This is a genomic window from Roseateles sp., assembly GCF_965262435.1.
Classification (GTDB): Bacteria; Pseudomonadota; Gammaproteobacteria; order Burkholderiales; family Burkholderiaceae_C; genus Paucibacter_A.
Genome location: NZ_OZ253537.1, coordinates 1,491,257 through 1,546,076 on the forward strand (window position 1 = coordinate 1,491,257; position 54,820 = coordinate 1,546,076).

At 66.6% G+C, this 54,820-nt stretch carries 53 protein-coding genes (2 of these 53 cut by a window edge); 34 read left to right on the forward strand and 19 right to left on the reverse strand.

From position 1 onward, the window contains the following. The 6 genes in view from ACQY39_RS06415 to ACQY39_RS06440 are tightly spaced (at most 40 nt apart) and all read right to left on the reverse strand, a layout consistent with a single transcriptional unit that may run on beyond the window. Positions 1-125 carry the start of an FAD-dependent oxidoreductase gene (locus ACQY39_RS06415; RefSeq protein ID WP_428504492.1) on the reverse strand. 1,177 nt of this gene lie to the left of the window's left edge, so only the first 125 of its 1,302 coding nucleotides appear in the window; it begins with the start codon at positions 123-125; its stop codon lies off the left edge, out of view. Continuing rightward, positions 122-382: a (2Fe-2S)-binding protein gene (locus ACQY39_RS06420; RefSeq protein WP_428504494.1), complete on the reverse strand. Its 261-nt coding sequence runs from the start codon at positions 380-382 to the stop codon at positions 122-124. The genes ACQY39_RS06415 and ACQY39_RS06420 overlap by 4 nt, the downstream gene beginning before the upstream one ends. After that, complete coding sequence (locus ACQY39_RS06425) at positions 375-1,532, reverse strand: NAD(P)/FAD-dependent oxidoreductase (RefSeq protein WP_428504496.1); 1,158 nt, start codon at positions 1,530-1,532, stop codon at positions 375-377. The genes ACQY39_RS06420 and ACQY39_RS06425 overlap by 8 nt, the downstream gene beginning before the upstream one ends. Continuing rightward, positions 1,532-2,485 carry a 4-hydroxyproline epimerase gene (locus ACQY39_RS06430; RefSeq protein WP_428504498.1) on the reverse strand — a complete coding sequence of 318 codons (954 nt, stop codon included), beginning with the start codon at positions 2,483-2,485 and terminating at the stop codon, positions 1,532-1,534. Before ACQY39_RS06430 ends, ACQY39_RS06425 begins: the two co-directional genes overlap by 1 nt. Before the next feature lie 40 nt (positions 2,486-2,525). Beyond that, positions 2,526-3,221: a GntR family transcriptional regulator gene (locus ACQY39_RS06435; protein WP_428504500.1), complete on the reverse strand. Its 696-nt coding sequence runs from the start codon at positions 3,219-3,221 to the stop codon at positions 2,526-2,528. Between the two features lie 40 nt (positions 3,222-3,261). Beyond that, complete coding sequence (locus ACQY39_RS06440) at positions 3,262-4,191, reverse strand: dihydrodipicolinate synthase family protein (protein WP_428504502.1); 930 nt, start codon at positions 4,189-4,191, stop codon at positions 3,262-3,264. Positions 4,192-4,428: 237 nt separating this feature from the next. Between ACQY39_RS06440 and yajC the strand changes: the two genes are divergently transcribed. The 4 genes from yajC (at position 4,429) to ACQY39_RS06460 (ending at position 10,316) form a co-directional block, all read left to right on the forward strand. Then, on the forward strand, positions 4,429-4,755 hold the full coding sequence (gene yajC / locus ACQY39_RS06445; protein WP_263516557.1) for a preprotein translocase subunit YajC: 327 nt from the start codon (positions 4,429-4,431) through the stop codon (positions 4,753-4,755). A gap of 144 nt (positions 4,756-4,899) precedes the next feature. After that, on the forward strand, positions 4,900-6,789 hold the full coding sequence (gene secD / locus ACQY39_RS06450; RefSeq protein WP_428504504.1) for a protein translocase subunit SecD: 1,890 nt from the start codon (positions 4,900-4,902) through the stop codon (positions 6,787-6,789). A gap of 18 nt (positions 6,790-6,807) precedes the next feature. Continuing rightward, entirely contained in the window at positions 6,808-7,842 is a 1,035-nt protein-coding gene (gene secF / locus ACQY39_RS06455) for a protein translocase subunit SecF (protein ID WP_428504506.1), read from the forward strand. 38 nt (positions 7,843-7,880) lie between these two features. Then, a complete protein-coding gene (locus ACQY39_RS06460; RefSeq protein ID WP_428504508.1) occupies positions 7,881-10,316 on the forward strand; it encodes a DUF1631 family protein in 2,436 nt (811 codons plus the stop codon). A 69-nt stretch (positions 10,317-10,385) separates the two neighbouring features. Here ACQY39_RS06460 and ACQY39_RS06465 read toward each other — a convergent pair whose 3' ends face one another. From ACQY39_RS06465 to ACQY39_RS06475, 3 genes are all read right to left on the reverse strand, one after another. Further along, the gene (locus ACQY39_RS06465) at positions 10,386-10,838 is read right to left on the reverse strand and encodes a DUF494 family protein (RefSeq protein ID WP_263516561.1); all 453 of its coding nucleotides are present in this window, start codon (positions 10,836-10,838) and stop codon (positions 10,386-10,388) included. Positions 10,839-10,955: 117 nt separating this feature from the next. Then, on the reverse strand, positions 10,956-12,071 hold the full coding sequence (gene dprA, locus ACQY39_RS06470) for a DNA-processing protein DprA (RefSeq protein ID WP_428504511.1): 1,116 nt from the start codon (positions 12,069-12,071) through the stop codon (positions 10,956-10,958). Between the two features lie 23 nt (positions 12,072-12,094). Then, positions 12,095-13,273: a LysM peptidoglycan-binding domain-containing protein gene (locus ACQY39_RS06475; RefSeq protein WP_428504513.1), complete on the reverse strand. Its 1,179-nt coding sequence runs from the start codon at positions 13,271-13,273 to the stop codon at positions 12,095-12,097. 266 nt (positions 13,274-13,539) lie between these two features. Here ACQY39_RS06475 and def point away from each other — a divergent pair, with 266 nt between their 5' ends. From def to ACQY39_RS06540, 13 genes are all read left to right on the forward strand, one after another. Continuing rightward, on the forward strand, positions 13,540-14,058 hold the full coding sequence (def, locus tag ACQY39_RS06480; RefSeq protein ID WP_428504515.1) for a peptide deformylase: 519 nt from the start codon (positions 13,540-13,542) through the stop codon (positions 14,056-14,058). Then, positions 14,058-15,086 (forward strand): methionyl-tRNA formyltransferase, encoded by a 1,029-nt coding sequence (fmt, locus tag ACQY39_RS06485; protein ID WP_428504517.1) that lies wholly within the window; start codon positions 14,058-14,060, stop codon positions 15,084-15,086. The genes def and fmt overlap by 1 nt, the downstream gene beginning before the upstream one ends. 72 nt (positions 15,087-15,158) lie before the next feature. Beyond that, on the forward strand, positions 15,159-16,004 hold the full coding sequence (gene htpX, locus ACQY39_RS06490; protein ID WP_428504519.1) for a zinc metalloprotease HtpX: 846 nt from the start codon (positions 15,159-15,161) through the stop codon (positions 16,002-16,004). Between the two features lie 56 nt (positions 16,005-16,060). After that, complete coding sequence (locus tag ACQY39_RS06495; RefSeq protein ID WP_411969892.1) at positions 16,061-16,486, forward strand: hypothetical protein; 426 nt, start codon at positions 16,061-16,063, stop codon at positions 16,484-16,486. A gap of 179 nt (positions 16,487-16,665) precedes the next feature. Then, on the forward strand, positions 16,666-17,427 hold the full coding sequence (locus tag ACQY39_RS06500; protein WP_428504522.1) for a head GIN domain-containing protein: 762 nt from the start codon (positions 16,666-16,668) through the stop codon (positions 17,425-17,427). Between the two features lie 81 nt (positions 17,428-17,508). Further along, positions 17,509-18,246 carry an AzlC family ABC transporter permease gene (locus ACQY39_RS06505; protein WP_428504524.1) on the forward strand — a complete coding sequence of 246 codons (738 nt, stop codon included), beginning with the start codon at positions 17,509-17,511 and terminating at the stop codon, positions 18,244-18,246. Positions 18,247-18,248: 2 nt separating this feature from the next. Further along, positions 18,249-18,578, forward strand: a complete 330-nt coding sequence (locus ACQY39_RS06510) for an AzlD domain-containing protein (protein WP_428504526.1) — start codon at positions 18,249-18,251, stop codon at positions 18,576-18,578. Positions 18,579-18,691: 113 nt separating this feature from the next. Then, positions 18,692-19,897: a phosphoglycerate kinase gene (locus ACQY39_RS06515; RefSeq protein ID WP_428504528.1), complete on the forward strand. Its 1,206-nt coding sequence runs from the start codon at positions 18,692-18,694 to the stop codon at positions 19,895-19,897. A 77-nt stretch (positions 19,898-19,974) separates the two neighbouring features. Continuing rightward, complete coding sequence (locus ACQY39_RS06520; RefSeq protein WP_428504530.1) at positions 19,975-21,300, forward strand: diguanylate cyclase; 1,326 nt, start codon at positions 19,975-19,977, stop codon at positions 21,298-21,300. Positions 21,301-21,438: 138 nt separating this feature from the next. Further along, positions 21,439-23,757, forward strand: coding sequence for an NADP-dependent malic enzyme (locus ACQY39_RS06525; RefSeq protein WP_428504532.1), 2,319 nt, complete (start codon positions 21,439-21,441; stop codon positions 23,755-23,757). Between the two features lie 142 nt (positions 23,758-23,899). Continuing rightward, the gene (gene pyk, locus ACQY39_RS06530; protein ID WP_428504534.1) at positions 23,900-25,333 is read left to right on the forward strand and encodes a pyruvate kinase; all 1,434 of its coding nucleotides are present in this window, start codon (positions 23,900-23,902) and stop codon (positions 25,331-25,333) included. Between the two features lie 93 nt (positions 25,334-25,426). Further along, positions 25,427-26,212: a substrate-binding periplasmic protein gene (locus ACQY39_RS06535; RefSeq protein WP_428504536.1), complete on the forward strand. Its 786-nt coding sequence runs from the start codon at positions 25,427-25,429 to the stop codon at positions 26,210-26,212. A gap of 203 nt (positions 26,213-26,415) precedes the next feature. Continuing rightward, positions 26,416-27,375, forward strand: a complete 960-nt coding sequence (locus tag ACQY39_RS06540; protein WP_428510739.1) for a TIGR02285 family protein — start codon at positions 26,416-26,418, stop codon at positions 27,373-27,375. On the opposite strand, the gene ACQY39_RS06545 is transcribed toward ACQY39_RS06540, so the two are convergent. Further along, the gene (locus tag ACQY39_RS06545) at positions 27,372-28,391 is read right to left on the reverse strand and encodes an ATP-binding protein (protein WP_428504538.1); all 1,020 of its coding nucleotides are present in this window, start codon (positions 28,389-28,391) and stop codon (positions 27,372-27,374) included. The genes ACQY39_RS06540 and ACQY39_RS06545 overlap by 4 nt on opposite strands. A 247-nt stretch (positions 28,392-28,638) precedes the next feature. Between ACQY39_RS06545 and fba the strand changes: the two genes are divergently transcribed. The 3 genes from fba (at position 28,639) to ACQY39_RS06560 (ending at position 31,881) form a co-directional block, all read left to right on the forward strand. Then, positions 28,639-29,703, forward strand: coding sequence for a class II fructose-bisphosphate aldolase (gene fba / locus ACQY39_RS06550; protein ID WP_428504540.1), 1,065 nt, complete (start codon positions 28,639-28,641; stop codon positions 29,701-29,703). A gap of 112 nt (positions 29,704-29,815) precedes the next feature. Beyond that, positions 29,816-30,715, forward strand: a complete 900-nt coding sequence (locus ACQY39_RS06555) for a phosphoribosylaminoimidazolesuccinocarboxamide synthase (protein WP_428504542.1) — start codon at positions 29,816-29,818, stop codon at positions 30,713-30,715. Beyond that, positions 30,712-31,881, forward strand: coding sequence for a hypothetical protein (locus ACQY39_RS06560; protein WP_428504544.1), 1,170 nt, complete (start codon positions 30,712-30,714; stop codon positions 31,879-31,881). Before ACQY39_RS06555 ends, ACQY39_RS06560 begins: the two co-directional genes overlap by 4 nt. Before the next feature lie 28 nt (positions 31,882-31,909). Here the strand turns inward: ACQY39_RS06560 and ACQY39_RS06565 are convergent, their stop codons facing one another. Beyond that, the gene (locus ACQY39_RS06565; RefSeq protein WP_428504546.1) at positions 31,910-32,863 is read right to left on the reverse strand and encodes a tetratricopeptide repeat protein; all 954 of its coding nucleotides are present in this window, start codon (positions 32,861-32,863) and stop codon (positions 31,910-31,912) included. 179 nt (positions 32,864-33,042) lie between these two features. On the opposite strand from ACQY39_RS06565, the gene purE reads away from it, so the two are divergent. The 9 genes from purE to ACQY39_RS06610 all read left to right on the forward strand — a co-directional run bounded on the left by purE (position 33,043) and on the right by ACQY39_RS06610 (position 42,523). After that, complete coding sequence (gene purE, locus ACQY39_RS06570; protein ID WP_428504548.1) at positions 33,043-33,507, forward strand: 5-(carboxyamino)imidazole ribonucleotide mutase; 465 nt, start codon at positions 33,043-33,045, stop codon at positions 33,505-33,507. Further along, complete coding sequence (locus tag ACQY39_RS06575; protein ID WP_428504550.1) at positions 33,507-34,685, forward strand: 5-(carboxyamino)imidazole ribonucleotide synthase; 1,179 nt, start codon at positions 33,507-33,509, stop codon at positions 34,683-34,685. The genes purE and ACQY39_RS06575 overlap by 1 nt, the downstream gene beginning before the upstream one ends. A gap of 11 nt (positions 34,686-34,696) precedes the next feature. Continuing rightward, positions 34,697-35,692: an L-threonylcarbamoyladenylate synthase gene (locus tag ACQY39_RS06580; RefSeq protein WP_428504552.1), complete on the forward strand. Its 996-nt coding sequence runs from the start codon at positions 34,697-34,699 to the stop codon at positions 35,690-35,692. 66 nt (positions 35,693-35,758) lie between these two features. Beyond that, entirely contained in the window at positions 35,759-36,748 is a 990-nt protein-coding gene (locus tag ACQY39_RS06585; protein ID WP_428504554.1) for an SGNH/GDSL hydrolase family protein, read from the forward strand. A gap of 127 nt (positions 36,749-36,875) precedes the next feature. Beyond that, on the forward strand, positions 36,876-37,607 hold the full coding sequence (gene tsaB / locus ACQY39_RS06590; protein ID WP_428504556.1) for a tRNA (adenosine(37)-N6)-threonylcarbamoyltransferase complex dimerization subunit type 1 TsaB: 732 nt from the start codon (positions 36,876-36,878) through the stop codon (positions 37,605-37,607). Then, complete coding sequence (rimI, locus tag ACQY39_RS06595) at positions 37,604-38,107, forward strand: ribosomal protein S18-alanine N-acetyltransferase (RefSeq protein ID WP_428504558.1); 504 nt, start codon at positions 37,604-37,606, stop codon at positions 38,105-38,107. The genes tsaB and rimI overlap by 4 nt, the downstream gene beginning before the upstream one ends. Beyond that, positions 38,104-38,982, forward strand: a complete 879-nt coding sequence (locus ACQY39_RS06600; protein WP_428504560.1) for a uracil-DNA glycosylase — start codon at positions 38,104-38,106, stop codon at positions 38,980-38,982. Before rimI ends, ACQY39_RS06600 begins: the two co-directional genes overlap by 4 nt. After that, positions 38,979-41,414: a putative bifunctional diguanylate cyclase/phosphodiesterase gene (locus ACQY39_RS06605; RefSeq protein ID WP_428504562.1), complete on the forward strand. Its 2,436-nt coding sequence runs from the start codon at positions 38,979-38,981 to the stop codon at positions 41,412-41,414. Before ACQY39_RS06600 ends, ACQY39_RS06605 begins: the two co-directional genes overlap by 4 nt. After that, positions 41,411-42,523 carry a class I SAM-dependent methyltransferase gene (locus ACQY39_RS06610; RefSeq protein ID WP_428504564.1) on the forward strand — a complete coding sequence of 371 codons (1,113 nt, stop codon included), beginning with the start codon at positions 41,411-41,413 and terminating at the stop codon, positions 42,521-42,523. Before ACQY39_RS06605 ends, ACQY39_RS06610 begins: the two co-directional genes overlap by 4 nt. A gap of 27 nt (positions 42,524-42,550) precedes the next feature. Here ACQY39_RS06610 and ACQY39_RS06615 read toward each other — a convergent pair whose 3' ends face one another. The 3 genes from ACQY39_RS06615 to ACQY39_RS06625 form a co-directional block, all read right to left on the reverse strand. Continuing rightward, a complete protein-coding gene (locus tag ACQY39_RS06615) occupies positions 42,551-43,153 on the reverse strand; it encodes a DVUA0089 family protein (protein ID WP_428504566.1) in 603 nt (200 codons plus the stop codon). 50 nt (positions 43,154-43,203) lie between these two features. After that, positions 43,204-44,892 carry an alkaline phosphatase D family protein gene (locus ACQY39_RS06620; RefSeq protein WP_428504568.1) on the reverse strand — a complete coding sequence of 563 codons (1,689 nt, stop codon included), beginning with the start codon at positions 44,890-44,892 and terminating at the stop codon, positions 43,204-43,206. 142 nt (positions 44,893-45,034) lie between these two features. Beyond that, positions 45,035-46,255, reverse strand: a complete 1,221-nt coding sequence (locus ACQY39_RS06625) for a multifunctional CCA addition/repair protein (protein ID WP_428504570.1) — start codon at positions 46,253-46,255, stop codon at positions 45,035-45,037. 203 nt (positions 46,256-46,458) lie between these two features. Between ACQY39_RS06625 and ACQY39_RS06630 the strand changes: the two genes are divergently transcribed. Further along, the gene (locus ACQY39_RS06630; RefSeq protein ID WP_428504572.1) at positions 46,459-46,974 is read left to right on the forward strand and encodes an FxDxF family PEP-CTERM protein; all 516 of its coding nucleotides are present in this window, start codon (positions 46,459-46,461) and stop codon (positions 46,972-46,974) included. Between the two features lie 79 nt (positions 46,975-47,053). Here ACQY39_RS06630 and ACQY39_RS06635 read toward each other — a convergent pair whose 3' ends face one another. The 3 genes from ACQY39_RS06635 to ACQY39_RS06645 form a co-directional block, all read right to left on the reverse strand. Next, a complete protein-coding gene (locus ACQY39_RS06635; RefSeq protein WP_428504574.1) occupies positions 47,054-47,734 on the reverse strand; it encodes a glutathione S-transferase family protein in 681 nt (226 codons plus the stop codon). 137 nt (positions 47,735-47,871) lie between these two features. Then, positions 47,872-48,888 (reverse strand): complex I NDUFA9 subunit family protein, encoded by a 1,017-nt coding sequence (locus ACQY39_RS06640; protein ID WP_428504576.1) that lies wholly within the window; start codon positions 48,886-48,888, stop codon positions 47,872-47,874. Continuing rightward, positions 48,885-51,053, reverse strand: coding sequence for a transglycosylase SLT domain-containing protein (locus tag ACQY39_RS06645; protein ID WP_428504578.1), 2,169 nt, complete (start codon positions 51,051-51,053; stop codon positions 48,885-48,887). The genes ACQY39_RS06640 and ACQY39_RS06645 overlap by 4 nt, the downstream gene beginning before the upstream one ends. An 85-nt stretch (positions 51,054-51,138) precedes the next feature. On the opposite strand from ACQY39_RS06645, the gene ACQY39_RS06650 reads away from it, so the two are divergent. Continuing rightward, a complete protein-coding gene (locus tag ACQY39_RS06650; RefSeq protein ID WP_428504580.1) occupies positions 51,139-51,822 on the forward strand; it encodes a 5-formyltetrahydrofolate cyclo-ligase in 684 nt (227 codons plus the stop codon). Positions 51,823-51,847: 25 nt separating this feature from the next. Next, positions 51,848-52,744, forward strand: a complete 897-nt coding sequence (locus ACQY39_RS06655; RefSeq protein WP_428504582.1) for a hypothetical protein — start codon at positions 51,848-51,850, stop codon at positions 52,742-52,744. A 6-nt stretch (positions 52,745-52,750) separates the two neighbouring features. Here ACQY39_RS06655 and ACQY39_RS06660 read toward each other — a convergent pair whose 3' ends face one another. Continuing rightward, complete coding sequence (locus ACQY39_RS06660) at positions 52,751-53,767, reverse strand: LysR substrate-binding domain-containing protein (RefSeq protein WP_428504584.1); 1,017 nt, start codon at positions 53,765-53,767, stop codon at positions 52,751-52,753. 135 nt (positions 53,768-53,902) lie between these two features. Between ACQY39_RS06660 and ACQY39_RS06665 the strand changes: the two genes are divergently transcribed. Further along, a complete protein-coding gene (locus tag ACQY39_RS06665; protein WP_428504586.1) occupies positions 53,903-54,232 on the forward strand; it encodes a DUF2917 domain-containing protein in 330 nt (109 codons plus the stop codon). Between the two features lie 16 nt (positions 54,233-54,248). Here the strand turns inward: ACQY39_RS06665 and ACQY39_RS06670 are convergent, their stop codons facing one another. Further along, positions 54,249-54,647 (reverse strand): TfoX/Sxy family protein, encoded by a 399-nt coding sequence (locus ACQY39_RS06670; protein WP_428504588.1) that lies wholly within the window; start codon positions 54,645-54,647, stop codon positions 54,249-54,251. Between the two features lie 109 nt (positions 54,648-54,756). Between ACQY39_RS06670 and ACQY39_RS06675 the strand changes: the two genes are divergently transcribed. Continuing rightward, positions 54,757-54,820 carry the 5' portion of a 5-formyltetrahydrofolate cyclo-ligase gene (locus ACQY39_RS06675; protein ID WP_428504590.1) on the forward strand. 500 nt of this gene lie beyond the right edge of the window, so only the first 64 of its 564 coding nucleotides appear in the window; its start codon is at positions 54,757-54,759; its stop codon lies off the right edge, out of view.

The window sequence follows — 54,820 nt, forward strand, 5'->3', positions numbered from 1 at the left end:
ACCCAGATGACCCGGCGGCCAGCGTCCAGCAGGGGCAGCAGTGCCGCGATACCTGCCGGGCCGGCGCCGATGATGATGACGTCGGCCACCTGTCGGGCCGAGCTTGTTTGCACGGCTGTGTTCATGTCTGGGTCTCGATGCGCATGCCCTCGGCCACCGGCGTCATGCAGCCCAGGCAATGATCCTGGTCATCGATGCGGACGCGGCATTCCTGGCATTGGCCCATACCGCAAAACGCGGCGCGCGGCTGCCCGTTTTCGGCGCGGCGGCTGTGCTCCACGCCGGCTCGCTTCAGGGCGGCGGCGACATGGCAGTGGGCGGGCACGCGCAGGGCTTGGCCGTTGATGAAGACCAGGATCTCGGCGGCGGGCGCATCAGGCATGGGCGGGGCTTTCTTGGAAACGCGCGGGTCTGAAGGGGTCAGGTTTCAATGTCGTGGCCTGCCCCAGGCTCAGCTGCACCAGCAGCTCGGCCGTGGCCAGGGCGGTGGTGATGCCCAGGCCCTCGTGACCGGTGGCCAACCAGCTGCGGTGCAGGCGCGGGTGGGCTCCGATCAGTGGCTGACCGTCGCGGCTGGCCGGGCGCACACCGGTCCAGCAGCGCAGCAGGCTGAGTTCGGCCAGGCCGGGCATGTAGTGCACGGCCTGGCGCAGCATCTGCTGAAGCAGGACGGGATCCAGCTCGGAGTCGTCGCGGCCAATCTGGCGCGAAGAGCCGATCAACAGCTGGCCGCCCGGCCGCGGCTGCAGATTGAAGGACACGGTGTCCTGATCCACCAGATGGGCGCGTTTCAAATAGCCCAGCTCGACCAGCTGGTGCTGCACCCGGCCGGGGTGGCGCTGGGTGATGGCCAGATGCCCCTTCTTTGGCAGCAGCCAGCCGGTAGGCAACTGCTCTTGCGCGGCCAGGCCGGTGCAGATCACCGTCATGGCGCCCCAAAGCTCGCGACCGTCGTCTAGGCGTACGGAAGCACCCTCGAAATTCACGGCCCGAGCGCGGAAGACCTTGGCCTGCGCCTCCTGCAGCCAGCGAGCGGCCACACGCGGGGGGTAGACGCGGCCGTCGTCAGGGACATGCAGGGCGCCGAGCAAGTCGCGACGCAGCATGGGTTCGGCTTGTGCCAATTCTTCGGGGTTCAGAAGCTCAGCCGCCAGGCCCTGTTTGCGGAACCAGGCACGCTTGCGTTCGGCTAGGGTCCACTCTTCGGAGTCGGTGGCCAGCCAGAGCGTGCCGCAGCGGCTGTATTCGGCCAACTCGCGGTGCGCCTCTTGCTCCTGCAGCCAGTCTTGCCAGAGCTGCAGGCTGCGCCGACTCAGGTCCGATTCAATCTGGTCCGCCGGGTCCAAGGCGTCGACGGCCAGCAGATGGCCCATGGACGCGGCAGTGGCTCCGCCACCGATGGGCCCGGGCTCGACCACGGCCACGCTCAAGCCCTGGCGCGCGTACTCGCGCGCGCAGGCGGCGCCGATGATGCCGCCGCCGATGATGATCACGTCGGCGTGACGGCGGGTGGGCAGGGGCTGGGCGGCCATCAGCCGCCGTGCTTGCCGCTGTCGTCCCTGATGCCCCAGGCAAAGGGGTCGCCAGGCTGGAACACCAAATTCGCATCGAGGGTGATGAAGGCCTGGCCATGAATGCTGGGCAGCACGCGGCCGTGGTCTGCGGGTTGATAGCTGGCCGTGAAGTGGCTGCCGATCACGCTTTCCTGCACCCAACTTTGTCCGGGCGCCAGCTTGCCGTCTGCCGCCAGGCAGGCGATCTTGGCGCTGGTGCCGGTGCCGCAAGGCGAGCGGTCGTAGGCCTTGCCGGGGCAGAGCACGAAGTTGCGTCCCTGGTGGGCGGGGTTCTGGGCCGGGCCGATCAGCTCGATGTGGTCGATCTCCTGGCCGTGTTCGCCGCTGATGCCCTGCGCCTTCAGGGCCTGGCGGATGCGCCAGGACAGGTCGGTCAGGGCCTCGACTTCGCTCAGACGCAAGTCCAAGCCATGGTCATCGCAGAGAAAGAACCAGTTGCCGCCCCAAGCCACGTCGCCATGAACGACTCCGTGGCCGGGCACTTCGACGCGAAGCTGACGCGCCCAGCGGTAGGCCGGCACATTGGCGACGGTGACGCTGCCGTCCTCGTGGAGCGTGGCGCTGACGGTGCCGACCGGGGTTTCGATGCGGTGCTCGCCCGCTTGGATTCGGCCCAGAAATGCCAGTGTGGCGACCAGGCCGATGGTGCCGTGGCCACACATGCCGAGGTAGCCGACATTGTTGAAGAAGATCACGCCGGCGCTGCAGCTTGGGTCTTGTGGCGCGCAGAGCAGGGCGCCGACCAACACGTCCGAGCCGCGTGGCTCGTTGACGATGGCGCTGCGCCAGGCGTCGTGCTGTTCGCGCAGACGTGCCAAGCGCTCTGCCATGCTGCCGCAGCCCAAGTCCGGGCCGCCGTCAATCAGGATGCGGGTCGGCTCGCCGCCGGTGTGGGAATCGATGATGCGCATGGTCGAAAGCGTGGCTGATGAAGATGTCAGGCGATAGGGGTCAAGCGATGACCGCGCTGGCAAAGCTGCGCAGATAGTCCATCAAGGCATCGGCCGCGGCGCTTGCGCGCTCGGGCTCGCCGCCGGCGATGGCTTCGGCCAGCACCAGGTGGCAGCGCGCGCCTTCGTTCATATCGCCCTGGTGCTGGTAGGCGTACCAGAAGCGCCGGCATTGAATGGCCATGGGCACGACGGCCGCCACGGCAAAGGGGTTGCGGCTGGCCGCGTGGGCGACATGGTCCAGGGCCTGGTCGGCGGCCATATAGGCGCCCAGATCGTCGGCTTGGCTGGCCTCGCTCATTTGGTGGGCGCAGCGCAGCAGATCCTGGCGCTGCTGCGGCGTCGCACGGCGTGCGGCGGTCGCAGCGATCAGCCGCTCCAGCACGCGCCGTGCTTCGATCAGGTCCAGATGCTCGGCGAGGCGGATGTCGCTGACCAACAAACCGCGGCGCGGCTGCTGCACGATCAGGCCGCTGGCCACCAGGCGCATCAGCGCCTCACGCGTGGGCGTTCGGCCCAGGCCGGTGCGCTCGATCAGCTCCGCCTCGACGATGGGGGCGCCAGGACGCAACTCCAGCGTGGCGATCATGGACTCCAGCGCGTCGTAGGCCTGGTCGGCATAGCGACGCTTGTCGGGTTCGCCCTCCACGGGGGCGGTGGCGTTCCTCTGGCTGGGGTCCTGGCGGCTGCTTTTCATGGGCGCATCATCGCAGGCCGCTGGCCGTCATTTGAGTGGATCAGAACAGGCTGCTCAAATCGGGCCGGGTGTCCAAGCCCTTCTGGATGATGGCGGCCACGCGCTCGCGCTCGGTACCAATCAGGGGCAAGCGCGGGCGGCGTACGTTCTCATTGCCGACGCCGGCCATGGCCTCGGCCAGCTTGATGTTCTGCACCAGCTTGGCGCTGACATCGAGGTGCAGCAGGGGCATGAACCACTGGTAGATCTTCAGTGCTTCGTCGTAGCGCTTGGCCTGCATCAGCTTGTAGATGGCCACGGTCTCAGCCGGGAAGGCGTCGCACAGGCCGGCCAGCAGACCCTCGCAGCCCAGGGCCAGGGCCTCGAAGCTGAGGTCATCGACGCCGATGAAGAGCTGGTAGCGCGTGCCCAGGGTGTTGCGCAGGTCGGTGATGCGGCGGATGTTGTCGGTCGATTCCTTGATGGCAACCAACCATTCGCAATCGGCCAACTCGGCCATGTCCTCGGGCTTGAGGTCGACACGGTAGGACACCGGGTTGTTGTAAATCATGATGGGCAGCTGGGCTGCTTCGGCGATCGTGCGCACATTGGTCATGGCTTCGCGCGTGTCGGCCGGGTAGAGCACGGCCGGCATCAGCATCAGGCCCTGCACACCCAGCTTGGCGGCGGCTTCGACATAGCGGATGGCATTGCGTGTGCTGGTTTCCGACACATTGGCCAGGACTGGCACGCGACCGGCCGAGACGCGCAGTGCGGTGGCGGCCACTTCCAGTTTTTCCTCCAGTGTCAGCGTGCTGGCCTCGCCCAGCGAGCCGCCGGTGACCAGGCCGTGCACGCCGTTCTGGATCTGGAACTCGAAATGACGCTCCATCTCGGCGATGTCCAGGTCCTCGTTGGGTTTGAACTTGGTGGTGACGGCAGGGAAGACGCCGGCCCAGCGTGGCAGATTCGAGGCGAGGGAAGTGGTCATGGCGAAGCTCGTTCGGGTTGGTATTCTGTAAATATATTAACGGCATGACTTGCTGTCAAGCCTAGGCGACCCCAGATGGGCCACGGTGCCGCAGGCTTGCTGCGCAGCCGCCATGCAGGAGGACCCCAGCATGGCAGGCCGCAGGCGGCGCATACAATCCGCCGTTCATTCGGGCACCGGCCCCGCGTGGCATGGGCTCGGCCCGGTGTCCGCATTCAAATCAAAAGGGAATTTCTCGTGTTCATCTCCAATGCTTTCGCCCAGGCCGCGCCCGCCGCCGCCACCGGTACCGAGTCCAGTCTGCTGAGCATGCTGCCGCTGGTGTTGATGTTTGTGGTGCTGTACTTCGTGATGATTCGTCCGCAGATGAAGCGCCAGAAGGAACACAAGGCCATGATCGATGCCATCGCCAAGGGCGACGAGGTCGTTACATCGGGCGGCCTGCTGGGCAAGATCAGCAAGGTCGGCGAGAGCTACCTGAGCCTGGAAGTGGCCAACGGCGTTGAACTGCAAGTGCAGCGCGGCGCCGTCGTGCAAGTGCTGCCCAAGGGCACGATCAAGTAATCCGAAACCCGGCCCGGCTGCCCGCCCCGGGTGGCCCGGGCCGAAAAGCAGCCAGCCGCTTGCGCGGCGGCCCACCCGGCATCGCTGCCGCTTCTTTGCATGTGCAGAGGCGGTACCGGTGTGCGGGCCTGAGAGGAAGCCTTCATGAACCGTTACCCGCTGTGGAAGTACGCGATCCTGGTCGTCGCGCTGCTGATCGGCATCATCTACACGCTGCCGAATTTCTTCGGTGAGGCGCCTGCGGTGCAGGTCTCCAGCGGCAAGGTCACCGTCAAGGTCGACGCCGCGGTGGCCACGCGCGTGGAAAAAGCGCTCAGCGATGCCCAGATCAAGCCCGACTTTGTCCAGTTTGAAGGCGGCTCGGTGCGGGCCCGGTTTGCCGACCTGGACACCCAGGTCAAGGCCAAGGACGTCATCAGCAAGGCGCTGAATGCCGACCCGAACGAGCCCAGCTACATCGTCGCGCTGAATCTGCTCTCGCGCTCGCCGCGCTGGCTGACCGCCCTGCATGCCAACCCCATGTACTTGGGCCTGGACTTGCGCGGTGGCGTGCACTTCCTGATGCAGGTCGACATGAAGTCGGCCCTGACCAAGAAGGCGGAAAGCCTGACCGGTGATGTGCGCACCATGCTGCGCGAAAAGAACATTCGCCATGCCGGCATCAGCCGCGACGGCAATGCCGTCGGCGTCACCTTCCGCGAGGAAGCGGTGCGTCAGCAAGCGCTGGCCGTGCTCAACGAACAACTGCCCGATGTCCAGTGGCTGCCGGTGACCGAAGGCCTGGACCTTCGTTTGGTCGGCACGCTCAAGCCCAAGGCCCAGGTGGCCGTGCAGGACGCGGCGCTGCAGCAGAACATCACCACGCTGCACAACCGAGTCAATGAACTGGGTGTGGCCGAGCCTGTGATCCAGAAACAGGGCGCTGACCGTGTGGTCGTGCAACTGCCGGGCGTGCAAGACACGGCCAAGGCCAAGGACATCATCGGCCGCACCGCCACGCTGGAACTGCGCATGGTGGACGACAGCGCCGAAGCGCAGGCCGCGCTCGCCGGCTCCGGCCCGGTGCCTTTCGGCACCGAGCGCTTCATCGATCGCGGCTTCGGGCCCATCATCGTCAAGCGCCAGGTGGTGTTGACCGGTGAAAGCCTGAACGATGCCCAAACCACCTTCGACGACAAGCAGCGCCCCGCGGTGAGCCTGACCGTGGACGCCAAGGGTGCCCGCATCATGAAGGACATCTCGCGCGAGAACATTGGCAAGCGCATGGCCATCATCTTGTTCGAAAAGGGCAAGGGTGAGGTCGTGACTGCGCCGGTGATTCAGGGCGAACTGGGCAACCGCTTCCAGATCACGGGTTCGATGAACACCCAGGAAGCCAGCGATACGGCCCTGCTTTTGCGCGCCGGTTCCTTGGCCGCGCCGATGGAAATCATCGAAGAGAAGACCGTCGGACCGAGCCTGGGCGCTGAGAACATCGCCAAGGGCATCTTGAGCGTGACCTGGGGCTTCGTGGCCGTGGCCGTGTTCATGTGCGTCTACTACATGCTGTTCGGCGTGTTCTCGTCCCTGGCGCTTGGCTTCAATCTGCTGATGCTGCTGGCCCTGCTGTCCATGCTTCAAGCCACGCTGTCCTTGCCGGGTATCGCCGCGATTGCGCTGGTGTTGGGCATGGCGATCGACTCCAATGTGCTGATCAACGAGCGGATCCGGGAAGAACTGCGCGCCGGTGTGGCGCCACAGGCGGCCATCAGCATCGGTTACGAGCGCGCGTTCGCGACCATTCTGGACTCGAACGTGACCACCTTGATCGCTGGCATCGCCTTGCTGGCCTTTGGTTCCGGTCCGGTCAAGGGCTTCGCCATCGTTCACTGCCTGGGCATCCTGACGTCGATGTTCTCCTCGGTCGTGTTCTCGCGTGCGCTGGCCAATCTTTGGTATGGCCGCCAGAAGAAACTGAAGTCGCTGTCGATTGGGCAGATCTGGAAACCCGCAGCGAGTCCCGAGGCTGAGCAGCAGCCCGTGGCCAAGGCCTAATCAAGAAAGCCTCGAATCATGGAACTGTTCCGAATCCAGCGGGATCTCCCGCTGATGAAGCATGCGTTGATCTTCAACGTCATCTCCTTCCTGACCTTCGCCGCGGCCGTCTTCTTCCTGGTCACGCGCGGGCTGAACTTCTCGGTGGAATTCACCGGTGGTACGGTCATCGAAATCGAGTACGCCAAGACAGCGGAACTCGAGAAGACGCGCCATGTGGTCGAGAAAATGGGCTTTGGCGAAATCGTGGTGCAGAACTTCGGCAGTTCGCATGACGTCATGTTGCGCTTGCCTCTGCGCGGCGACATCAAGCAAACCGAACAGGTGGACCGCGTTTTCTCCGAGCTGTGCTCGGCGGAATCCGGCCGCATCAGCCAACGTCAAGTCGTCAGCGACAAGGGTGAGGCCATCAGCAAGCAGGTCTGCCTGACCGCGGACGGCGCCGAGCCGGTCAAGCTCTCTCGCAGTGAGGTGGTGGGCCCGGCAGTCGGGGAAGAGCTGGCCCATGACGCGGCCCTGGCGCTGATCGTGACCGTGGTCGGCATCATGATCTACCTGGCCTTTCGCTTCGAGTGGAAGTTCGCCGTGGCCGGCATCATCGCCAACCTTCACGACGTGGTCATCATTCTGGGCTTCTTTGCCTACTTCCAGTGGGAGTTCTCTCTGGCGGTGCTGGCCGCGATCCTGGCGGTGCTGGGCTACTCGGTGAATGAGTCGGTGGTGATTTTTGACCGGGTGCGCGAAGCCTTCCGCAAGTTCCGCAAGTTGAACACCCATCAGGTGATTGACCACGCGATCACCAGCACCATGAGTCGGACCATCATCACCCACGGCAGCACGCAGTTGATGGTGCTGTCCATGCTGATCTTCGGCGGCCCAACCCTGCACTACTTTGCCGTGGCGCTGACCATCGGCATTCTGTTCGGCATCTACTCCTCGGTGTTTGTGGCCGCGGCGATCGCCATGTGGTTGGGTGTCAAGCGCGAAGATCTGGTGAAGACGCCCATCAACAAGGAAGATCCGGACGATCCAAACTCTGGGGCCGTGGTGTAGAGTGGCTGCAAACCACTCAGCATGACCTACGAATTCCCATGAGCGCAGTCGCCCGCAATCAGGCCTTGGCCTCCCAAGCGCGGCGCATCTATATCGAGTCCTTGGTGCGCGGCATCTCGGCGCTCGGCAAGGTGCTCAATGAGGCTGCCGCCCAGCTGCTCCTGCAAACCACCGAGTACGCGGTGATGGTGGCGCGCCGTGATGGCGTGCAATCCTGGAATCGGCACGGCCCGGCCTGGCTGTCCGGCGTGATCAGCGGCCTGCGCCATGCGGCGGTCTACGGCATCGTGGAGGCGCCCACCGCCGCCGCGGCTTCGGGCGCGAACGAGCAGGCAGCCATGTCCCTGGTCGACGACGACACCATCGAGCGCGAGATCACGGCCTCGCGCCTGGCCTTGGCCATGATGGACAAGGCGACCTGGGAGTTCACCGATCTGCGCACCCGCATGCAGGTGCTGGAAAAGCAGGATGACATGCCGGCGCAGGACCTCTTGCGCGCCAATGTTGTGGCCAAGCTGGTGCTGGACGCCTGGACGCGCAGCGGCCTGGCCGGCTCAGACTGGCAGATGCTCCGCACCACGCTGCATGATGAGTTCTCTCAGCTGCTGGTCGAGTGCTATCACGAGACCAACCGCTGGCTGATTTCTCAGTCGGTGCTGCCCGAAGTCGATCTGCGGCCCTTCATCCGCCGCAGCCATGACAGCACGCCGCTGGCCTCTGCCTCGGCCTATGTGCCCGGGGCCGGCATGCCATACGGCGCGACCCAGTTCGGTGCCTCTGCGCGTTCCCCGCAGATCCGTGCTGCTTCGGGCTTCCCCGATGCCAGCGCCGCCGCGCCCGTGCGCAGCCCGGCCAGCAGCCAGGCTGAAGAGGTGCTGCAGTTGCTGCAGAAGATTGTTGGCCGTCAGGTGCCGGCCTTTGGCGCCACGGCCATGGCCGAAACCGTGGCGACGCGTGCCGCCGCCGTGGCCAGCGAGACGGCCGCGCGCATGGATGCCGGTTCGGCGCCGACTCAGGTCGAGCCCATGGCGTTCGCTTCCGCTCAGCCGGTGCACCCCGCCACCCGCCCGGCCGCGCCCCGTCTCAGTGCGGCCATCAAGCATGCCCAGGAGTCGCTGCAGCGCGAATCCGTGCACGCCGAGGGCCAGCCTTCGGCCGCGCCCAAGCTGCTGGAAGAGATTAAGACCCGCAATCAGGCCTTCAAGTCGGTGCTCAAGCAGGCCGCCGACACGCCGGCCGAGCGCGCCACCATTGAGCTGGTGGCCATGATGTTCCAGAGCATCTTGATGGAAGAGCACATTCCGGCCTCGGTGCGGGTCTGGTTTGCCCGCCTGCAGATGCCGGTGCTGCGCGTCGCCGTCAGTGAGCCCGATTTCTTTGCCACCACCGACCATCCAGCCCGTCAGCTGATCGACCGCATGGGCGCCTGCGTCATGGGTTTCAGCGGCAACACCGGCACCAGCGGCGCCGCCGGCGACCCGCTGGAGCGCGAAATCAAGCGGGTGGTGCAGGTGGTCGAGGCCTATCCCGATACCGGCCGCCGCGTCTTTCAGACCGTGCTGACCGAGTTCGAGAAGTTCCTCGACAACTACTTCAAGAACGAGAATCAGACCACCCGCCATGGCGTTTCGCTGGCTCAGCAGGTCGAGCAGCGCGAGACTCTGGCGATCCAATACACCATCGAGTTGCGCAAGATGCTCAACGAGGTGCCGGTGCAGGACGGCGTGCGCGAGTTCCTGTTCCACATCTGGGCCGATGTGCTGGCCGTCACGGCGGTGCGCACCGGCGCCCAGTCGGACAACACCAAGCAGATGAAGCGCGCCGCTGCCGACCTGATCTGGTCGGCCAGTGCGAAGGTCTCCCGCGAGGAGCGCGCCGAGGTGATTCGTCGCCTGCCGCCCTTGCTCAAGACCCTGCGCGATGGCATGGGTCAGGCGGGGCTGTCGGTCGACAAGCAGGACGAGCATGTGCGCGGCCTGAACAATGCCTTGGCAGCAGCCTTCACCGCCAAGACCGCGGCCATCCCGCGCGAGCGCCTCGACGAGCTGATGGACCAGTTGGAAACGCTGGAAACCATGCTGCCTGAGGGCAGCGAGGAAGCCGACATCAACGAGCTGTTGGTGCGTGACCTGTCCGGGCATGAGTCCGACGGCATGGAGGTGGTGGCCGAAGGCGGTTCGGCTCCGACGCCTGCCATGTTGGCCTGGGCGCGCGAGCTGCAGGTCGGCGGCTGGTTCATGCTGGACTACCGCGGCCGCAACGAAGCGGTGCAGCTGGCATGGCGCGGCATGCGCCGGCAGATGGCCTTGTTCGTCACGCCCACCGGCCGCGGCGTGCTGTTCCCGCTGAACCGCATGGCCGCCTTCTTGCAAGCCGGTCTCTTGCGCCCCGCTCAGGACGAGGCCTTGACCGTGCGCGCCACCCGCAATGCGCTGGCCAAGCTCGATGTCGATCCCTCTCGCTTGCTGAATTGAGGCCGGGCTGTTTCCATGCAAAAGGGCTGCCTCGGCAGCCCTTTGTCATCGTCACGCGAGCGTTTTCACTCAGTGGATCAGACGGTCTTCCGGCGCCACAAAAAGCTCATCCAGGATCAGGGCGTCAGGCTCTTCTCCGAGGCTCCAGAACACCATCAGCACGATGATCTTCAGGTCTTCGAGGTCCATGGGGCCACCGGAGATGGCCATGGCGCGGTCGATCACCATCTCGCGCATGGGCGGGCGCAGCACGCCGGCTGAGGCAAGGAAACTGATGAAGCCGACGGAGGGCTCGCCCAGATGGTCGAGTTCCGCGGTCGAGTAGACACGCAGGCTGTTCTCGCTCTGCTGGCCCTGGAAGGACGTGGCCGCGCTGGCCAAGCCATCCAGCCAGGACAAGGCCTCTTGGATTTCGTCCGTTTCGAAACCCACGGCCGACAATTTGCGCGTCAGCTGGGCGTGATCCGGGCAGGCGTCTGGCCGCCAATAGGTTTCGTAGAGGTAGACCAGGACGTCAAACATGGGCTGACTATAACCCAGGCACTTCGCAGAAAAATGGCGAGAAATGGCCGCAAAGAGCCTGGAAATGCTCGGGAATGCCTGTTTCAGCCTCTGCGGCGCTCGGGCCGCTGTCCCGCGTCAAGCGCCGGCCCGGCGCTGAAATCGCTGCCCGGCCAGTCGCGCCACCAGCCCCGCCAGCTCCAGCTCCAGCAGCTGGGCCTGCAAGTCGGCCACCGTCCATCCGCCGCGTTGCTGCAAGGCATCGAGACCGATGGGATCGAAACCCATCAGGTCCAGCACCTGCTGCTGGGCGGGGCTGCAAAGGGCCGGGCTGTCATCGCCTTCCGCCGTAGCCTCCTGGTGGCCGAGCATGCCCGGCGGCAGTTCCTCCAACACATCGGCCGCCGTCTCCACCAGCTTGGCGCCTTGGCGGATCAAGGCGTGGCAGCCGCGGCTCAGCGGTGAATGGATGGAGCCGGGAATCGCGAACACCTCGCGACCCGCTTCGCTGGCCAGCCGTGCCGTGATCAGCGAGCCCGAGGCCAGGGCGGCTTCCACCACCAGGGTCCCTAAGCTCAGCCCGGCAATGATGCGGTTGCGGCGCGGAAAATTGGTCGGCAGGGCCGGCATGCCCCAGGCGTACTCGCTGATCAGCAGGCCCTGCTGGCTGATTTCCTCGGCCAGGGCCCGGTGCCGCTTGGGGTAGATCTGGTCGAAACCGGTGCCCATGACCGCGATGGTGGAGCCTCCGGCCGCGAGCGCGCCTTGGTGCGCTGCGCCGTCCACGCCCAGGGCCAGACCCGAGCAGATGCACAGACCGGATTGGCTCAACTCGCGGGCGAAGGCGCGGGCGTTGTCGCGGCCCTGCGCGGTCGGGTTGCGGCTGCCCACCATGGCCAGACAGGGCTCGCGCAGCAGCTCGCGCCGGCCCTTCAGGTAGAGCAACAAGGGCGGGTCGGCCGTGGCCAGCAGCTGCGCCGGGTAGTCGGCATCGCCGAGCAGCAAAATCTGGTGCGAGGCGTCGGCCCGCAGCCAGTCCCAGGTGTGCTCCAGCACCGCCGCCAAGTACTCGGGCGGCTGGCTCAAGGCCTCGCGCTGCCGAGGGCTGAGTACATCGGTCCAAGCGCTGCCGGGCAGTTCGAACACCGCCTGGGGTGAACCCAGCTGGCTCAGCAACTGGCGCGCGGTCTCCAGGCCGATGCCGGGGCTTTCCAGCAAGCGCAGCCAGGCGGTCAGTTCAGCGCGGTCCCACATTGCTGCTGGCCGCGTGGCGGGCCTCAGGGTTGGCTGAAGCGGTCGCCGGCTCGCACCGGGTCCTTGACCGAGATGATCAGGGCGTAGGACACGCGGGCGTAGACCTGGAACACAAACAGCACACCGTGGCGTTCGTCGGGCAGCTTGATGGTCTCGCGCAGGCCATCGGTGCGGTCGACCACACGCCGCCCTTGCTGCCACAGGGCCAGCACATGGCCGCGTTCGAGGCCGTCTCGGCTGCCGCGGTTCAGGGCCACGATCTGGTTCTGGCCGGCATTGAGGCCTTCACCGTAAATGGACACGATCTGGCCGCCGATGGGCTGGGCCGGTGCATGTGGCACATAGCGCGAGAAGCTGCGTTGCGGCACCGGCGATAGGCGGTCACCGACGCCGATCTCTTGGCGCACGGACTTGATGGTCAGGGTTGCCGGCACCACCTCGCTCTTGCCGTTTGGCAGGGGGCTGCTTTGTTCCGGGCGGGTCAGCTCGGCCGTGCCCAGATAGGGTGCTTCGTAACCGAGGATCTCACCGGTGCTCGGGTCGCGCAGAGGGCGGGTGCTGCGGAAGACCCGGTAGTCGCTGGCTTGGCTGAGGTCGCCTCGGGCGTAGGCCAGGTCACCGCGAGTCAGGAGCACGCGGCTCTCGGGCGTGGCGACGATGCGCGGTGCTTTTGCCAGCTCATCGCTGTCGAAGACCACGGCATCGTTCAGGAAAGGTTCGATCAAATTGAGCGCGATGGCGCTGATGGAGCCATCGTCGACGCCCGAGCTCCGAACGCGCGGCGAAAGCTTGACGGTATCGCCGCTGAACGTGCCGCTGCTGCCCAGGGCCTGCGCCACTTGCAAGCGGGCACGACCGTCGATCTTGACCAGCACCAGTACCTGGCCGGGGTAGATCAGATGCGGGTTGCTGATCTGATCGCGGTTCATGCCCCAAAGCTCGGGCCAGCGCCACGGGCTCTTGAGGAACAGCTTGGAAATGTCCCAGAGCGTGTCTCCGGCCTTGACGGTGTGGGAGTCCGGCGCATCGGCCGCCAACTCACTGAGTGGCACGCCGGCCTGGGCGACCCGGTCGGCGGTGGCGCGCTGCTGGCCGCTGATGGGCAGGCTGCTGGTTTGGGCGACGGCGCCGAAGCTGAAGGCGGCCAGGCTGGCGGCCAGCAGCAGATTCAGGGGGGTGTTCTGGGTGGGCCGGGCGGACATCAGCGATTCACAAACAGGCATCGAGCACTCTCTACCGCAGACCGGCTGCGGGTGGGTTGGACAGACTTCGGGGTCTTTTTTTCAAACCATTGCACGGGGTGCTTTGCCGCGTCATCAGACCAGCGGCGCCAATTCAGCGAAAATCCCCCCAGGCCGCGACGATTCTGCCCCCAAAAACAGGGCGTCGCAATGAACAAAGAGGGCGCTTTCGCCCTCTTGCAAGCACTTACAAACAGGCGTTGTGCTGAGTCCACACACGCAAGCTCATGGCGAAACTGAACATTCTGCGTTATCCCGATCCTCGTTTGCACACGGTGGCCAAGCCGGTCGCCGCTGTGGACGAGCGCATCCGCCAGCTCGTCGCTGACATGCTGGAAACCATGTATGCCGCGGAGGGCGTGGGTTTGGCGGCCAGCCAGATCGATGTCCACGAGCGCGTGGTCGTGATCGATACCTCCGAGGAGCGCGATCAGCCACTGGTCCTGATCAACCCCGAGATCATCGAGACCAGCGCCGAATTCACCGAAGGCGAAGAAGGCTGCCTGTCGGTGCCGCAAATCTATGACAAGGTGCCGCGCCATTCGCGCGTCACGGTGCGCGCGCTCAACCGCGAAGGCCAGAGCTACGAGTTCAAGGCCGAGGGCCTGCTGGCCGTTTGCGTTCAGCATGAGCTCGATCACCTGATGGGCAAGGTCTTCGTTGAATACCTGAGCCCGCTCAAGCGTGAGCGCATCAAGACCAAGATGGTCAAGAAGACCCGCGAAGAAGAAGGGCGCCGCCGCTGATGGCCGGCACTGCAGTGTCAGCCCCGCGTTCGAACGGCCCTCGGGTCGTGTTCGCCGGCACGCCGGAGTTCGCGGCCACTGCGCTGGCGGCCTTGTTGGCAGCAGGCTTCGAGGTTCCTCTGGTGCTGACCCAGCCGGACCGGCCCGCCGGCCGCGGCATGAAGCTGCAAGCTTCGGCGGTCAAGCAGTTGGCCTTGCAGCATGGCATCCCGGTCGCCCAGCCGCGCAGCCTGCGCCTGGATGGCAAGTTCCCCGAGGACGCGGCCGCCGCGCGCCAGGCCTTGCTGGACGCCCGTGCCGATGTGATGGTGGTCGCCGCCTACGGCCTGATCTTGCCGCAGTGGGTGCTGGACCTGCCCGGCGCCGGCCGCAGCACGGGCCTGCGCGGCTGCCTCAACATCCACGGTTCGGTGCTGCCACGCTGGCGCGGTGCGGCGCCCATCCACCGCGCCATCGAGGCCGGTGACGCCGAAACCGGCATCACCATCATGCAGATGGATGCCGGTTTGGACACGGGTGACATGTTGCTGATCGAGCGCCTGCCCATTGCCGCGGACGACAGCACGGCCCGCCTGCACGACAAGCTGGCGGCCCTGGGCGGCCGCATGGTGGTCGAGGCCCTGGAGCTGGGGGCTTGCGGTGGTTTGACGGCCACGCCCCAGCCGGCCGAGGGCGTTTGCTATGCCCACAAGATCGAGAAGGCCGAGGCGCAGATTGATTGGCAGCAAGATGCCGCCCAGATCGCCCGCCGCCTGCGCGCGTTCGATCCGTTTCCGGGCGGGGCGTCACAGCTGGACGGCGAGCTGCTCAAGATCTGGCGCGCCGAAGTCTGCGAGCGCGGGGGCGGTCTTGCCGCCGAGGGTCAGGTCTTGCGGGTGGATGAGTCTGGCATCGTCGTCGCCTGCGGCCAGGGCGCTGTGCGCCTGACCGAGCTGCAGCGCGCCGGGGGCAAGCGCTTGCCGGCCGCAGCCTTTTTGCAGGCCCGGCCGGTGGTTGTGGGCGCTCGTTTCGAGTCCGGCGCGGCCTGAGGCCCGCTTGAAACCGGGTCTTTCGGCCCGATCTGCTGGACTCCACCGTCCTTTTGCAAGGAGCCCATCGCCATGTTCAATCTGATGAAGACCGCCATCCTGATGGCCGCCATCACCGCCTTGTTCATGGCCCTGGGGCGCCTGATCGGCGGTCAAGCCGGCATGATGCTGGCGCTGCTGGTGGCGCTGGGCATGAATTTCTTCAGCTACTGGTTCTCCGACCAGATGGTGCTGAAGATGTACAAGGCCCGCGAGGTGGACGAGACCTCGGCGCCGCAGTTTTACGGCATGGTGCGTGAGTTGGCCCAGCGCGCCCAGCTGCCGATGCCGCGCGTCTACCTGATTGACGAGGACGCGCCCAACGCCTTTGCCACCGGCCGCAACCCCGAGCATGCGGCCGTGGCGGCGACCACGGGCATCTTGCGGGTCTTGTCTGAGCGCGAACTGCGCGGCGTGATGGCCCATGAGCTGGCCCATGTGAAGCACCGCGACATCTTGATCAGCACCATCAGCGCCACCATGGCCGGTGCGATCTCCATGCTGGCCAATTTCGCCATGTTCTTCGGCAGCCGCGACAGTGAGGGCCGGCAGAGCAATCCCTTGGTCGGCATTCTGGTCGCCTTCCTGGCGCCGATTGCGGCCGGCCTGATCCAGATGGCCATCAGCCGAGCCCGCGAGTTCGAAGCCGACCGCGGTGGCGCTGAGATTTCCGGCGACCCCCAGGCCCTGGCCTCGGCGCTGAACAAGATCCATCGCTTTGCGCAAGGCCTGCCGATGGAGGCGGCCGAGCGCCACCCCGAGACGGCGCAGATGATGATCATGAATCCGCTCTCCGGCGGCGGTTTGGCGGGTCTGTTCAGCACGCATCCGGCCACCGAGGAGCGGGTGGCGCGGCTGATGGCCATGGCGCAGCGCTGAAGCAGGCATGCAAACGCCGTGCTCAAGCTGACCCGTGGCTGGCCGATACTGATGACATGAAGCCTTCTTCAACCGCGCCTCATCGCGCCCTCCTGACCTTGCCTCTGCTGGCCGGCCTGCTCGGCTTGGCTGGCTGCGAGCAGCTGGGCATCGAGGACCCGGCCAAGGTCATGGCCGCCAAGGAGGCCGAGGGCAAGGCCATCGGCAGCGCCTGCCGCCACGCCATGCGCGCCATCGAAGACTGCTACACCTTGAACCCCAAGGCCCACAAGGCCTCGGTTTTCAATGGCTGGAAGGAGATGGACGAGTACATGCGCGAGAACAAGCTCGAAGGCGTGGCCCCAGTCGTACCCCGGCCGCCCAAGCCCGGCAGCCCCGAGGCCCTCGCGCTGGAAGAGAAGGCGGCCGCAGCCGCCGAGGCCAAGGCCAGCGCAGAGAAAGAGGGCGGCAAGGAAGCCAAGGGCAAGGCCAAGGCCCATTGAGGCAGGGCCGCCTCCTCACGAGCGTCAAGCAGCCGTCACCCGCCCGTGACGGCTTTTTTACACTTGGCGCCGCCGACCTTGCATTTGGTCGAACCGAGCTGGGGGCTGGAGGGTGATTCACTGAAGATGCCGTCACCCCAAAGGGATCTTGACCGCCCCTCACTTACCTGGAGCCCCCAATGCTGCAACGTCGCCTGTTCGCCATCTCCGCCTTGAGCGCCCTCAGCCTGTTCGCCGCCACCAGCAGCCATGCCTGGAGCTGGGGCAATTCCGAGCGCATCAAGGGCACGGGTGATGTCAGCAGCGAGACACGCGATCTCGGCAGCTTCGACAGCATCAGCCTCAGCGGAGGTTTCAAGGTGCTGGTGCGACAAGGCGCGCAGAGCCGGGTCGAGGTGAAGACCGATCGCAATCTGCAGAGCTATATCGAGACGCGCGTCGTCGACGGCAAGAAAGGCCGTACCTTGGAAATTGCCCCCAAGCGTGGTTATGAGGTGCAGGGCTCGGTGCGACCCGAGATCGTGCTGGACATGGCCCAGCTGCGCAGCATTGCGGTCGGTGGCTCGGGCGATGTGCGTGTCGAGGCGATGAAGTCTCCGGATGTGGACGCCAGCATCGCCGGCTCCGGTGATGTGCTGTTCGTGGATCTGAGCAGCGATCGCCTGGGCCTCAAGGTGGCTGGCAGCGGCACCGTCACGGCCCATGGTCGCGCCAGCAACCTGAGCTTGTCGATTGCCGGCTCGGGCGATGTGCGTGCCCGCGGCCTGCTGGCCGATGACGTCAAGGCTTCGATTGCGGGCAGCGGCGATGCCGAGGTGAACGCCAGCAAGACACTCAAGATCTCGATCGCCGGCTCGGGCGATATCGCGTATCTGGGCTCGCCCGAGGTCAGCACTTCGGTGGCCGGCAGTGGCCGGGTGCGCCGCCTCAACAATCCCTGAGCCTGTGCTGAGTTCGCCCGCCCGGCCGGGCTTTGATGTCGGCGCGACAGCGCAGAAGCGGGCGTGCCGCGACAATGGCGCATGCTTCAATCCCTGAGGGCGCAGTACCGCCACCCTGAATTCCAGCGCGGTGCGCGCGAGATGGCCGGCATCACCCTGGGCATTTCGGCCTGGGGCCTTGTGACTGGCGTTGCCATGATCAAGAGCGGCTTGTCCGTCTGGCTGGCGCTCTTGATGAGCTTGGTGGTGTTTGCCGGCAGCTCGCAGCTGGCCGCCTTGCCGCTGATCGCCAGCGGCGCACCGATGTGGGTGCTTTGGGCCACGGCCTTCTGTGTCAATCTGCGCTTCATCATCTTCAGCGTGCAGTGGCGCATGTACTTCGGCCACCTGCCCTTGCTGCGACGCCTGCACATTGCCTACTTCGCGGCCGACCTCAATTACGTGGCCTTCCTCAAGCGCTTTCCCGAGGCCAAGCCGCATCCCGATCAGGCGCCCTATTTCTGGGGCGGCGTCTGCATGAACTGGGCGGCCTGGCAGATCCCGTCCATCGCCGGCATCTTGCTGGCCAACCATGTGCCCACACAGTGGGGCCTGGGTTTCGCCGGCGTGCTGGCGCTGCTGGGCCTGTCCTACACCTTGCTCAAGGACCGCAAGACCTGGGTCTCGGCCGCCTTGGCAGGCTGTGCCGCGGTGGCGGCCTATGCCTTGCCGCTGCGCCTGAACATCATGGTGGCCATCGCCGTGGCGGTGACGGCTGGCCTGCTGATGGAGCATTGGTGGCCGGCGCAAAGTGAGCCTGCGCGAGAGGCGCGCGAGTGATGATGAACGACTGGCAAACCGCCCTGGCCATCATTGGCATGGGCTTGATCACGGTGTTGACCCGGGGTTTCTTCATGATCCCCAAGAATGAACTGCCCATGCCAGACTGGGCCAAGAACGGCCTGCGCTACGCGCCCTTGGCCGCGCTGGCGGCGGTGATCGTGCCTGAGATCGTCATGACGCAGGGCGAGCTGATCAACACCTGGCAAGACGCTCGGCTCTACGCCACTGCGGCCGGCACCGCCTATTTCTTCTGGAAGCGCGGCATCCTCGGCACCATCGTCTGCGGCACGGCCGTGATGCTGGCCTTGCGCATCGGCCTGGGCTGGTGAAACCGCTTGGATCCCGTCCAGGCCGATGGGCTTGGTAAGCTAGCGGCCATTGCGCGGCCGGGCCTGAAAGCCCGGCCACGCCCCGAATTCCAAACTAGCCCTGAGCTCACCCCATGAACGTGATCCGTTTCAACGACTTGATCGCCGCTGGCAAAGTTGCCGGCCAACGCGTCTTCATTCGCGCCGACCTGAATGTGCCGCAGGACGATGCCGGCCACATCACCGAAGACACCCGCATCCGCGCCTCCATCCCCTGCATCGAGCAGGCCTTGAAGGCCGGCGCCGCCGTGATGGTGACCTCGCACCTGGGCCGCCCGACCGAGGGCGAGTTCAAGCCCGAAGATTCCCTGGCCCCGGTGGCCAAGCGCATGGGCGAGCTGCTGGGTCGTGAGGTCCCGGTCGTGGCCAACTGGGTGGACGGCGTGGATGTCGCCCCGGGCCAACTGGTGCTGCTGGAGAACTGCCGCGTCAACAAGGGCGAAAAGAAGAACAACGAAGAGCTGGCCAAGAAGATGGCCGCCCTGTGCGACATCTACGTCAACGACGCCTTCGGTACCGCCCACCGAGCCGAGGGCACGACTTACGGCATCGCCCAATTCGCCAAGATCGCCTGTGCCGGCCCGCTGCTGGCCGCCGAGATCGACGCCATCAGCCAAGCTCTGAGCGCGCCCAAGCGTCCGCTGGTGGCCATCGTCGCCGGATCCAAGGTCTCAACCAAGCTGACCATCCTCAAGGCCCTGTCCGAGAAGGTCGACGGCCTGATCGTCGGCGGCGGCATCGCCAACACCTTCATGCTGGCCGCTGGCTTGAAGATCGGCAAGTCGCTGGCCGAGCCCGATCTGGTCGCCGAAGCGCAGGCCGTGATCGACGCCATGAAGGCGCGCGGCGCGGCCGTGCCGATTCCTGTGGACGTGGTGGTGGCCAAGCGTTTTGCCGCCGACGCCGAAGCCACGGTCAAGGATGCGGCCGATGTGGCTGAAGATGACCTGATCCTGGACATCGGCCCCAAGACCGCCGCCATGCTGGCCGAGCAACTCAAGGCCGCCGGCACCATCGTCTGGAACGGCCCGGTCGGCGTGTTCGAGTTCGACGCCTTTGCCCATGGCACCGAGACCATCGCCCGCGCCATCGCCGCCTCGCCGGCCTTCAGCATCGCCGGCGGTGGCGACACCCTGGCCGCGATTGCCAAGTACGGCATCGAGAAGGATGTGGGCTACATCTCCACCGGCGGCGGCGCTTTCCTGGAAATCCTGGAAGGCAAGACCTTGCCGGCGTTTGAGATTCTGAGTCGTCGCGCTCAGGACGCTCAAGGCGGCTGAGTTCAGCCCAGAATTGGAAGGCAGCCCCGCCACCCTCTTCTCCTAACTCCTTCGCAGACGTTCGCGTCAAGAGCCTCATGATCCTGCGTCGACTCTTGTCGCTCTTGCTCTTGTCCACCTTGCTGGCGCTGTATGCCAACGCGAACTGGATGCAGCGCACCCTGCGCATTGACAACATGTCGCAGCGGGAAGACTGGGTGGCAGCCGTCAATGATCGCGGGGAGGGGGGCAATAGTGAGGGGCGGGTTGAACGCAGTGGATCGGGTTGGATCTTGCATTGCGATATTCAGCCCGGCTACGAATGGCCGTTCTGCGCGCTGCAGATTCAGTTGGCGGAACTGGAGCAGGGCCTGGATCTGACCCAGTTCGACAGCGTGCGCTTGTGGATTCGCGCCAGCGGCCCGGAGCCTCAGCAGCACGTTCGGGTGTTCCTGCGCCACTACGATCCTGCCTATGCGGGCTCGGGCAAGGAGGCGGATCTCAAGCCGCATGAGGTGGTTTATGACCCGGCGGCGCAGGCACTGCCGGTCGAGTTTCGACTTGAACAGTTCATGGTGGCCTCGTGGTGGGTGCAAAACCACCCCTTGCCGGTTCGTTTGCTCGGGCCACAGTTGGATCGCACGGTTTACCTGACTCTGACCACCCCTGGCACGGTGCAGCCGGGTTTGCACCGGATTGAGCTGGATGCGGCCGAGTTCGTTGGTGTGTGGATTGCTCCGGCCCAGTTTCGTTTGGCCATCATCTCGGTCTGGGTGTTCAGCATGGGGGCCTTCCTGTTTTGGGACTGGCGACGCTCGCGTCGCAAACTGGATCAGGCCTTACGTGGCAAGCGTGAATTGAAGCTGGCCAATGCCAGGCTCCAAGCGATCTCGGGCGAATACGAGGCCAAGGCGCACCATGATGCTTTGACAGGCGTGTCCAATCGCTTGGGTCTTCAGCATGACCTGCGCTTGCTGATGCGGGCACAAGAGGAGTTGATGTTTCCTCTGTCGGTGATCTTCACCGACATCGACCATTTCAAGTCCATCAACGACAGCCTGGGTCACGATGCCGGCGACGAAGTACTCAAGCAGTTTGCGCAGTGCCTGAAGACCCATATCCAACGCGAGGATTTGTTGGCCCGCTGGGGTGGCGAAGAGTTCGTGCTGCTGATGCCCCTCACTACCGCCGAAGAAGCCTTTGAGGTGGCCAAGCGCCTCCGCAAATTGCTGGCCGAGCAGAGTTGGCCGAGTGGCTTGAAGGTTAGCGCCAGCTTTGGTGTGGCACAGGCTCCCGGTCACAGCGATGGCGAAGCCGGGGTCGAGGCGGCCATGCGTGCTGCCGACCAGGCCATGTACCGGGCCAAGCGGGAGGGCCGCGATCGTGTGGTGCTGTCTGGGGCTGAGCAAGGCCCAGGGGATTGAGGAGCCAAAGCCTCGTGCGAATCCTCGCGCAGCGCATCAGCGACTTGCGATCTTTGCATAACAGTTAAAGCTCCCGGCATCGGCGAGCAGCAATTGCCGATGTAACCTCCCGGAACTCAATTTTTCCTGGAGCACCGAATGAGCAATGACAAGGCTTTGCTGTCGCCGGCCGAGGCGGCCCTGCGTGAAGCTGCATTGGAATACCACCGCAGCCCCTCTCGCGGCAAGATCGCCGTCACCCCGACCAAGGCCTTGTCCAACCAGCGCGACCTGTCCCTGGCGTACTCGCCCGGCGTGGCCTACCCCTGCCTGGACATCGAGGCCGATCCCTCGCTGGCGGCCGAGTACACCTCGCGTGCCAACCTGGTCGGTGTGATCACCAATGGCACAGCCGTGCTGGGCCTCGGCGACATCGGCCCGCTGGCCGCCAAGCCGGTGATGGAGGGCAAGGGTTGCCTGTTCAAGAAGTTCGCCGGCATCGATGTGTTCGACATCGAACTGGCCGAGCGCGACCCCGACAAGCTGGTCGACATCATTGCCGCCATGGAGCCCACCTTGGGTGGCGTGAACCTGGAGGACATCAAGGCGCCCGAGTGCTTCTACATCGAGAAGAAGCTCAAGGAGCGCATGAACATCCCCGTCTTCCACGACGACCAGCACGGCACGGCCATCATCTCCAGCGCTGCCTTGCTGAACGGCCTGGAACTGGTGGGCAAGGACATAGCCGCGGTCAAGCTGGCCGTGTCCGGCGCGGGCGCGGCGGCGATTGCCTGCCTGGACGTGATGGTGGGCTTAGGCGTCAAGCGCGAGAACATTTTTGTCTGCGACTCCAAGGGCGTGATTCACGCCGAGCGTGAGGATGCCAAGGCCGGCAAACTGGATGAATCGAAGCAGCGCTATTGCCAGACCACGGCTTCGCGCACGCTGGCCGATGTGGTCCATGGCGCCGATGTTTTCCTGGGTTGCTCCGCCGCGGGCGTGCTGACGGCCGAGATGGTCAAGACCATGGCCGCCAGCCCCATCATCCTGGCCCTGGCCAACCCCGAGCCCGAGATCCGCCCCGAACTGGCCAAGGCCGTGCGCCCGGACTGCATCATCGCCACCGGCCGCTCGGATTACCCCAATCAGGTCAACAACGTCCTCTGCTTCCCCTACATCTTCCGCGGGGCCCTGGACTGCGGCGCCAGCAAGATCACCGAGGAAATGAAGCTGGCCTGCGTGCGCGAGATCGCCGCCCTGGCCAAGGCCGAGACCAGCGATGAAGTCGCCGCGGCCTATGCCGGCGAAGAGCTGCATTTCGGCCCCGACTACCTGATCCCCAAGCCCTTCGATGCGCGCCTGATCCTGCGCATCGCGCCGGCCGTGGCTCAGGCTGCGGCCGACTCCGGCGTGGCCGAGCGCCCGATTGCCGATATGGCCGCCTACCGCCAGTCGCTGGAGCGTTACGTCTACCAGACCGGCATGTTCATGCGCCCGGTGTTCACCGCGGCCAAGGCCAACCCTGCGCGCGTGATCTACGCCGAGGGCGAGGACGAGCGCGTGCTGCGTGCGGTGCAGGTGGCGCTGGACGAAGGCATCGTCAAGCCGACGCTGATTGGCCGGCCCGAGGTCATCGCCAGCCGCATCGAGCGGGCCGGCCTGCGCCTCAAGCTGGGTGAGGATGTGGCCGTCATCGACCCGAACAACGACGCACGCTTCCGCCAGTACTGGGAGGCGTATCACCAGGTCATGGGCCGCCAGGGCGTGACGCCCGAGATGGCCAAGGCGGCCGTGCGCCGCTCCGCCACCACCATCGGCGCCCTGGCCATCAAGCTCGGCGATGCCGACGCCATGATCTGCGGCATGGTCGGTCGCTTCGACAACCATCTGGAGCATGTCTCCGACCTGATCGGCCTGAAACCCGGCGCGCGCAATTTCGCCACCATGAATGCGCTGATGCTGGACGAACACACCCTGTTCCTGACCGACACCTTCGTCAACGACCAGCCCGATGCCGAGCAACTGGCCGAGATCGCGGCCATGGCGGCCGAGGAGGTCAAGCGCTTCGGCTTGCCGCCCAAGCTGGCTTTTGTGTCGCACTCGATGTTCGGCTCCAGCAAGCGGCCCTCGGCCGTGAAGATGCGCCGCGCACGCGAGCTCTTCACCCAGCATGCGCCCGATGTCGAGTGCGACGGCGAGATGCATGGCGACGCGGCGCTGTCGGAATCGGTGCGCAACACCTTCTTGCCCGACAGCACGCTCAAGGGCGCGGCCAATCTGCTGGTGCTGCCCTCGCTGGATGCGGCCAATATCTTGTTCAATGTGCTCAAGATCACCGCCGGTCAGGGCGTGACGGTCGGCCCCATCCTGCTGGGTTCGGCCGCGCCGGTGCACATCCTGACGCCCTCGGCCACGGTGCGCCGCATCGTCAATATGACGGCGCTGGCGGTGGCCGACGTGCTGGCGGCGAAGAGTTGAACGAGGGGGCCGACGCACTGTCGGCCAAGGGCTGAATGCGGCTCGGTGCGTGTAACTCGCTGAAACCCTTGTTCGACGTTTGAGCGGCCACAAATGCGCCGCATAATCAGCCGCTTGTAACTTTATTTCAGCGAGATCTGCCATGTCCCGAGCCACCAAGATCGTTGCCACCCTGGGCCCTGCGTCCTCCTCACCGGAGGTGCTGGAGCGCATGATCCGAGCCGGCGTCGATGTGGTGCGGCTCAATTTCTCGCATGGCAAGGCGCAGGATCACATCGACCGCGCCCGCCTGGTGCGCGAGGCCGCCAAGGCCGCGGGCAAGGAAGTGGCCATCATGGCCGATATGCAGGGTCCGAAGATCCGCGTCGGCAAGTTCGAGAACGGCAAGATCGAGCTGGTCAACGGCGAGCGTTTCATCCTCGACGCCGACCGCACCGAGCTGGGCAATGAGCAGGCTGTGGGCCTCGATTACAAGGAACTGCCGCGCGATGTGAAGCCCGGCGACACCTTGCTCTTGAACGACGGTCTGCTGGTGCTGACCGTGGAAGCGGTGCGCGGCGCGGCCGTGCACACCATCGTCAAGCTGGGCGGCGAGCTGTCCAACAACAAGGGCATCAACAAGCAGGGGGGGGGGCTGACGGCTCCGGCCCTGACGTCCAAGGACATGGAAGACATCAAGACCGCGATGAGCTTCCGCTGCGAGTACCTGGCGATCAGCTTCCCCAAGAACGCCACCGACATGGAAATGGCGCGCCAGCTGGCCAATATGGCCGGCGAGCCCTACAACCACAAGCCCAGCATGATCGCCAAGATCGAGCGCTCGGAGGCGATCCCGCATCTCGAGGCCATCCTCAAGGCCAGCGACGGCATCATGGTGGCGCGCGGCGACCTGGCGGTGGAAGTGGGCAATGCAGCGGTTCCTGCGCTGCAAAAGCGCATGATCAAGATGGCGCTGGCGCTGGACAAGGTGGCCATCACTGCCACGCAGATGATGGAGTCCATGATCGTCAACCCGGTGCCCACGCGCGCCGAGGTCAGTGATGTGGCTAACGCGGTACTTGATGGCACCGATGCGGTGATGCTGAGCGCCGAAACGGCGGCCGGCAAGTTCCCGGTCGAGACCATCGAGCAGATGGCCGCCATCGCCCTGGAGGCCGAGCGCGCCGAGTTCGTCACCTTGGACACCGACTTTGCCGGCCGCCAGTTCGGCCGCATTGACCAGTCCATCGCCATGGGCGCGCTGTTCACCGCCCACCACCTGGGTTGCAAGGCCATCCTGGCCCTGACCGAATCGGGCTCGACCGCGCTGTGGATGAGCCGCCACCGCATCCAGGTGCCGATCTATGCCCTGACCACCCAGGAAATCAGCCAGCGCAAGATGACGCTGTACCGCAATGTGCGGCCGCTGCTGATGCCCAAGTTTGAGGATCGCGACACCGCGCTGGCTGCGGCCGAGAAGATCCTCGTCGACAAGGGTGTGCTGATGCCGGGTGATACCTATGCCATCACTTGCGGTGAGCCCATGGGCTACCCCGGTGGCACGAATATGCTGAAGGTGTGCCGCGTCGGCGGCTGAGCTTTGCTTGAAGTGCGGGTTGAGTGCCCGCATGGATCTGTAGGGTGTGTTTGCATGGCGCTATGCTGATGGCCTCGCACATCAGCGCCCTTCATGCCCGCTTTGCTGAAATCGCTCCCTGTTGAGCTGCCGCCTCGGCGTGCGTTGCTTTGGCACTTGCTGCCCCTGGTGTCCGGCGCTGTGCCTCTGTTTGCTCTCGCCAATGCTGCGAACAAGCTGGAGCCAGTGAATGTGCCCATCGTCGTTGCCGAGGCCAGCAGCCGGCCCTTCGTCAGGCGCGCGCTGGACGTGATCGGTGCGGCTGCGCGGATCGAGTGGCAAATCCAGGTGGTGCCATGGGCGCGGGCCTTGCTGATGGCCGAGCGCGGGGAGGCGCTTGCTTTTGGGGTGTCACGCACCCGAGCGCGTGAACAGACTCTTGCCTTCAGCGAGCCGGTCTTCAACAACCATGCTTGGATGGTGGTGCGGCGTGATCAAAGCCTGGACTACCGCAGCTTGGATGACTTGAAAGGGCGTGTACTTTGCGCGAGCCGCGGCGCGAGTTTCGGCACGGAATTTGAAGCGGCCAAAGGCCGTGTTTTTCAGCTTGAACCGGTCGATGGTGCCTTGAGCGCGCACGTGCGAATGCTCATGGCGGGCCGCTGCGATGTCATGCTGACGACGCACCGAAGCGATCGACCCTGGTTGGTCGAGCGGCGGCTGCGCGAGCTGTCGGGGTACTCTGCCGCCTTGGCTGTTCTGCCCACGCCGATGTTGGTCGATCCGGTTCACTTCGCGGTATCACGTGAGCATGCTTGGGCATCGGTGCTGCCGCGCCTGAACCTGGCCATGCGCCAGGAAGCGATGGCGATGCAGTCTCTGATCGACAGCGATCTCTGAACGGCGTGTGGGGCATGGTTCGGTATTGGCGGCAGCGCGATAAAAGCGTAGTTCTCGCAAGCGTCATGCCAGCAAGTGCTCGTTAGAGTCGGCTCTGCCTGTGACGGTGTCTTGGCGTCAGGCCTGCTGTTGGCCACTGGAGCGTTCGAATGGTTTCAGGCCTTGGGTCTTTGTGGTTTGCCTTGTCGCTTGGCTGTTTGGCGATGGCTTCAGCCGGGCATGCGCAGCCGGGCGCGCCGCCTATTTCCACTGCGCCTGGGCCCAGTTCAGCCAGCCCGGTAGGCCTGCCGGCGGCATCCCCGCCCATCCGCTGGCTCTTGCTCGACTTTGTGCCGTATCACGTGATTGACGGCCCCAAGCAAGGCACGGGTTTGCGAGATCAATACCTCAGCGCGCTGCGAAAGCGTTTGCCTGAATACATGCATCAGTTGGAAATCAGCAGTACGGAGCGGACCTTTCAGGCGATGCAGGCCGGGCAGCCCGTGTGCACACTGTCCCTGTTGAAGGTGCCGGAGCGTGAGGCCTACACCCGGTTTGCCTCGGAGCCCTATTTTTTGCAGTTGCCGCCGGTCTTGATTGCCCGTCGAGCCTATGCGCCGCTCGGTGGTTGGAAGAAGCGACCGGGCGGTGATGTGTCTCTGGCCGAACTGCTTCGCTCCGGAGAAGTGAAGGTGGGCACCTTGCCCAAACGTCGATATGGGCAGGCGCTGGACGACATCTTGAAGCAAGCTCGGGCCGCGTATCCCGACCAGGTATTGGATTTTGGTGAGTACGGGCTCTTGTCCGGACTGCTCCACACCCTGAGCCGCAAGCGTTTCGACGTGACCCTGGGCTATGCCATCGAAGTGGAGCAACTGCGCAAGACCCAAACCAGCCCGGCGGAGTTTCAGTTCGTGGCTTTGGCTGAGGCCCCGGCCCTAATTCCCACCTATGTCGCCTGCAGCCAAACCGCCTGGGGCCGGCAGGTGATCCAGACCATTGATCGCTTGACCGGCATGGAGGCAGAAAAATCACGCTTGCGCGAACAGTATGAATCCATGCTGCCCGCCGAAGAGCTCCAGATCTACCGGGCCCGAATGGCAGCGGTCAACGCCGGGCCTGTGTCTAGCTCTTCAACAGTCGCGAGCGAATCTAAAGCTGGGGCGCGAGAAGGCGTGCGCTAGCTGCTTTGGGCGCTTTTGATCAAGGCTGCGATGCGCGGCGTCATGTGTGTCGGCACCAGCTCCACTTCGGTGTGAGCACGGGCGAAGACGCGGAACAGCTCATCGGTGAAGCCGTGGCCCACGTCCACCACGCCTTCGAAGCTGACCTCGGCACGCTTGAATTGCGGCAGCCGTGCGGCCACGCGGCGGGCCTGGGCGCGTGAATCCAGGGCCTGGCCGGGGCCGGCCAGCAGGCGCAGATTGATGGTGGTGCGGTCGAATTCGATGCCGTCGCCGGCCAGGCTCCAGGTTTCCATCACCTGGTCCAGCGTGCGCTTGGTGTCCAGGGCAATGGCCATATAGATGGAGCTGCCCTGGCGCGGCAGCGGCTTGCCTTTTTGCCAGCCGGTGCTTTCCCAGGCGCGGCGCTGGAAGGCGGTGCCGTTGGCATGGATGTCGAAGACATCGGCCAGCTGCGAGCTGAAGAACAGGCCGCGGCCGGTGTGCATCTCGGGCTGGCTGGTCAGCCGGCCCTTGCTCAGCTCCAGCATCGCGTGTTGTGCATCGGCGATGTCGAAGGCCGAACAGATCTTGTCGAACACGCCGCAGCCATCGTCGGACACCAGCAGCTGTACATGGCTGGGCGTCTGGCGCAGCGAGACGGTGACGCTGCTGCCGCCGCTGTGGTCGGCGGCGTTGTTGACCAGCTCGGTGAAGCCGTGCTGGATCATGCGCGCCACATGAGCCGGCAGCTCGAAGTGGGGCGCAAAGTCGCGCTGCCAGGGGATGTCCTCCTGCAGGCCGTGCAAGGTGTAGGAGCGGGCCACCTGGCGCAGCAGCCCCGGGCCGTAGACCGGCCGTCGGCTGCTGCCCGAGCGCACCAGCCAATGGGCATCGACCAGGCGGCGCAGCGCACTCAGGGCCGAGCGGTGGCTGGCGCCGGTGCGTTCCTCCAGATGCTGGGCCAGGTCGAGCGAATGCTCGCGCGCGGCGGCGGTGATCCAGAGGGTCAGCTGGTCAATGGCAAGTCGTGTCATGCGAGGGGCTCCATGCTGGGTAGTCTGACCCGGGTTGCCCCCCGTGAAGGCGTGAAAAATGGGGCACAGTGAGCCTAAATGCTTGTCAACATTGACACAAGCGAGCCTGCCCGGGCTGTCGTTTCATGGCGCGCCGCTAGAATCCGCGCCAGTTACAGCGTGGTTACATGACCCGCTTCGTCATCAATCGACGGATGATGGGTCGGTAGGCTGCGTCAATCGGATTTCAAACTCCCGGAGAACTTCCATGGCTCTCGTTTCTATGCGCCAACTGCTGGACCATGCCGCCGAACACGGCTACGGCATCCCGGCTTTCAACGTCAACAACCTCGAGCAGGTCCAGGCCGTGATGTCTGCCGCCGACGAGGTCGGCGCGCCGGTGATCCTGCAGGCCAGCGCAGGCGCCCGCAAGTACGCCGGCGAGCCCTTCATCAAGCACCTGATTCAGGCTGCGGCTGAGATGTACCCTCACGTGCCTCTGGTCATGCACCAGGACCATGGCACCAGCCCCAAGATCTGCCAGGGCGCCATCGACCTGGGCTTCGGCTCGGTGATGATGGACGGCTCGCTGATGGAAGACGGCAAGACGCCTTCGTCCTTTGAGTACAACATGGACGTGACCCGCCGCGTCGTCGAGATGGCGCACAAGGTCGGCGTCACGGTTGAGGGCGAGCTCGGCTGCCTGGGCAATCTGGAAACCGGCGATGCCGGCGAGGAAGACGGCATCGGCGCCGTCGGCAAGCTGGACCACAGCCAGATGCTGACCGACCCGGAAGAAGCCGCCACCTTCGTCAAGACCACCCAGTTGGATGCCCTGGCCATCGCCATCGGCACCAGCCACGGCGCCTACAAGTTCAGCCGCAAGCCCACTGGTGACATCCTGGCCATCAGCCGCGTCAAGGAAATCCACGCCCGCATTCCCAACACCCATCTGGTGATGCACGGCTCCTCGAGCGTGCCGCAAGAGCTGCTGGCCGTCATCAACCAGTACGGCGGCCAGATGAAGGAAACCTTCGGCGTGCCGATCGAAGAGATCCAAGAGGCCATCAAGCATGGCGTGCGCAAGATCAATATCGACACCGACATCCGCCTGGCCATGACCGGCGCGGTGCGCAAGTTCCTGTTCGAGAACCCGGACAAGTTCGATGCCCGTGAGTGGCTCAAGCCCGCCCGCGAAGCCGCCAAGGCCGTGTGCAAACAGCGTTACATGGAATTCGGCTGCGAAGGCCAGGCCGGCAAGATCCAGCCGCGCACCTTGGTGGACATCGCCGCGGCTTATGCCCGCGGCGAGCTGAACCAGATCGTTCAGTAAGCAAGACCGAGGACGTCTTTTCGGTCTTTGGCCCGCCGGGTTCGCGCCCGGCGGGCCTTTGTGTTTTTGAATGCCGCCTAAAATCCTGGGCAACATTTTCCGGATGCCCACCATGACCGCTGCCTTGCTGAACTCGACCCTCACCTCCTTGCCTCTGATCGCGCGCGGCAAGGTGCGCGAAAACTATGCTGTCGGCGAGGACCGCATCCTGATGATCGCCAGCGACCGCATCTCGGCCTACGACGTCATCATGGGCGAGCCCATCCCGGGCAAGGGCGAGTTGCTGACCCAGATGGCCCTGTTCTGGTTCGAGAAGCTCGATGGCATCGTGCCCAACCACTTGACCGGCGATGACCCGCTGTCGGTGGTGACGTCCGAAGAACAAGCCCAGGTGCGCGGCCGCTCCATGCTGGTCAAGCGCCTCAAGCCCCTGCCGGTCGAGGCCGTCGTGCGCGGCTATCTGGCCGGCAGCGGCTGGGCCGAATACAAGACGAACGGTCAGGTCTGCGGCGTGCAACTGCCGGCCGGCCTGAAGAACGCTTCCAAGCTGCCCGCGCCCATCTTCACCCCGGCCACCAAGGCCGAGATGGGCGACCACGACGAGAACATCAGCTTCGACAAGATGGTCGACATCATCGGCCTGGACCTCGCCACCCGGGTGCGCGACATCTCCATCCAGCTCTATCAGCGTGCTGCCGATTACGCGCTGACCAAGGGCATCATCATTGCCGACACGAAATTCGAATTCGGCCTCGATGCCGACGGCACCCTGACCCTGATGGACGAGGTGCTGACGCCCGACTCCTCGCGCTACTGGCCGGTGGAGAGCTATGCCGAAGGCATCAACCCGCCCAGCTACGACAAGCAGTTCTTGCGCGACTGGCTGGAGGCGGCGGAGGTCGACGGCAAGCCCTGGGGCAAGACCGCGCCGGCGCCCAGCCTGCCCGCTGCCGTGATCGAGCACACCACCGCCAAATACCGCGAGGCGCTGCAGCGCCTGACCCAGTCATGAGCGGCAGCAAGGGCAGCAGCCGGCCCGCTGTCAAGCGAGCGCCGCGGTCCGCGCCCGAGGCTATCAAGAACCGCTTGCTGAGCCGGGTCGAGGCGGAGATCGCTGCCGCGACCCACCAAACCCAGTCGGCTTGTGCGCGCGCGCGCCGCGCCCTGCTGCTGGCCCGCCATGGCCGCCTGGATCAGGCGCGCAGCGAACTGACCGGCCTGCATCAGCTGGCCTTCCAGCACCCCCATCCCGAACTCGGCGCCTGGCTGCATTTCGCCGAGGGGCTGATGAGTTACTACACCGACTTCAGCAGCTCGGCCCACGAGAAAATCGCGCGAGCCCAGCAGATCGCCCGGGCCGCCAGCCTGCCGGCGCTGGAGGCGCTGTGTGCGGCCTGGTTGGCGCAGCTGGCCTATGTGCGCCATGCCTCCGAGGAGATGCTGCGCCAGGCCGAGCTCTGCGATCGCCTGGCCACGCTCGATGATCATGGCGCGCGCTACCGCCTATGCACCGTCATGGGCCTGGCGCATCAGTACGCTGATCTCAATGAGCAGGCCCAAGCCTGGTTTTCGCAGGCACGCCGCCATGCCTTGATCGATGGCGATGACGCGTCCGTCTCGGCCCTGATGTACAACATGGCGGAAATGCGCACGGCGCAGGCGCGCCGCGCCAGTCTGGTCGCGGCCCTGGCCGCAGTGTCGGGCGGGCAGGGGCTGCTGCTCGGGGCCGATTCCATCAAGCATTACGACGCCGCCATGGGTGGCTCGGTGATGCCGGACCTGACGCCGCTGCTGCGCGCCCAGATCCTGGTGGTCGAGGGTGACTTTGCTCAGGCGCTGGCGCTGTACGAGGCCCATCTGCCGCAAGCCATGGCCAGCGGCCTGGCGCGTTTGGGTAGCAGCCTGCTGGCGGATTTGGCCTGGTGTCGGGTCAACCTGGGCCAGCAGGAGCAGGGCTTGCTGCAGGCGCGCGAGGCCGAGTTCGAGCTCGACGCGCATTGCGATGTCGATGATCGCGCCGCCACACACAGTCGCTTGGCGCAGGTCTATGCCGCTCTCGGACAGACCGATGCGGCCGCTCAGCAAGCCGCCCTGGCGCAGGCGGAATGGCAAGAGTTCGCGGTCCAGCAGGCCGCTTGGGCCGGGCAGCTGCGGGCCGCGGCGATTCAGCCTCGTTGATGGGCTAAGGGGGGCCGCACCGCCGGCCTCAGAACAAGGCCATGCTCAGCTTGCGGCGGTATTGGTCCAGCAGCGGGTCGCTGGGCGGCACGACCGCGCGGCCAGCCAACTCCAGGGTGCTCTTGGTTTCATTGGCCGCAGGCTTGGGGGCTGGCTTGCTCAGCAGCTCCAGGATGGCGACATAGGTCTTGCGCGCCAGCTCGCCATTCCAGGCCTTGTCGCGCATGATGATTTCCAGCAGCTCGTCCATGGCTTCGGTGAAGCTCTGGTTTGCCAGCAGGCCCTGGGCCAGGGCATAGCGGGACTCAAAGTCGCGCTTGTTGCTGGCGATGGCCGCTTGCAGGGCGGTCACGTCGAGGCCGGCAGCGCTGCGTTCGCAGGCCTGCAGCCACAGGCCCAGGGCGGCGAAGCGCGCATGCGGGGTGATGGTGTCCGCCGCGCGGGCTGCCACCGGGGCAAACGCCGCTTGCGCATCGGCCAGCAAGCCGAGTTCCAGCAATGCGCGCACATAGTCGAAGCGCGCTTGCTCATTGGCCGGGTCGGTCTCGACCGCCGCCTGCAGCTTGACCAGGGCCGATTCCAGATCACCCTCGGCCATCAGTTCCTCGGCCTCGGCCACTTCTTCCTGGGCTTCCAGCATCTCGCCGCTGGGCACATGTTTGTCCAGGAATTCGCGGATCTGGGCCTCGGGGACCGCGCCGACAAAGCCGTCCACCGGCTGGCCGCCGGCAAACATCACGCAAAACGGAATGCTGCGCACGCCAAACATCTGGCTCAGCTGGCTGGCGATCTCGGGCACCTCGTCGCTGTTCAGCTTGGCCAGCTTGAAGCGGCCAGCATAGGCAATTTCAAGCTTTTCCAGCACCGGGCCCAGGCTCTTGCAGGGGCCGCACCAGGGCGCCCAGATGTCCAGCAGGACTGGCTGTTGCATCGAACCCTGGATCAGTTCGGCTTCAAAATTCTGTAGGTTGATGTCGATCATGGTCGAGTGTCGGTGTCGATGATGCGCTGCGATTGCGCGGGGTGGGGCGGGCCTGCAAAGCCGGGAGCCAGCTGCCAGATGGCGCCGGCCGCCTACAATTCAAGGTTTCCCAAGCCATGGAGCGAGTCGTGCAGCATCATCAACCGTCAACGAGCGCAGCACCCCTGGTTGGCGTGGTGATGGGTTCCAGCAGTGACTGGGACACCATGAAGCACGCTGCCGACATTCTCGCCGAGTTCGGCATTGCCTTCGAGGCCAAGGTCGTGTCGGCGCACCGCATGCCGGACGATATGTTCGCCTATGCCGAGAGCGCGGCCGGCCGCGGCCTGCAAGCCATCATCGCCGGTGCCGGCGGCGCCGCCCATCTGCCCGGCATGCTGGCGGCCAAGACGCCGGTTCCGGTGCTCGGCGTGCCGGTGGCCAGCCGCCATCTGCAAGGCGTCGATTCCCTGCATTCCATCGTTCAGATGCCCAAGGGCATCCCGGTTGCCACCTTTGCCATCGGCACGGCCGGTGCCGGCAATGCGGCCCTGTTCGCCGTGGCCATGCTGGCCAACCACGACCCAGCCCTGCGCGCCCAGCTGGACGCCTTCCGCGCCCGCCAGACCGAAGTCGCGCGGGCCATGAGCAAGGATCTGGTCTGATGTCGGCGGCCGCTCTGAAACCTTTGTTGCCCGGAGAAGCCACGCTGGGTGTGATGGGCGGCGGCCAGCTGGGCCGCATGTTTGTCCATGCCGCGCAAAGCCTCGGTTATCGCACCGTGGTCTTGGACCCGGACGCCGACAGCCCGGCCGGTCTGGTGGCCCATGAGCACATCCGCGCCGGCTATCTCGACGAGGCCGGTCTGACGCGCTTGGCCGAAGTGGCCGATGCCATCACCACCGAATTTGAAAACGTGCCGGCCCAGGCCCTGGAGCAACTGGCCGCGCGGCGCTTCGTGGCACCGGCCGGCGCCTCCGTGGCCTATTGCCAGGACCGCGCCGCCGAGAAAGCGCATTTCGGCGCCGCCGGCGTCGCCTGCGCGCCTTACGCGGTGATCGAGAGCGCGGCCGATCTGGCCGCTGTGGCTGACAGCCTGCTGCCCGGCATCCTCAAGACCAGCCGCATGGGCTACGACGGCAAGGGCCAGATCCGCGTGCGCAACCGCGCCGAGCTGCAATCCGGCTGGGACGAACTCAAGCTAGTGCCCTGCGTGCTGGAGCAAATGCTGCCGTTGGCGCTGGAGCTCTCGGTGCTGAGTGCCCGCGGCGCCGATGGCACGGTCGTGCAGTTCCCGGTGCAGCAGAACCTGCACCGCGACGGCATCCTGGCCGTCACGCAAGTGCCGGCGCCCTCGGTCAGCGAGGCTTTGCAGCAGCAGGCCCTGGCCTCGGCCGCCCGCATCGCCACCGAGATGGGCTATGTCGGCGTGCTCTGCGTTGAGTTCTTTGTGCTGCAAGACGGTTCTCTGGTCGTCAACGAGATGGCGCCGCGCCCGCACAACTCGGGCCATTACACGATGAACGCCTGCGATGTTTCGCAGTTCGACTTGCAGGTCCGGGCCATGGCCCGCCTGCCGCTGCGCACGCCGCGCTTGCATTCGCCGACGGTGATGCTCAATCTGCTCGGCGATCTCTGGTTTGACGCGGCCGGCGCCGAACGTACGCCTCCCTGGGACGCAATTCTTGCCTTGCCCGGCACCCATCTGCATCTTTACGGCAAGACCAGCGCGCGCCCCGGCCGCAAGATGGGCCACCTCAACATCACGGCCGCCACCGCGGCAGAGGCCGAGCGCCTTGCGCGCGAAGCGGCGGGCCTGCTGGGCTTGCCCCAGGACTGGTGAGCGAAGTCGCCATGCTGCTTGACGCCCGCCAGCCCGATGCCATCGCTGCAGCGGCCGCCCGCCTGGCGGCCGGCGAGTTGCTTGCGCTGCCGACCGAGACGGTCTACGGCCTCGGTGCGCGTGCCGACGACGATGCGGCCGTGGCCAAGATTTTTGCGGCCAAGGGCCGGCCGGCTGACCATCCGCTGATCGTCCATGTCGCCGATGCGGCCGATGCTGAGTTGTTTGCGGCCGAGCTGCCGCCGGTGGCGCGGCGCTTGATGGCGGCCTTCTGGCCCGGTCCCTTGACCGTGATCGTGCCGCGCAAGCCTGGCGTGGGTGCGGCCGCCGCCGGCGGCCAGGACACCATCGGCCTGCGTTGCCCGGCCCACCCGGTGGCGCGCGAGCTGCTGATCGCCGCCCGCGCCCTGGGCGTGGCCGGTGTGGCAGCCCCCAGCGCGAACCGTTTCGGCCGGGTCAGCCCGACCCAGGCCCGCCATGTGGTCGATGAGTTCGAGCCCGGCCTGTGGGTGCTGGACGGCGGCGACTGCGAGGTCGGCATTGAATCGAGCATCGTCGACTGCAGCCGCGCCCATCCGGTGCTGCTGCGTCCCGGCGTGCTGACTCCGGACGAGATCGAAGCCGCGGCCGGTGAGCCCTTGCGGGCACCGGACGCGCAAGCGCCGCGCGCCTCGGGCACCCTGGTCGCGCATTACGCGCCCCGGGCGGTCGTGCGTCTGTACGCCGCCGATGCCCTGCGTCTGGCCCTGGCCGAAAGCGGGGTCCAAGAGCGACCGGCCGGGGGGCTGGCGGTATATTCGCGGTCGGTCGAGGTGCCGGCCGGCCTGCTGGCCCGACGCATGCCGGAGCAGGCCCGGGCGGCTGCACATCAGTTGTTTGCGGTGCTGCGGGAGTTGGATGGCGCCGGTGCGAGCGAAATCTGGATTGAGTTGCCGCCTGCCGGCAGCGCCTGGGACGGGGTCAGGGATCGCCTGAGTCGTGCCGCCGCTGCCTTTGTCGGACGTTGAGGTTTGGGGCGGGTGCTCGGCAAAAGGTCCGCACTGCCCCTGAGAGTTTCTTTGCTTGGAGTGTTCATGAAGAGTTGCAAAACGGGCGCAGGTCGCGACGTTCGCCAAGGTCGCGCCTGGATGGCGACCTTGGCCCTGGCCGCCGTGGCTGTGCTGTCTGGCTGCGGTGGGGGGACTCAGCAGATCGAGCCTTTCGCCCCGACCCGCATCATGGCTTTGGGCGATGAGGCCAGCGTCATCACGGCCGCCGGTAAGAAGTACAACATCAACGGCCTGGATGCCACCACCGGCCTGCTGTCCTGCGCAAGCAACCCGAACTGGGTGCAGATCGTTGCCGCCAACTTCGGCATGGTCTTCAAGGAATGCAACCCGACCAATATCGCCAACCCGACGGCCCTGATGTATGCGGCCCCCGGCGCCAAGATCGCCGATGTGCGCGCCCGCATCGACGCCCAGTTCACCAATGGCGGTTTTGGTCCCAAGGATCTGGTCACCTTGATGGTGGGCAGCAACGATGTGCTGGAGCTCTATGCCCAGTACCCGGCGCAAAGCAGCGACAGCTTGCTGGCTGAAGCGCGTGCGCGCGGCAAGCTGCTGGCCCAGCAGGTCAACCGCATCGGCCTGGCCAACGGTCGTATCGTCGTGGTCCAGGTGCCCGATATGGGCTTGACGCCGTTTGCTGTCAAGGAAGCTGCGGCCAAGCCCGGCACCCTGGACCGCGCCAAGTTCCTGTCGGATCTGACCAGCGAGCTGAACCTGGAAATGACGCTGAATCTGGTCAATGACGGCCGTTTGATTGGCTTGGTCATGACCAACGATGACCGCAGCGGCGGCATCCAGACCATCGTCAAATACCCCGGCGGTTTCGGTTTTGCCAATGTGGTGGCCGCGGCCTGCCAGAGCACGGTGGCCATCACCGAGTGCACGACCAAGACCTTGGTCACCGACGCTTCGGCCGACACCTGGCTGTGGGCCAGCGACACCCAGCTCGGCCCGGCCGGCCAGCAAAGGCTGGGCTCCCTGGCGCTGACCCGGGCGCGCAACAACCCCTTCTGATCGGCAGCCGAGGCTGCGTTGCTGCATTCGCCGGGCCGCGCAAGCGCCCCGGCGTTTGTTTTTGCGCGCCGGCACCCTCCGCTCCCCAGCCGGCCTTGCCCCTGAACCCCGCAGCTACACTTCCGCCATGACCGTGTTGTTGGCCTTAGACAGTTCCACCGAAACCATGGCCCTGGCCCTCAGCAGCCCGGCGGGCCGCTGGGTTTTCGAGGCCGAAGGCGGCCCGCAAGCCTCAGCCCGCCTGGTGCCGGAAGCCCAGGCCTTGCTGGCTTCGGCGGGTTTGCGTCTGGCTGATGTCGACGCCATTGGCTTCGGCCGTGGCCCGGGTGCTTTCACCGGCTTGCGCGCGGCCTGTGCCGTGGTCCAAGGCCTGGCCTTTGCGCTGGGCAAGCCGGTGCTGTCTCTGTGCAGCCTGGAGCTGGTGGCCGAGGATGCGCGCCAGCAGGCCGAGGCCGAGGGCCGCCCCTTGACCGGCGTGGTCTGGGTGGCCATGGACGCCCGCATGAATGAAATCTATGCCGCCGCCTTGCGCTGGGATGGCCAGCAATGGCGGGTTCTGCAGGCACCGGCGCTGTATGCCCCGGCCAGCCTGTTGGCGCACTGGGAGCGGCCCGAGGCCGTGGCCGGCTCGGCCTTGCTGGTCTTTGCTGAAGCCCTGGCGCCGGCCTTGGAAGGCGTGCGCCAATGGCCCCGCTGCCAGTCGCGCGCGCAGGCCTTGGCGTCGCTGGCGGCCCAAGCCTTTGCACGCGGCGAGCTGCTCGATGCCGCCGAAGCCATGCCGGTCTATGTGCGCGACAAGGTGGCCCAGACCACGGCCGAACGCATGGCCGCCAAAGCCGCGGTCGGGAGCGCCGCATGAGCGCCTGCCCGCAGGACCAGCGCGAACTCGTGCCCGAGGCCCAGCTGCGCGCCATGCGCAGCAGCGATGTGCCGGCCGTGCTGGCCATCGAGCGCCAGGCTTACGAACTGCCCTGGACCGAGGGCAATTTCATTGACTCCTTGGCTGCTGGCTACAGCGCTCTGGTGCTGCAGGCGGCCGACGGTGCCGTACTCGGCTATTGCCTGGCCATGCAGGGCTTTGGCGAGGTCCATCTGCTCAATATTGCGGTCGACCCGGCCTGTCAGGGGCGGGGCCTGGCGCGCCGTATGTTGGCGGCGCTGGCCCAGCTCTGCCGCGAGCGCAAATGCCCGCAGCTCTGGCTGGAGGTGCGCGTCAGCAACCAGCGCGCCCGCGAGGTCTACCTGCAATACGGCTTTCGTGAGGTGGGCTTGCGCCCGGCCTACTACCCGGTCTTGCAGGGCGCGCGCGAGGATGCCGTGCTGATGAGCCTCGATGTGGTGGAGGCGCAGCAGCCATGAGCTGGGATGCACGTCAAGCCGCCATGCTCGCGGCCATGGGCCTGCGGGTCTGGCCGCGTGACCAGGCGGTCGAAGTCGAGACGCAAGAGCTGGGCGCTGCCGATGTGGTCGTGGCTGAAGCCGCGGCGCCAAGGCCCGCCCAACCCCAACCTGCTCCCGCCATGCGGTCCGCTGCCAGCGCAGCCGCGCCTCTTTTGCCCAAGCCGCAATCAGCGCCCGTGCCCGCCGCCGCACCGCGCCCGGCTCTGCCTGCCGGCGCCCGCGAGCAAGCCCTGGCCGGCTTCGATTGGACCGAGCTGCGCTACGAAGCCGCCGAATGCCAGGCCTGCCGCCTGTGCCAGGGCCGGCGTGGCCATGTGTTCGGCGCCGGTGAGGAGGCGGCCGACTGGTTGATCGTGGCCGACCCGTCGGGCGAAGGCGAAGACCCGGCCCAAGCTTTGGGCGGCGAGGCTGCGGCCTTGCTGGCCAATATGCTGCGAGCCCTCAAGCTGGACCCAGCGCCGGCCTTGGGCCGCGCCGCGGCGGCGCCGGTCGAGCGAGCCCGTCAGGCCTATATCAGCCTGCCGCTGAAATGCCGGCCGGCGGCCGGCCGTGCGCCGGGTCCGGAGGAGTTGCAGCAATGCCGCCCCATCCTGGCGCGCCAAGTGGCCTTGTTGCAGCCGCGTGTGATCGTCGCCCTAGGCCGCGCCTCAGCCCAGGCCTTGCTGGGCAGCGATGAGCCCCTGGGTCGGCTGCGCGGCCGGGTCCATCGCCACCAGGGCATCCCGGTGGTGGTCAGCTATGGCCTGGACTACCTGCTGCGCAGCCCGGCCGACAAGGCCGGTGCCTGGGCTGACCTTTGTCTGGCGCTGGAGTCGCTCAAGGCCGGCTCATGAGCGATGCGACCCTGCCGCCCCAGCCCGCCGAGCTGGGCTGGGACGAACTGCCCTGCGCTGCCAGCTTGATCGGGCCACAGGCCCAACTTCTGAATGCCAATGCAGCTTGGCATGCCCTCCATCCCACCTTCGCGCTTGGGGCCACGTGGTTGCAGGCCTTTGCCGAGGCCGAGCGCGAGCAGCTCAGCCAAGCCCTGGGCCGCGCGCAGGACTTCGAACTGCTCTTGCCCGGCCATGGCCGCGCGCCCGACCTGGCCTGCCGGGCCCGCTGGCTCAGTGCCCGCCAGGCCTTCGCCTGCCTCTGGCACGATGTCTCGGCCCAGCGCCGCCAGGAGCATGCGGCTCAAGCCCAGTCCCAGGCCCTGGCCTTGCAAGCCAGCCAGATGCGTTTGCTGGCTGACAACGTGCCGGCCTTGCTGGCCTTCTACGACGCGCAGACCTTCCGCTGCCATTTCGCCAACCGCCAGTACGCCCAGGCCTTCGGTCTGGACGAGCAGAGCATCCTGGGCCGCAGCTTCAGCGAGGTGATCGGGGCCGACGCCCGGCTGCTGGTCCAGCCTCAGGTGGATCGCTTGTTGCGCGAGCGAGTGACCGTCAGTTATGAACGTTATCTGCCCGGCAGCGATCCCGCGCGCAGCGAGGACGGGCGCTGGGTCGAGGTCAGCCTGATCCCGCATCTGGTCGATGGCATCCCGTCTCAGGCCTGCTTCGTGATGATCAATGACATCACCCGTCACCGCGTCGCCGAGATCGCCGCGCGCGAGTCCGAGGCGCGGCTGCAGAAATTCATGCAGGCTTCGGTCGAGGGCATTCTGTTCCACCGCCAAGGCCAGATCAGCGACGCCAACCCGCCGCTCTGCCACCTGCTGGGCTATGGCCTGGACGAGATGGTGGGGCGCGCGGCGCTGGATTTCGTCGTCGATGATTTGCGCGAGCAGGCCGCCCGCGTGATGGCCGAGCGGCGCGAGCTCAGCTATGAGTCGGCCCTGCTGCACCGCGACGGCTCGCGCATTCCGGTCGAACTGATCGTGCGCACGCTGGAGTCGCAAGGCGAGCAGCTGCGCATGACCATCGTGCGTGACATCCGCGACCGTCTGGCCGCCCAGGCCCGCATCCAGCACCTGGCCCACCACGACGCGCTGACCGGCCTGCTCAACCGCGCCGCCTTCATGGAGCAGCTGGGCCCGGCCCTGCAACTGGCCGAGCGCCGCGAGCGCCGCTTGGCCCTGCTCTTCATCGACCTGGACAATTTCAAGCGCGTCAACGATTCGCTCGGCCATCTCGAAGGCGACAAGGTGCTGACCACCGTGGCCGCGCGCATCACCGATTGCCTGCGTTCCACCGACCTGGTGGCTCGCTTCGGCGGCGACGAGTTCGTCATCCTGCTGCGCGACATCGCCAACCGTGAAGATGTGCTGGTGGTGCTGATGGCCTTGCTGGCCGTGGTTGAGGTGCCGGTGCTGGCCGACGGTTGCCGGCTCTGTGTCACGCCCTCGATCGGCGTGGCCATGTTCCCCGAGCATGGCGGCCGACCCGAGGAGCTGATCCAGCGCGCAGATATGGCCATGTACCAGGCCAAGGCCGGTGGCCGCGCCAACTACCAGTTCTTCGATGCCGAGCTGGCCCGCCATGCCTACTCCGACCTGGTGCTGGAAAGCGAGCTGGCGCAAGGCTTGGAGCGCGGCGAGTTCGAGCTCTTTTTCCAGCCTCAGGTGGCCGCCCTGGGCGGCGAACAGGGTGGGGCGCTGATCGGCGCCGAGGCTTTGCTGCGTTGGCGTCACCCCACGCGCGGTTTGCTCGGTCCCGATGCCTTTATTGATGTGGCCGAACGCCACCGCCTGATGGTCAAGCTGGGCGAATGGGTGCTGCGCGCGGCGGCCCTGCAGGCGCGCGACTGGCGCGAGCGCGGCGTGGCGGCGGTGCCGATTGCCGTCAACCTTTCGCGCATGCAGTTCCGCCTCGATGGCTTTGGTGCCGCAGTGGCGCGGGTGCTGGACGAGGTGGGTATTGCCGGCGAATGCCTGGAGCTGGAGCTGACCGAGCGCATGCTGATGGACGAGATTGCCAGCGCGCCGGCCACCTTGACGGCCCTGCGTGCACTGGGCCTGGGCGTGTCGGTCGACGACTTCGGCACCGGCTACACCTCGCTGGCTCACCTGACCCAGCTTCCTTTGGACAAGCTCAAGATCGACCAGAGCTTTGTCGCCAAGCTGCCCGAGGACGGCGGCGCCGCGGCCATCACCCGCGCCATCATCCAGATGGCGCGCGGCCTGGGCCTGCATGTCAGCGCCGAGGGCGTGCGCACGCCGGCACAGCGCCGCCTGCTGGCCGATTGGGGCTGTGATGAACTTCAGGGCGAGCTGATCGGCCCGCCCATGGCTGCCGCCGATTTCGAGCAGTGGCTGCAGCAGCGCAGGACCGCTTTTCCATGACTGTTGATTCTTCCTTGCCAACTCCTTTGAGCAAGCGCATTGCTGCTGAGATCCACGCAGCCGGGGGCTGGCTGCCCTTTGACCGTTTCATGGCCCTGGCCCTGTATGCCCCGGGCCTGGGCTATTACAGCGGCCACAGCCAGAAGTTCGGCCTGATGCCGCAGAGCGGCTCGGACTTCGTCACCGCGCCCGAGCTGAGCCCGCTTTTTGGCCGCGCGCTGGCGGCGCAGGTCGGCCAGGCCTTGCAAGCCTGCGGCTGCGACGAGGTCTGGGAGTTCGGCGCCGGCACCGGCGCCCTGGCCGAGCAGCTGCTCGGCGCCCTGGGCGCGCAGATTCGCCGTTATCGCATCGTCGATCTTTCCGGCACCTTGCGCGCCCGTCAGGCCCAGCGCCTGGCTGCCTGGGGCGACCAGGTCGAGTGGCTGGACCAGCTGCCCGAACAGTTCGACGGCATCGTCGTCGGCAACGAGGTGCTGGACGCCATGCCGGTGCAGCTCTTGGCCTTCGACGGCCAGGCCTGGGCCGAGCGCGGCGTGGTCTGTACGCCCGAGGGTGGCTTTGCTTACGCCGACCGCGCGCAGCCGGGCCTGCAGTTGCCGCTGAGCGAGGCGCCCGTGGGCGCCTTCCCGCCCGGCACGGTCACCGAGACCCATGCCCAGGCCGAGGCCTTCGTTCGCACCCTGGCCCAGCGCCTGCGGCGCGGCGCAGCCTTCTTGATCGACTACGGTTTTCCCGAGCGCGAGTACTACCACCCGCAGCGCCATGGCGGCACCCTGATGTGCCACCACCTGCACCGCAGCGACCCCGATCCTCTGGTCTTGGTGGGCGAGAAAGACATCACCGCCCACATCAACTTCACCGGCATCGCCCTGGCCGGCCAGGACGCCGGGCTCGAGGTGCTGGGCTACACCAGCCAGGCCCACTTCCTCTGGAACTGCGGCCTGGCCGCCCTGCTCGAAGGCGCCAGCGTGGCCGAGCGCAGCATGGCCCACAAGCTGGTGGCCGAGCATGAGATGGGCGAGCTGTTCAAGGTGATCGGCTTTGCGGCCGCGGGCTCAGGCTTCGAGGCGCTGGGCTTTGCGCGAGGGGACCGCTCCCACATGTTGTGAGGCAGGCGGTCTAGGACCCAAGCGCGGTCAAGCGCCCTTGCGGCGACGCTGCCCCAGCGCCAAGCCGGCCAGCCCCGCCAACATCAAGGCCACACTGCCCGGCTCGGGCACAGCGGCGATGGCGGCGTGGTCCACGCCGTTCAGATGCAGGGACCAATAGCCACCCTTTTGGTCGCCGGCATTGATGTCGGAGCTGGGCTGCACCCAGTCGGCCAGGGCCACCGGGGTGCTGCCATCGAGCGTGAAGCCGATGGTGTTGGCGCCCGCGATCGGGTCATTGCCTGCCAGGCTCAGCGTCAGCCGGTAGTGGCCAGCGGCGAAGGAGGTCAGCACGGCGCCGGCGTCGAAATAGCCCGGGCCGGCGAAGCTGCCGTCGTTGTCGTCAATGGTCTGCAGCCAGGCGTGCTGGGCGTTGTACAGGCCCAGCGTGGGGTCGAAGTTCAGGCCCGATTGCCAGGAGTCGGTGAACAGGGTGATGGTCTGATCGCTGCTCAGGCTGAAGTCAATCTGCACGACGTCGGTGTTATGAGTGAACTGGCCGCTGAAGCTGAAATCAGCGGCTTGTGCGGCCAGGGCGGCAAAGCCCAGGGTGGCGGCAGCCAGGCTGCGCAGCGCGAAATGGGTGCTCATGGATGTGATCTCGGTGGAATGAGGTGGTGCGACGCGGGTGAGTGCCCGTATCAGGGCGCCAGCAGTGGCGGGTTGGCGCGGGATGGAGTCTGGGCCGAGGGGCTCAGGCGTTGGCCGCCAGCCTGCACCTCAAAGGCGACGCCAAAGCTCTCGAGATTGCTGGGGCTGGCCACGGTGTCCACATACCACCACTCGCACACCGCGCGCTGGCGGTTCACGTCCAGCAGCATGTAGCCGCGGCGATGCAGATTGATGTACTTGAAGTGCGGGTTGATCGAGCGCAGATAGGCCGCGGTGCTGCCGCTGGTGTCGCTGTCCACGCCGGGGGAGGTCACCGAAGTGCCGACGAACTCCACCGCTTGCGAGCCTTCGCCGGTGGCCGGGTTGTAGCCGCCGGTGCTGACATTGGGGTTGTTCGGGTCTTGCGTCAGGTCGGCCGCCCAGGAGCTGTGGATGTCGCCAGTCAGCACCACGACGTTGTCAACACGGCCATGTGCGGCATTGCCCTTGATGATGTCGTAGATGCGGTTGCGAGCGGGCTGGTAGCCATCCCACTGGTCGCTGTTGAGGAAGACGCCGCCGCCGGCCGAGTTGGCCGCTGCCACGCCCTTGAGCTGGGCGAACATCACGCCCTGGCCCAGCAGCTTCCACTGCGTGCCGCCTTGGCGCAGGCGCTCGGCCAGCCAGGCTTCTTGCTCATTGCCGAGCAGGCTGCGGCTGGGGTCGGCAAAGGGGCCGCTTTGTGTGAAGCCCTGGCCCAGCGGCGTGGCGATGCTGCCCTTGATCTGCTGCGAGCGGCTGCTCAGGCGCTCTTCCAGCATCAGCAGGTCGACCAGGTCACCGTAGACGAAGTTGCGGTGGTTGTCGTTGAGCTTGGCGGTGTTGACCGGGCGCACCGGCATCCACTCGTAATAGGCCTGCAGGGCGGCCGCCTGTCGCGTGGCCCAGTCGCCCTCGCTGCCGGGCTGGTGGTTTTCGGCGCCGGTCTTGTAGGCGTCGTTGGCGGTTTCGTGGTCGTCCCAGATGGCGATCAGCGGGTGCTGGCGGTGCATGGCCTGCGAGTCGGCGTCGCGCTTGTACTGGGCGTGGCGTTGGCGGTAGTCGCTCAGCGAGACGATCTCGGTAGCGGGTTCCGAGGGGCGCGCCGAGCCGTACTGGCCGCTGCCGTATTCGTAGATGTAGTCGCCCAGATGGACGACCAGGTCCAGGTCGGCGCGCTGGGCGATGCGGGCGTAGGCGTTGAAATAGCCATAGGCCAGGTTGGAGCAGCTGACCACGGCCATGCGCAGGCTGCTGGTGCTGCCCACCGGCAAGGTCTTGGTGCGGCCGATGGGGCTGCTGGCGCCCTCGGCGCTGAACTGGTAGTAGTAGGTCCGGCCTGGCTGCAGGCCGATGGCGTCGACCTTGACCGTGTAGTCACGGCCCGGGTTGGTCTTGCTGCTGCCGCGCAGCACCACTTGGGTCAGTGCGGCGTCGGTGGCCACCACATAGCTCACTGGCACGGCAGGCTTGAGGCTCAGCGGCGTGACGCGGGTCCAGAGGATGACGCGATCGCTCAGCGGGTCGCCGCTGGCCACGCCGTGCTGGAAGACGGGCGCGAGCGCCGCGGACTGCGCCGCCAGCGGCAGCAGCAGGGGCGCGGCGGTGGCCACGGCCACGGTGCCGGCGCCAGAGCGCTTGAAGAAATCGCGGCGAGTGCTGCCTGTGCGCAGCGGCTTGACTTGTGTCGGGCGTCCCATATCCATCTTTCGTCGGCAGCGCGCGAAGGAGGATGCCGGCGCGCTCGGCGCAGTCTGGCAGCGCAGTTTGACAAGCCGACGCGGGACAGGGGCGGTGCCGTAGTCCGTATGGCACGCGGCAGAAGCGGTGACCTTTCGGCCGTCAAACGCCCAGCGCCGCCAACCTCGCCCGCTGCACCGCCCGGCCGATCTCCGGCCCCCGGCGCCCCTCGGCCAGCGCCTGCGCGCTCACGGCCGCCAGGTCCACCGCCTGCACGGCGCGCAGGTCTTGCTGCAGCCGCTCGCGCTGCGGATAGGGGCGGTCTTCCAGGCCCAGGCGGCCGCGGGCGTCGCATTCGCAGGCCCAGAGCAGTTGCTCAAACCGCTCGGGGCGGCGCCAGGCGTCGCAGCGTTCCATCAGGCGCAATCGGGCCTCGGGGCTGAAGCTCTCGCTCTGGTGCACATGGGTGTGTTCGCGGGCGACCAGCTCGGCCAGCTCGCGGCAATCGCTGGGCACACGCCAGCGTTCGCTCAGGCGCCGCACCAGGGGCAGGCCGCGGCTCTCGTGGCCGATGTGGCGGGGCAGCACATCGGTCGGTGTCAGACCCTTGCCCAGGTCGTGGCAGAGGCTGGCGTAGCGGACGGTCAGCGGCGCCTGCTGGCGCGCGCATTGCTGCAGCACCATCAGCACATGGATGCCGGTGTCCACCTCGGGGTGGTGAGCCGGCGGCTGGGGCACGCCGAACAAGGCTTCCAGCTCGGGCGCCAAACGGGCCAGGGCGCCGCAGTCGCGCAGCACCTCGATCATGCGGGCCGGCTGCGCTTCCATCAGACCTTTGGCGAACTCCTGCCAGACGCGCTCAGGCACCAAGGCATCGACTTCGCCGGCGGCCACCATCTCGCGCATCAGGGCCAGGGTTTCCGGCGCCACGGTGAAGCCCTCAAAACGGGCGGCGAAGCGGGCCAGGCGCAGGATGCGCACCGGGTCTTCGGCAAAAGCGGGCGAGACATGGCGCAGCACTCGCGCGGCCAAGTCGCGCTGGCCGCCGTAGGGGTCGATGATCTGGCCGTCAGCGTCCTGGGCCATGGCGTTGATGGTGAGGTCGCGCCGGGCCAGGTCTTGCTCCAGCGTCACATCGGGTGCGGCATGGAAGGCAAAGCCGTGGTAGCCCGGCGCGGTCTTGCGTTCGGTGCGAGCCAGGGCGTATTCCTCATGCGTCTCGGGGTGCAGAAAGACCGGGAAGTCGCGGCCCACGGCAATGAAGCCGGCCGCAGCCATCAGGGCCGGGTCGGCCCCGACCACCAGCCAGTCGCGGTCCTTGACCGGCCAGCCCAGCAGCGCGTCGCGCACCGCGCCGCCGACCAGAAAATACGCTTGCTTCATCATCGTCTTCAGCTGGGCTTTGCCCTTGTTTCAGAATGGGACAGCGGACCCGCCAATCAGGGTATTCTGGCCTTTGAACCCCGTATATCGGGGGGATCTGCCGCAAGGAATGGCCTTACAGTCGGGGCATTGCTCCGGTGTGGCGGCTCTGCATTGCGCAGACGATCATGCCAGGGCTGACGGAACCACCGAGGGAGTTGAGTATGTTGACGCGCAAGATGACTGTGAATTCGATGCTGGCCGCTGCTGTGCTGGCCCTGGGCGCTGGCAGTGCTTCGGCCGCCACCTTCAGCGAAGACAGCTATTTCGACGGCACGACCTTCGTCTATGAGTTCGGTGCTCGCCAGATCACCGCCGCGGACGCAGCAGGCTCCTTCTCCTTCTTGCTGAATGCCAGTGACTTCGGTTTCAGCTCCCTGCTGGGCAGCTACACCGTGTCGGGCGACATCAGCGGCAGCCGTTTCCAGATCTCGGAAGTCAAGATCAATGGCACGGCTTGGGCCCTGGGCGCCAGTGGCAGCAATATCGACCTGGGCTCGCTGAGCTTCCCGACCATCAATTCCGTCGAAGTCACGGTGTCCGGCGCCCGCCTGGGTGCAGGCGCCAACTTCCAGGGTTCCCTGGTGCTGACACCGGTGCCGGAGCCGGAAACCTATGCCATGTTGCTGGCTGGCCTGGGTGTTGTGGGCTTTGTAGCCCGCCGCCGCAAGAGCGTCTGAATACACCTGACCCGCTGAGACGACTCAGCCCGCCAAGAAAAAAGCGCCGTGAGGCGCTTTTTTTCATGCATCGCCGCGCTCAGGGCTGGCTGCGGTAGGGCTCATCCTCGACGATGAAGTCACGTTCGGCCAGGGCATCGGTCACAAAGGCCTGCACCGCCGGGTGAGCCTCGACGGCTTGCACATAGGCTTGTGCAGTTGCAGACAAAGGCAGGCCGTAACGCGTGACCCGCATCACCACTGGGGCGAAGTAGGCGTCGGCCGCGCTGAAGGCGCCGAACATAAACGGCCCGCCGCTGGCTGCCAGGGCTTCGCTCCAGAGTGCATCGATGCGGGCCAGGTCCACCTTGAGCTTGGGCTCGGTGGTCAGCAAACGCGTACCCACGGTTCGCAGATCCGCATCGATATTCATGGGGCACAGGCTGCGCAGGGCACCGAAGCCGGCATGCATCTCGGCGCACAGGCTGCGCGCTCGTGCGCGTTGGCGTGCGTCGCGCGGCCAGATCGCGTGCTCGGGGTGTTGCTCGGCCAGGGTCTCGGTGATGGCCAAGGTGTCCCAGACCGCGAAGCCGTCGTCCTCGACCAGCAGCGGCACTTTGCCCACCGGAGTCAGCGCTGCCAGGGCCTGGTAGAAGGCCGAGCCGGGGCTGAAGTCGAAGCGCAGCTTGACCTCCTCGAAGGGAATGCCGAAGGCCTTGAGCAGCACCCAAGGGCGCATGGACCAGGAGGAGTAGTTCTTGTTGCCGATGTAGAGCTTCATGGCCTGTGCTTTCAAAAGATTCCGAACGGGCACAGCTTAGCGAAGCCCTCTGCCGTATCGGAACCTCAGGCCGCTGATATTCCCGCATGGGCTTGATGCTTCAGGCGCATCAATCCATCCATCCAATCGCGCCGGCCTCAGCGTCCCGCCTTCATGCGCCAGGCATCGAGTCGGCCGCAGCCCTGCTGCTCGGGGCGCAGATAGCTTGGCGCCACCGCCGCCAGTGAGCTGGGCGTGATGCCCAGCTCCGCCAAGCCCGGCAGGGCCAGGCCGCTGGCGCCGGCCACATTGGGCACGCGCATGGAGCCCAGGTTGTCGCGCGACATCAGTGGCTCGCCGGGCAGCAGCTCCATCATCAGCGCCTGCGTCCAGGCCAGCGGCGCGGGCAGGGGCAGGATGGGGCGCGGGTGGCCGCTCCAGCGGCCGGCTCGGCGCACGATCTCGCCCAGGCTCAACACCTCCGGGCCGGCGATCTCGTAGGTCTGGCCAATGGTCGCTGGGTCCGCGATGCAGCGCCGAATCGCTGCCGCCACATCCTCGACCCACACCGGCTGGAAGCGCGCCTCGGCGCCGGCCAGCGGCATCAGCGGGAACAGGGCCTGCAGCTTGGCAAACAGATTGACGAAGCGATCGCCGGCACCGAATACCACCGAGGGGCGAAGCAGGCTCAGGTCCAGATCAGGGGAGGTCTGCAACACCGCCTCGCCGCCGGCCTTGGAGCGCAGATAACGCGAAGGGCCCTCGGTCTGTCCGTCCACCGCGGCGCCGACGCCGAGGGCGCTGACGTGAATCAATCGGCGTACGCCAGCGGCCCGGCAGGCGGTCGCGATCTGGCGCGGCAGCTGTACATGGTTGCGCTGAAACTGGGCCTCATTGCCCTGCAGGATGGCGATCAGATTGACCACCACGTCATGGCCAGCCACCAGGGCTTGCAAGGTGTCGGGCCGGTGCACATCGGCCTGCAGCACGGTCAGCCCCGGCAGGCTCTGGATGGCTTGCAAGCCCGGCGCATGGCCCAGGCGCCGGGTCGGCACCGTGATGCGGGCGCGGCCGCCGTGGGCCTGCACCAGCTGTTCGCACAGGGCGCGGCCGATGAAGCCGCTACCGCCCAGGATCAGGATGGACGGGGTGCTGGAATCGATGGCGGTGCTCATGGCAGGGGCTGCTCCTCGGGGACGATGTCGGTGCCTGCGCTGCGCGGGCCGATGCTGCGGCCCAGGCGGGCCTTGAGGCTGCTGGCCTCGGGGCCCAGGCCCAACAGCTGGGCGTAGACGGCGCTGTTGGTCAGCACCTTCTTCACATAGTCGCGGGTTTCGATGAAGGGCACGTTTTCGGCCCAGATGGCCGCCTCCAGCACAGGGCCATCGCGCCAGCGGCGCGGGCGGCCGGGGCCGGCGTTGTAAGCGGCCGCGGCCATGGCGTAAGAGCCACCGAAGTCGTCGAGCACCAGCTTCAGGTAGTGGGTGCCGATGCGCAGATTGAAGTCTTGCGTCTTCATCAGCTCGGGGCTGTAGCTGAGTCCGGCCTTCTTGGCCGTCCAGCGCGCTGTGGCCGGCATCACCTGCATCAGGCCCGTGGCGCCGACGGAGGAGCGGGCGTCGGCGATGAAGCGCGACTCCTGGCGGATCAGGCCATAGACGAAAGCGGGGTCCAGGCCGGCCTCGCGGGCCTGGCCGAGCAAGGCGTTGCGGAAAGGGGTGGGGAAACGCTGCGCCAGGTCGAACTCCTGGCGGCTGCGGTCGCTGCTGTTGATGCAGCGGTCCCAGAGTTCGCGCTCGCAGGCCAGTTGGGCGGCGGCACGCAGCTCGCGGTCGTTCAGGCCGCGCAAGGAGTAGTTCCACTCGCGGTTGCCCTCGCTGCGCAGCCCGGCGTTGATCAGCAGCAGTGCGCGGCTCAGCCCCGCGTGAGCCTGCGCTTGGGCGCGCTCGGCCGGGCTCAAGGGGCTGGGTGCGGCGGGCAGTTGGGGTGTGAGCCCCAGTTCTTCTGCGGCCAGGCGGCCGTAGTAATTCAGGCCGGCCTGCGGGCCTTCGGCCATGGCGCGCAGCAGTTTGCGGGCTTCTTCGCGCTGGGCTTCACCGGCGGCGCCTGGGGCGGCGGTGGCCAGCAGGGTGCGCGCGCGCCAGTAGGGCCAGGGCGGCAGGTCGCGCGCCTCGCGCAGCTCGCGGGCCTGGCGCGCCTCCCGGGCTTCGCGGCCCTCACGCTGGCCGTCGTCCGCACCGGTCAGCAGGTCCAGGCCTTGCAAGGCCTGGGGCCAGCGGCCGCTGCGCAGGGCGGCGCGCACGATCCAGGCGCGTGTCTCTTCGCTCCACTCGGGCGTGTGGCGGCCTTGAGCCTTCAGCGCGCGTTCGAAATACTCGCTGGCTTCCGGCTGCAGCTTGAAGGCTGCCTGGCGGCCGATCTGGGCCCAGGCCCAGGCCTGCAGTTCCTGCGGCAGCTCGCGCTCCCAGCGCTTGTTCATGGCCTCGGCCGCGGCGCTCGGGTCGGCGGCGGCCAGGCGCATCAAGCCCAGGGTGGCCAGCTCGGTGTGCGTGCGAGCGCCGCCATGCGCTTTGCGCGCCATGTAGCGGGTCGGGTTGTCGATGATCTCCCTGAGCGCCAGCTCGGCTGGCTTGCCCAGCAGGCCGGCGGCTTGGCGCGCGGCCGGCAGCTTGAGCGATTCCAGCGAGAGTCGCAGCTTGAGCCAGATGTCGGCCTGGCTGAACTGTTTGTTGTCCAGCCAGGTGCGGGCCAGCAGGCCGCAGCCTTCGCCGGCGTCGCGCTGGGCCAGCCAGGCGGCGCGGGCCGATTCACGCGCCACCGGCCGGCCGTTGAAATGCTCGGCCAGCAGGGCGTAGCAGACGACCTCGCGGTCGTCGCGCATCTGGTAGCGGGTGTGGTCGTTCGCAAAATTCTTCCAGTCACGGCGACGGCCCAGCTCCAGCAGCCAGTCGTTGCGCAGCCGGTCTTCAACATACGTTCCTGGCCAGCGGGCGTAGAAAGCGTCCAGCTCGGGCTGAGTGGCCTCGGCCAGGCGCTGGCCGATCTGCCAGTAATCGACCCAGGGTGCGAGTGGGTGCTTGAGCTCTTGCGCCGCCACGTTCAGGGCCGACAGCCGCGCGCGGTTTTTCTGGCGAAGCGCGTCCTGTGCCTCCAGGATCAGCTCAGGGCTGGCGTTGGCTGTGGCCGCAGCTTGGGCCTTTGCAGGCGTGCCGGTCAACGCCAGCCAGCCGGCGACCGCACAGGCCAGCGCCAGGGTCAACGAGCGTGCGCGGCGCGCCCGGCGATCGGGGGCTTCCCCAGCCTGCGGCCGGACTTCTGCTTCATATACTGCCAAGAACATGGTCCCACTGCTTTCTTCTGTCTTTTCTACCATCGCAACGATTCAGGCGGGCCTGAGTGCATCGCTTGCCTGAGGAACCCAGCACATGAGCAACCCCACACCGGCTTCGGCTTCAACACCCGGCTACACCACACTGTCTCACGAGCGGCCAGCCCTGCGCGCGCAATTGTTGGCCCAGCGCAGCGCTTGGTTGGCCACACCGGCCGCTCACGCTGCCAGCGCCGCCTTGGGCCAGCGTTTGCACGAGCTGCTTCGCCAGCTGGCGCCGCAGTGTTTGGGCATCTACTGGCCGCTGGAAGGCGAGTTCAACCCGGCCCCGCATCTGCTGAACCTGGCCGCCATGTTGGAGCCCGAGGCCGGGACCGAGGCGGACGAAGAAGACGGCGATGAGTTTGAAGACGAGGGTCCGGCTGAGCCCCTTCAGTTCGCCTTGCCTTACGCCTACAAATCGCCGCGCCGCATGGACTACCGCCTCTGGGCCTGTCCGCTCGATGGCCCGGCGCCGACTTTGCTGGACGAATGCGGCATCCCGAGCAGCAAAGGCGCGGTGCTGGTGCCCGATGTGGTGCTGGTGCCTTGCGTGGGCTTCACCCGCGAGGGCTACCGCCTGGGCTACGGCGGTGGCTATTACGATCGCTGGCTGGCCGCCCACCCGGGCGTCACCAGCATCGGGCTGGCCTGGAGTTTCGGCGAGGCGGCGTTTGCTGTCGAGGCGCATGACCAGGCCTTGACTCTGGTGCTGACCGAACGGGAGCTGATGTCGCCGTGAACCCCTTCCAGAAGCGCGCAGCCTGATGGACACCTTGAGCCGCCGGAACTGTCTGGGCCAGGCGCTGTCCGCCTTGTCCTGTGCCTGGCTGCCGGCGGCCTTTGCTGCGGGGCCTGAGCAGCGCGTCATCCAGGCCGCCGTGCCCGCCGACGTGATGGCCGATTACGCGCGCTTCTTGAATGGCCGCGACCCCCTCAGCATCAGCGACTTTTCCGGGCCTCACTCGCGCCGCGATGTGGTGGAGGTGGTGCTGCTGCACCAGGCGCTGGCGATCGGTGGCTGGCTGCATCCGCTGGAGTTTGTGGACATGCCCTCGGGTGAGCGCCTCTTGCGCGAGATCAGCTCGGGCCGCCTGATCTGCAGTGCCACCACGTATTGGGAGCAGGATGTTGCCGGTGCAGGTGCCGGCACCGGCCAGGGCGTGTTGCTGAGCCGCCCCATGATCCAGACGGGCGAGTTCGAGGCCGGGCTCTACACGGTAGAAAGCAACCGCCGCGCCATGAGCGCGCGCACCCTGGCCGATGTGCAAGGCTTGAGCGTGCTGTCCAACCGCAACTGGGTGGTCGACTGGGCGACACTGGAGCAGCTGGGCATCAGCCGGCGCCAGCATGTCACCAACTGGGAGCTGATGCCGCGCATGGTGGCGGCCGGCCGGGCTGACCTTTTGTTGGCACCCTTCCAGGCCACGCCCGACCTGTCCCTGACGGTGGGCACTGTGCGTCTGCTGCCCATTCCTGGCCTCAAGGTCGCCCTGCGCGGCACGCGCCACTACCTGTTGGCGCGCGAACACCCGGAAGGTTTTGGCCTGCGCAGCGCGCTCGATGGCGGCCTGCAGCGCCTGCTGCAGCAGGGCGTGGTGCGCAAGGCCTACACGCAGTCGGGCTTCTTCAATGCCCGTACGGCGTCGTGGACCCGGCTGTAGCGAGCCTCAGTCCTCGGGCGGCAGCTCCGCCTCGCCGATATCCGCCCGCGTCTGCGCCGCCTGCTCAGTGATCCAGTCGCAGAACTGTCGCACCTCGGTGCGCTCGCGGCTGTGGCGGGACTGCAGCTGCCAGTAGGAGATGGGGCTGCTCATGCGGCCGGCCGGGCCGAAGGGTTCGACCAGATCGCCGCGCTGCAGCTGCTCGCTGACCAGGGCCACGCGTGCCAGGGCCACGGCCTGACCGGCCAGGGCGGCTTGCACCTGCTGGTAGGTGAAGTTGAGGTACATCCAGCGGCGTGGCTGCAGCTCGCCCACGCCATGGCTGCGCAGCCAGCGGCGCCAGCCCAGGTATTCGGTGCTGGCGCGCGAGTCGTCTTCCTCGGCCAGGCTGTAGGCGGCCAGATCGGCCGGCTGGCGCAGGGGCGGCGCTTCGCCGGCCGCGGCGCGCTCGGCGGCCCAGCGGCCGATGGCCGGGGTCAGGGTCTCGCCGAACAAGCGCTCAGCGCCGGCCGGGGTTTGCTCTTTCGAGATGTAGCGCAGGGCCACGTCGAACTCGCTGTCGTCGAGGTCGATCACCACATCATTGGCCGAGACGCGGATGTCGATGTCAGGATGCTCGCGCTGGAAGGCCTCCAAGCGCGGGATCAGCCAGAGCGAGGCGAAGGACGCAAAGGTGGTCACATTGACCACGCGCCGGCCGCGCGACTGGCGGATCTGGCGCACCGTCTGGTCCAGGCGTTCGAGCAGGGGCAGGACCTGGTGGCGCAGCACGGCGCCGTCGGCGCTGAGTTCGACGAAGCGAGTGCCGCGCAGGAAGAGCGTGCAGCCGATTTCCTCTTCCAGCGATCGGATCTGGCGGCTGATGGCCGATTGGGTCAGGTGCAGCTCTTCGGCCGCAGCGCGAAAGCTGAGCAGCCGGGCCACCGCCTCGAAGGCGCGCAAGGGGCCGATGGACAGCGGTCGCTGCCGGCTGGACAGGGGCAGCCGCGCAGGCTGCGGGTCGGTAGGGTGCTCGCCATTCATGCGCGAATGGTATCAATCGCCGGCGACAGTCTCATTGGACGCCGCTCCGGGCGAACCCTAGGATTCACCCATGGCTTCTGAGGATGCGCGCAATGTCTGCGCTGCCCCTGGGAGCGAACAGCGGGAGCAGGAATCATGAGTGAATCGCAAGCATTGTGGCGTCTGGCCGAGGGCGAGGCCCTGAGTTTCAAGGTCGGCCCGGGCGCGCGCGAGCTGCGCGTGAGCAGCGGCCGCCTCTGGCTGACTCAGCCCGGCCGCCCCGAGGCGCCGGCCGAAGATGTTTGGTTGCAGGCCGGGCAATCGCTGGCCCTGGCCTCGGGCAGCCAGGTGGTGATCGAGGCCTGGCCTCAGGCGGCCTTCCAACTGCTGGTGCCGCCCTCGGCCTGCCCGGCCCTGCAGGCGCGGCTGGGTGAACAGCGCGCGGCACAGCGGCGGAATGCGATGGGTGGCCTTGCTGCAGCCTGAAACCTGACGCGCCACTTCAGCGCGGCGCTGCCTTTTTCCCGGCTGCCTGCTTCTTTTTTGCCGCAGGCTTTTTGGCCTTGCTGGCTCGCGCCCGCAAGGCGGCGCCCAGGGCCAGGCGCGCCCAGGGCGTCATCAGTGCGGGTGACTCCATGGCCTCCTCGGGCGCCACGAAGTAGCCCAGGCTCATGACCTGACCCTCACGCTCGTACTGGAAGGGCGCACAGCCGGCAGCTTCGAACCGCGGCCGGCTCTCGGCATCGGCTTTCAGGTAAAGCTGATCGAAAGCGATCAGAGCGATGAAGATGTCCTCGACATAAATGCCCCAGCCGCCGAACATGCGGCGGCTGCGCAGCGGCCCCAGCGGGGCGAGCAGCTCCAGGCTGTGGGCGAGCAATTCCTTGGAATCCTTGGACATGGGTCAAATATAGGGGCAGTTTTGGCCCAGGCCCGTCACCAAGTCCGCACACAATCGCGAGGCATTCCGAATTGCTTGCCAGCCAGTTCCCAGGGAGTTGTCAGTGGACATGAATGACCGTGCCGCCTTGCGCCACAAGCTGATCCAGGATCGCCTGAACCTGCCCCATCGCC

Excerpts from the sequence above, each read along its gene's own strand:
- ACQY39_RS06670 (WP_428504588.1), bottom strand. The coding sequence starts at position 54,647 with ATGTCCAAGGATTCCAAGGAATTGCTCGCCCACAGCCTGGAGCTGCTC.
- ACQY39_RS06505 (WP_428504524.1), top strand. The coding sequence starts at position 17,509 with ATGCTTCAATCCCTGAGGGCGCAGTACCGCCACCCTGAATTCCAGCGC.
- ACQY39_RS06555 (WP_428504542.1), top strand. The coding sequence starts at position 29,816 with ATGACCGCTGCCTTGCTGAACTCGACCCTCACCTCCTTGCCTCTGATC.
- fmt (WP_428504517.1), top strand. The coding sequence starts at position 14,058 with ATGGCCGGCACTGCAGTGTCAGCCCCGCGTTCGAACGGCCCTCGGGTC.
- ACQY39_RS06630 (WP_428504572.1), top strand. The coding sequence starts at position 46,459 with ATGTTGACGCGCAAGATGACTGTGAATTCGATGCTGGCCGCTGCTGTG.
- ACQY39_RS06665 (WP_428504586.1), top strand. The coding sequence starts at position 53,903 with ATGAGTGAATCGCAAGCATTGTGGCGTCTGGCCGAGGGCGAGGCCCTG.
- ACQY39_RS06645 (WP_428504578.1), bottom strand. The coding sequence starts at position 51,053 with ATGTTCTTGGCAGTATATGAAGCAGAAGTCCGGCCGCAGGCTGGGGAA.
- htpX (WP_428504519.1), top strand. The coding sequence starts at position 15,159 with ATGTTCAATCTGATGAAGACCGCCATCCTGATGGCCGCCATCACCGCC.
- ACQY39_RS06615 (WP_428504566.1), bottom strand. The coding sequence starts at position 43,153 with ATGAGCACCCATTTCGCGCTGCGCAGCCTGGCTGCCGCCACCCTGGGC.
- ACQY39_RS06440 (WP_428504502.1), bottom strand. The coding sequence starts at position 4,191 with ATGACCACTTCCCTCGCCTCGAATCTGCCACGCTGGGCCGGCGTCTTC.
- ACQY39_RS06560 (WP_428504544.1), top strand. The coding sequence starts at position 30,712 with ATGAGCGGCAGCAAGGGCAGCAGCCGGCCCGCTGTCAAGCGAGCGCCG.
- ACQY39_RS06605 (WP_428504562.1), top strand. The coding sequence starts at position 38,979 with ATGAGCGATGCGACCCTGCCGCCCCAGCCCGCCGAGCTGGGCTGGGAC.
- ACQY39_RS06625 (WP_428504570.1), bottom strand. The coding sequence starts at position 46,255 with ATGAAGCAAGCGTATTTTCTGGTCGGCGGCGCGGTGCGCGACGCGCTG.
- ACQY39_RS06460 (WP_428504508.1), top strand. The coding sequence starts at position 7,881 with ATGAGCGCAGTCGCCCGCAATCAGGCCTTGGCCTCCCAAGCGCGGCGC.
- ACQY39_RS06585 (WP_428504554.1), top strand. The coding sequence starts at position 35,759 with ATGAAGAGTTGCAAAACGGGCGCAGGTCGCGACGTTCGCCAAGGTCGC.
- ACQY39_RS06540 (WP_428510739.1), top strand. The coding sequence starts at position 26,416 with ATGGCTTCAGCCGGGCATGCGCAGCCGGGCGCGCCGCCTATTTCCACT.
- ACQY39_RS06435 (WP_428504500.1), bottom strand. The coding sequence starts at position 3,221 with ATGAAAAGCAGCCGCCAGGACCCCAGCCAGAGGAACGCCACCGCCCCC.
- ACQY39_RS06535 (WP_428504536.1), top strand. The coding sequence starts at position 25,427 with ATGCCCGCTTTGCTGAAATCGCTCCCTGTTGAGCTGCCGCCTCGGCGT.
- ACQY39_RS06565 (WP_428504546.1), bottom strand. The coding sequence starts at position 32,863 with ATGATCGACATCAACCTACAGAATTTTGAAGCCGAACTGATCCAGGGT.
- ACQY39_RS06575 (WP_428504550.1), top strand. The coding sequence starts at position 33,507 with ATGTCGGCGGCCGCTCTGAAACCTTTGTTGCCCGGAGAAGCCACGCTG.
- ACQY39_RS06580 (WP_428504552.1), top strand. The coding sequence starts at position 34,697 with ATGCTGCTTGACGCCCGCCAGCCCGATGCCATCGCTGCAGCGGCCGCC.
- tsaB (WP_428504556.1), top strand. The coding sequence starts at position 36,876 with ATGACCGTGTTGTTGGCCTTAGACAGTTCCACCGAAACCATGGCCCTG.
- ACQY39_RS06545 (WP_428504538.1), bottom strand. The coding sequence starts at position 28,391 with ATGACACGACTTGCCATTGACCAGCTGACCCTCTGGATCACCGCCGCC.
- ACQY39_RS06465 (WP_263516561.1), bottom strand. The coding sequence starts at position 10,838 with ATGTTTGACGTCCTGGTCTACCTCTACGAAACCTATTGGCGGCCAGAC.
- secD (WP_428504504.1), top strand. The coding sequence starts at position 4,900 with ATGAACCGTTACCCGCTGTGGAAGTACGCGATCCTGGTCGTCGCGCTG.
- fba (WP_428504540.1), top strand. The coding sequence starts at position 28,639 with ATGGCTCTCGTTTCTATGCGCCAACTGCTGGACCATGCCGCCGAACAC.
- purE (WP_428504548.1), top strand. The coding sequence starts at position 33,043 with ATGGGTTCCAGCAGTGACTGGGACACCATGAAGCACGCTGCCGACATT.
- rimI (WP_428504558.1), top strand. The coding sequence starts at position 37,604 with ATGAGCGCCTGCCCGCAGGACCAGCGCGAACTCGTGCCCGAGGCCCAG.
- pyk (WP_428504534.1), top strand. The coding sequence starts at position 23,900 with ATGTCCCGAGCCACCAAGATCGTTGCCACCCTGGGCCCTGCGTCCTCC.
- ACQY39_RS06495 (WP_411969892.1), top strand. The coding sequence starts at position 16,061 with ATGAAGCCTTCTTCAACCGCGCCTCATCGCGCCCTCCTGACCTTGCCT.
- ACQY39_RS06425 (WP_428504496.1), bottom strand. The coding sequence starts at position 1,532 with ATGGCCGCCCAGCCCCTGCCCACCCGCCGTCACGCCGACGTGATCATC.
- secF (WP_428504506.1), top strand. The coding sequence starts at position 6,808 with ATGGAACTGTTCCGAATCCAGCGGGATCTCCCGCTGATGAAGCATGCG.
- ACQY39_RS06610 (WP_428504564.1), top strand. The coding sequence starts at position 41,411 with ATGACTGTTGATTCTTCCTTGCCAACTCCTTTGAGCAAGCGCATTGCT.
- ACQY39_RS06475 (WP_428504513.1), bottom strand. The coding sequence starts at position 13,273 with ATGTCCGCCCGGCCCACCCAGAACACCCCCCTGAATCTGCTGCTGGCC.
- ACQY39_RS06520 (WP_428504530.1), top strand. The coding sequence starts at position 19,975 with ATGATCCTGCGTCGACTCTTGTCGCTCTTGCTCTTGTCCACCTTGCTG.
- ACQY39_RS06635 (WP_428504574.1), bottom strand. The coding sequence starts at position 47,734 with ATGAAGCTCTACATCGGCAACAAGAACTACTCCTCCTGGTCCATGCGC.
- ACQY39_RS06500 (WP_428504522.1), top strand. The coding sequence starts at position 16,666 with ATGCTGCAACGTCGCCTGTTCGCCATCTCCGCCTTGAGCGCCCTCAGC.
- ACQY39_RS06420 (WP_428504494.1), bottom strand. The coding sequence starts at position 382 with ATGCCTGATGCGCCCGCCGCCGAGATCCTGGTCTTCATCAACGGCCAA.
- ACQY39_RS06640 (WP_428504576.1), bottom strand. The coding sequence starts at position 48,888 with ATGAGCACCGCCATCGATTCCAGCACCCCGTCCATCCTGATCCTGGGC.
- def (WP_428504515.1), top strand. The coding sequence starts at position 13,540 with ATGGCGAAACTGAACATTCTGCGTTATCCCGATCCTCGTTTGCACACG.
- ACQY39_RS06515 (WP_428504528.1), top strand. The coding sequence starts at position 18,692 with ATGAACGTGATCCGTTTCAACGACTTGATCGCCGCTGGCAAAGTTGCC.
- ACQY39_RS06510 (WP_428504526.1), top strand. The coding sequence starts at position 18,249 with ATGAACGACTGGCAAACCGCCCTGGCCATCATTGGCATGGGCTTGATC.
- ACQY39_RS06525 (WP_428504532.1), top strand. The coding sequence starts at position 21,439 with ATGAGCAATGACAAGGCTTTGCTGTCGCCGGCCGAGGCGGCCCTGCGT.
- dprA (WP_428504511.1), bottom strand. The coding sequence starts at position 12,071 with ATGTGGGACCGCGCTGAACTGACCGCCTGGCTGCGCTTGCTGGAAAGC.
- ACQY39_RS06655 (WP_428504582.1), top strand. The coding sequence starts at position 51,848 with ATGGACACCTTGAGCCGCCGGAACTGTCTGGGCCAGGCGCTGTCCGCC.
- ACQY39_RS06650 (WP_428504580.1), top strand. The coding sequence starts at position 51,139 with ATGAGCAACCCCACACCGGCTTCGGCTTCAACACCCGGCTACACCACA.
- ACQY39_RS06430 (WP_428504498.1), bottom strand. The coding sequence starts at position 2,485 with ATGCGCATCATCGATTCCCACACCGGCGGCGAGCCGACCCGCATCCTG.
- ACQY39_RS06660 (WP_428504584.1), bottom strand. The coding sequence starts at position 53,767 with ATGAATGGCGAGCACCCTACCGACCCGCAGCCTGCGCGGCTGCCCCTG.
- ACQY39_RS06620 (WP_428504568.1), bottom strand. The coding sequence starts at position 44,892 with ATGGGACGCCCGACACAAGTCAAGCCGCTGCGCACAGGCAGCACTCGC.
- ACQY39_RS06600 (WP_428504560.1), top strand. The coding sequence starts at position 38,104 with ATGAGCTGGGATGCACGTCAAGCCGCCATGCTCGCGGCCATGGGCCTG.